The organism is Planctomycetia bacterium (assembly GCA_016795155.1).
In the GTDB taxonomy this organism is placed as follows: Bacteria; Planctomycetota; Planctomycetia; order Gemmatales; family HRBIN36; genus JAEUIE01.
The window spans coordinates 57,672-115,342 of sequence record JAEUIE010000044.1; the positions used below are offsets into that span (position 1 = coordinate 57,672).

Below are 57,671 nucleotides of genomic sequence, written 5' to 3' on the forward strand. Positions count from 1 at the left end.
CTGCAAGCCAGCCCAGCCTGGTTAACACCCTGTTATCTCCCACTTCGCGTGCATAGGCGGTAATTAATCTTGATTTCCATTTAACTGTCGCAAGAAGATAAGGCATCGATTCGACGATGAGCCTGGGTACCGCATCGCCTCGTATAGCCAGGCAGATGAGCTGTTCGACTGGCCTGAATGCACCCGGTATTCGAATATCCTGCATGGGCAGATCACGAATACCCCAGTAACGCAACTCCACAGTCAATTCTGCAAGTGCCCCAACTGCCCCTTCCAAAGTACCACTAATGAACCATTGCAAAGGCACATCGAGAGAACGGGCCAATTCTGTTAGTTGTGCCAAGGTTGGATGCCTGCGACCGCTTTCGAAGGCCGATATTTCGCCCTGCCTTAACTGACATTTATCAGCAAGACCCTTCTGAGTCAGTCCCATCTGGCGGCGGGCACGGCTTAAATGTTTGCCAACTTCCTTCCATTCAGGCAGTTTTCCCAGCTCAATCGATGCACTTGGCATATTCCGAATCTTTCTGCTTGGCAAAGGGGGGTCGAATGCAGTAAGATAACCACATGCAATCATGGATCGCATGAAGCGATGCTTATAGCATTATGCAATGGATAATCGCAAGATGCAATAGTGATTGCTGACGGATTTTCCCGTCTGGTACCCAGCCCCGTGAAAGAGCCGGCGGTGGGATGGATTCTTCAACTATCGGTGGAACCGAGCAGGCAACTTGAGTGGGAGAGGGGATTCAGGCAGGACAAACCGGAGCACCCATTAATTACGGAACTGTGCATGCCCGTGTGGCGTGCCTTGCAACAAGTGCCACGGATATGAGCACGACTCAACTGGTTCACCGCCCCGCGCCGGTTTCGCTCGATGAGTTAGCAACTCTGCTGGCCCATCGTCTGGGGGGAACCCGTTACGATGTCTGGTTCGGCAAAAGCAGAATGACCCTGAACAACGGTCTGCTCACGGTTCACGTTCCATCCCAGTTCCACAAAGACCGCATTGCCAAAAATTTCATGGAACCCCTGCGCGAGGCAGCTCTGGAATCACTCGGCACCACGCCGGAAATTCAGATTGCGCTCGATACGCATCAGGCCATACTCCCTGCTTCCCTGCCCCTGTCGCCCAGCACTGGAGAATTGTTACCGGCTCGAACCACAGGAGTGGTTCGTTTACCTTTCACGGAGGATACCACCATGCCAGCACGTTCTGAAAATGCCCGTGCCGATCTTGCTCACAGGCGGGATACCGACCAGACTTTGAATCGTCCGGCCCGACAGCCCCGCAAATGGAAACTTCTCGACGACTTTGTTGTCGGTCCGTGTAACCGCCTGGCCTACCAGGGCATTATCAACCTGCTGCAGGATGTTGAACATTCGCCCAGACTCATCACCCTGTTCGGACCTTCCGGTGTTGGCAAAACTCATTTGCTCGAAGGCCTCTATACATCGCTCAAAAAGCAAGTGCCTGGCGCCACGGTGATCTATCTCTCCGCAGAAGATTTCACCAATCGCTTCCTTGGTTCACTGAACACCAACCAGATGAACAGCTTCAAAAAGCAGTTCCGTGATGCCGCAGCGTTCCTGATTGACGACATCAGCTTCCTGGCCGGTAAAAAATCATCCCAGGAAGAATTCATTCACACTGTCGATACGCTGATGCGGCACGGCCATCCTGTTGTACTCTCGTGCGATAAGCATCCCAAACTGCTCTCAGACACCATGCCTCTACTGGCAGATCGCCTGATTGGTGGTGGCTGCTGGCCAATTGAACTTCCCGACAAAACCACACGCATCAACATTCTTCAGGCTAAGAGCGAAAAGCTCCATATGCATTTGCCCAAAGATGTTCTGCAATTCCTTGCTGACCGTATGCGGGGTAATGTTCGTGAGATTGAAGGCGTACTGCATACCATCCGACATTATTCCCAGGTACACCAGGCTACGATCACGCTGGCGATGGTTCGGGAAGCAGTCTCCGATCAGTTTCCAGAGCAACGCAAGGTAACCACGCTGCCTCAATTGGAATTGCTTGTCTGCAAACAACTCGGAATCGAACCCAAGCGGCTTCATGATGGCAGTCGGGCACGGGCTGTCAGCTATCCCCGCATGCTGGTGATGTACCTGGCACGCCGGCTGGCTGGAGCAAGTTACAGCGAAATCGGCCAGTTCTATGGTGCCAAGAGTCACACCACGGCCATTGCTGCTGAACGCAAAGTGGCCCGCATGCTGGAAGAAGATGCACCACTGTTTGCCAACATAGACCGTTGTCCGGTACGTGAAATTATTGAATCGGTCGAACGCGAGGTGTATCGGGTGAAATAGCCGGATACATCCAGGGGGGGCGTCAGCAAGACATGCTCACAGCGCAAGCTGTGAGCATGTTGCATTTCCAGGTACATACATCCACTGTGACAACGATTCCTGGCGTTCACTCAACAAGCTACTTTACTTTCGTGATAGACAACATCATCATGACTATGAATACCTTTGACGGAATAGAGCCATGCTGGCGTTACTTCTAGCCTCGTTGCTGACCGCACCTCCGGACGATATCTTCCAGATGAATAATCTGGTAGCCTGGTGCGTGGTTCCTTTTGATTCTAAAAATCGTCTGCCTCCCGAACGGGTGGCCATGCTGAAGACGCTGGGGTTCACCCGGCTGGCTTACGATTGGAGAGACAAGCATCTGCCAACCTTGGAACTTGAGCTCAAACACTGCATTGATCAAGGCATCCGCATGCAGGCTGTCTGGTTTCCTGACCGCATTAACTTTGAAGCCAAGTGGATACTCGAAGTTCTTGAACGAAATAAAACCATCTGTGAACTCTGGGTCAATCTTCCCGAGCCGGTAGGAGAAAAAGACGAGGAGAAAGTGCAAGCTGCGATCCAGCATCTTAAGCCACTGGTGGATGCCGCCAGCAAGATTGGTTGTACGATCTGTCTTTACAATCACGGCGGCTGGATTGGCGAGCCAAAGAATCAACTCGCCATTCTGAAAGCTTTTGATGCGAATAAGATTGGTGTCATTTACAACCTGCACCATGGCCATCATCATCTCGACAAGTTTGCAGAAGTGCTCAAGCAACTGAAGCCTTATCTTAAATGCATTACCCTGAACGGTATGATTCCCGATGGCGACAAGAAGGGAAAGAAAATCATACCGGTTGGAGCGGGCAGTGAAGATTTGAAACTGCTCAAGATGATTCGCGATTCAGGCTATACAGGCCCGATCGCCATTCTCGGCCACGATCATACGGTGGATGTAGAAGAACGATTGCGCGACAATCTGGATGGATTGAACTGGCTCAAAGCCCAACTGAATGGTTCGCATGCAGGACCTATGCCCAAGTGGCGAAGTTATAAATAATGTGTGTACTACTTGGTTGCAGCCGTTTGCGCCTGCCAGGCTAAGGGCCAGGCATTTCCCTTCTTCGGTGCAGTTGGAATGCGATGAGGCAGCACCGAGGCACCGCGCATGACTAGAACGACCTGTTGATCTGTGGGATACTGAACAAAAGCCAGATCGCCCCAGGTTTCTGCTTTGCCTTCATGCTGTACAGCCTGGCTGGCAGTGATCACCAGGTATTGCTCCTGACTGAGGGTCGTTTCCACGACCAGCTTTTCATACCGCTGATTGAATTTGTTTACTGTGTTGTTCAACTTGAGTGATTCGAGAAATACATTGGAAGATGCTTTAGGCACCAGGGCTGATTTTACAGCAGGTACCAGTCGGACTCGCGTCAGACCGTCTGTCGTTTTCTGCAACTGCATATCGAAGTAGAGTTCGATTTGAGACAGCTCACGAGCGGTATATTCTTTCTCTGCATCGGGAACAAGGAGATTCGCCTGTATGCCACGCGGCCCAACTGGCCAGGTGAGTTCCTGATCCTGCCGATTCATGACTCGCCGGGCTTCGACCATGCAAATGGGAGATGCTTTCGGCGGTTCAACATATTTATCTTCAATGATAAACTGGTGCCTGATGATTTCTTTGTTCTGTTCAATAGCCTGGCGTGCATACTCCGGGTTGGCCAGTGCTGCCTGCAATCTTGAACCACCGGCGGTACGCATCAAACCCATGCGTAAACCATGCCGAGCCAGTTGCTGACGGGTTTCCAGTGGAATAAACTGCTCGTCGAGTTCAGCCCACATGCCATCGTTCTTGAGGATAGGCTGATCCCGACGCCAGGTCATGGTGGCAACATCGAGTTGAGCCACCGATTCATCTTCGGGATTGAGTGTAGAAAAAGGCTGCTTGAGCTGCTGTTTCCAGGCAACATTGTCCATGATTTCAGGCCAGACACAGCCTGAAACGAAACAGAAACCGGCCAGCAGAAAACTCCGTCGCTGCACGTAGAAACTACCCCCTGTTTAACACAGCGGGGAGATAGCTCAGTTCATGGTTTCTGTCAATGGGGGTATCAACATTGCTCAGTGAGCACTTCCTTCACTTCCCCTCTTTCAGTAGCGTATCCATAAGCTTCATACCCAGGTTATCTACATCTCGATTCGTGCCGCCCCGGTTGCAGAGGATGACCACTGCGACACCGGGCGATTTGCTGAAGGCACAATAGGTAGAAAAACCACCCGTACCGCCGTTGTGCCACCATACGCGCGACTTCTGCATATCAAGCATCAGCCAGGTCAGGCCGATCTGCATACGGGGATTCATTTCATATTGTGGAGCAAGTGCCAGGTTGAAAGCAGGCTGTAGCGCGTTAGTCTTGCCCATCGCTGCTTCCAGATAACGCAGCATGTCAGCAGCCGTTGAACGCACGCCACCGGCCCCTACCGCTGGATCGGTGAAATCCCAGTGTGGCACCACAGTCCCCGTGGGAGAGTGTCCATCAATAAATCGTTTCTGCTCTGATGCTGGTACCGTGATAAAGCTGCTCTTCATTTCCAGTGGCTTAAACAACCGGTCGTCAATGAGTGTTGAGTAGTCTTTCCCATACTTGTGAGCGAGAGCAAATCCCAGTAAACCTGTGCCGAAATTGCTGTAATCCACCCTGGGCTTCTTCTCCACTTTCACCTTCGTTGTTTCCAGAGCTTTTTTGAGTTGATCGCTATCGAATCGGGAATCAGGGTCAGCCAGCAGCTTGCCATCTTTTCTAATGGCGTCCATCTGTATTTGAGGCATTCGGGGAAACCCTGATGTATGAGTCGCCAACTGTTCAAGAGTAACAGGTTTTCCATCCCGGGTTGGCACCGTCATCCCAGCAGGCAGATACTGCTGTATCGGATCATCCAGTTTCATTTCCATCCGCTGGATGGCATCCGCGAGAAGGATGGAAGTCATAGTCTTGGTAATCGAGCCGATTTCAAAGATGGTATTCTCATCCAGCTTTTCGAGTTTTTCGGGCTTCTCGCCGATTGCCAGGTAATGCTTGTTGCCTTTCTGATCAATCACTCCAATCATCACTTGATCGATTTTCTTCTTTTCCAGCATGGGGTTCAGCGTAGCCCGGGCTACTTCCTGCCAGGTGAGTTTTTCCTGTTTCGTTTTGGTTTCCTGTCCGATGGAAACACTGGCGAGGAATATCGACAACTGCAGGACAAACAAATGCTTCATTGGTTTCGTCCGAAAGGTTGCTAAGATAATAGCACATTCTAGTCGCACCCTGCTCCACTTCCCAAGGAGATTTCCATGAAGTTCGAACTTCCCAAACTCAGCTATCCTACTGCAGCCCTGGCTCCCGTGATCAGTCAGGAAACCATGGAACTCCATCATGGCAAGCACCATGCTGCTTATGTGACCAACCTGAATGCTGCTGTCGAAAAGCATGCCAGCCTGGCTGACAAATCGGTAGAAGCACTGCTCAAGGATTACAAGAGCCTGCCTGACGATGTTCGCCAGGCCATCATCAATAACGGCGGCGGACATTACAATCACAGCATGTTCTGGGAAATCATGGCTCCGGGCGGCAGCAAGGAACCCGTTGGCACGCTGAAGGATGCCATCGCTGGCATGGGTGGATTCGACAAACTGAAAGAACTGGTCAATGATGCCGGCATGAAGCGATTTGGCTCAGGCTGGTCCTGGCTCGTGGTTGATGGTGGCCACCTGAAAGTTGTCAGCACCGCCAATCAGGATTGCCCGCTGCAAAGCAACCAGTACGCCGTGTTGGGTGTGGATGTCTGGGAACACGCTTACTATGTCGATTATCGCAACCGTCGGGCTGACTACCTGAAGGAATGGTGGAAGGTTGTAAATTGGGATATTGTTGGACAACGCTACGATGCAGGCCTGAAGGCGAAGTAGTTCTATACCCAATGAAAAACACTTAATCTTCGATTTGCGATCTCCCCACGGAACTTTTTCCGTGGGATTTCTCCCATATCCATAGGTCGAATTCAGGTCACTGGCAAAGAGTCAATCGTGCAGCCTGTTTTCCAGTTTCTGCAGGAACATCTGGCATTTGGATTGATGATCCTCCTGATCATCACGATTGCAATCTTCATCCTCGTTCCCGGCTTTGTTTACTGGTCAAGGCTTCGCGAACTCCGGGCATTCAGTCTGTTCTCTATTTCGTATACGATCGTGCTGCTCGCCTTTGTGTTGATGGAGTTGTTTACCTACCTGAAGATCAGCAATCAACATTTTCCCGAAACCATAACCATACTGGTGGTAGCAAGCGCTTGCGTGATGCTGACCGGACTCATCTGGGTATTTTGTTGCCCAGACCGCATCAAGAAATACACCACCGTCTTCGATCTGCTTGATAAGGAACTCGAACACCATGTCCGCGCTGAGCCGCATCATCGTGAAAATCAGGTACTGGCGCGCCTGACCCGCGATACGGATAGAAATGCCAGAGAAATGCTGGAATCTTTGAAAAAATCGTCTATCGACACTTGTGAACATACACCGTGTAAACCAGATTGCCTGTATGGCAAGGAAATCGAAAAACTCCATGAAGGTTGCGTACAGCGATATCTCACCGACGCATGGCATCAGGATGATGCAAGTAAACCATACTTTCGAATCCTGGCTTTTCTGTTTTATTTCTTCGGAATGACCCTGATACTGTTTATGCTGTGCTATCGGCTCTATCTGATCTATCTTTTCGTGAGAAATCAACATGTACAGTGAAGCACGTTTCGGATTTGCTGGTGAACTGATCATTACCTGCCATGCAGTGCATTTTGAAGAATTTGGCGCGATGGAGAACATCATTCAGCAGACAGGCATCGCACCACGAGCTGTCTCATTGCCTATCGATGTGTTTGGAAGAGAAGTGCGTGAATACAGTATTCCACCTTTGAAGATTTCCCAGCTAGAAGATTTGTTACATGGCAACTTCCAGCCAAATGGTAATTTTGTTCCGTTTGCAACTTCTCAAGGCAACGCGTATGCCTGCAGAGAAGTCCTGCCTCCGGGAACCTCACGCACTGCAAGTTGTGAGACCATCATCGCGGATAACGATCAAGGAGCTCAGTCAGCTTGTTCACTGGTTGCAGGTGGCAAACGCTGGTTTTCTGGAGATGCCCGACCGGGAACTTGTCCATAATCCTCTACGCCACTTCCCCACCCGGAAACAGATACTCGAACATCTTCTTGAGTTTACCCAAAGCCATGCCGCCTGAGACGCCACCACATTTCTCAAGCACTACTTCCTCATCCTTTACTTCGCCCGCAATATCGAGCATGAAGCCCATACCCACCGATGCAGTAAAGTAGTTTTCACTCCAGCTCACCTGGTCGCCGTAACCAGTCTTCTCCAGTTGATTCTGGATCATCACTTTGGCTTCCACAGCAGGTTTGCCTGTCTTCCAGCGAAGTTCAGCCATGGTTATTCACCTTACATAAGGTTGTTACACTATTGTCATATGTCCTGAATCATACCTGACCTAGTCTCAATCTGAAAGCACTTTGCTTATTCGAAACCGTACTTATCTTAATCTGAGAAGTAATCAATCGAAAGCTTTCACCATGAACTATACACATATTCTGGATCTCGCCCAAGAAGCACAGCCACCCGACAAGGGCATTTTGAGCAAGACCATCCATATGGATGAACAGATCAAGGCAGTGCTGTTTGGATTTGGGAATGGTGAAGAACTCTCGGAACACACCGCATCCAAACCTGCCATGCTCTTTTTCGTAAAGGGTGAAGCCACAGTTGGCCTGGGTGAAGAGAAGAGGGAAGCGCAGCCTGGTACTTTTGTCCACATGACTGCAGGACTGAAACATTCTATCAAAGCCAATACTCCTCTCGTCATGCTTCTGATACTTCTCAAACAGGGATGATTCTCGATGTCGCTTGCTCCCGTAGTGCTTCCACCTAACGAAGGCCAGACGATGGCTATTGTCGGAGACAAATACCGTTTCCTCGCTACCGGCAAGGAGACGGGTGGCCTCTACACCCAGATTGAAGCAGTGGTGTACCCAGGCGGCGGGCCGCCTCCACATATTCATCGCAGAGAGGTCGAAGCGTTTTACATTCTCGAAGGGGAAATCACGTTCCTTATTGATGGCGAGCAACTGGTGGCCACCCCAGGCATGTTTGCCAATGTTCCCATCGGTGTGGTTCATACCTTCAGAAACAATACCGACCGTCCTGCTCGTATGATCATCACTATTGCTCCGTCAGGTCTGGAAGAAATGTTTCTGGCTTGTGGCAAGCCGGTTTCGCCAGATGCTGAAAGTGTTTCACCACCCACTACTGAAGAAATCGAAACGCTGATGAAACTGGCGCCCGAGTATGGCGTTGAATTAATCCTGTAAACACGCTCCATTTATCCCCCGGCTATTCCATGTCTTCCACCATTGATCGTTCCCGGTTGGCGATTGCACTATTGGCTGTGATCGCCATCGTTGTACATCTGATCCTGCGCTACGCGGTGCCTCATCCCGAAGTTTTCCCGTGGTGGGTGAACCTGCCTTTATGGATTGCCTTGGTGCTGGGTGGCATACCTCTGGTCTTCGAACTAGTTCGCAAAGCGCTAAATCGTGAGTTCGGCTCCGACCTGCTGGCTGGCATTTCCATTGTCACTTCGGTCATCCTCGGTGAATACCTGGCTGGAGTGTTTGTTGTGCTCATGCTTTCCGGCGGGGAAGCACTGGAAAGCTACGCCGTGCAGAGCGCTTCGTCAGTTTTGCGGGCACTAGCCAAGCGCATGCCTGCCGTTGCACATCGCAAAGAAGGCAACTCCACTAGCGATGTGAAACTCGATGCCGTAGCCATTGGCGATATTCTCGTCGTTCATCCCCATGAAATCTGTCCGGTCGATGGGACAGTCCTCGAAGGGCACGGCAGCATGGATGAATCGTACCTTACTGGTGAACCGTATCTGCTGCCCAAATCGCCCGGTACATCGGTTCTCTCCGGCTCCATCAACGGAGAATCGGTGCTGGTCATCAAGGCGGATAAACTCGCTGTCGATTCCCGCTACGCCAAGATCATGCAGGTAATGCGGGATAGCGAACAGCATCGACCTCAGTTGCGTCGACTCGGTGATCAACTCGGAGCCTGGTACACTCCGATTGCTGTCGGCATAGCCCTGCTCGCATGGGCTCTGAGCGGAGAAGCCATCCGCTTTCTGGCAGTGCTAGTGGTGGCAACGCCCTGCCCACTTCTCATCGCCATCCCTGTTGCCATCATCGGAGGTATCTCGCTGGCAGCACGACGGGGCATCATCATCAAAAACCCCGCTGCACTCGAGACGATTGAAACCTGTCAGACTGCTATCTTCGACAAGACCGGCACGCTGACCTACGGCAAGCCGGAATTGACCGAGATTATCACTGCACCAGGCTATCATGCCGATGACATCCTACGCTGGACTGCCAGCTTAGAGCAGTATTCCAAGCATCCGCTTGCCAGTGCGATCCTGCACGCTGCCGAGCGCAAGGGCCTGCCCCTGGTGCATACCGATCATGTCAGCGAAAAACCAGGCCAGGGATTATCAGGCAAATTGCTTGGCAAAGAAATACTCGTCTCCCATCGCCGCAAGTTTCTGAAATTGCATCCTGACAAAGCGAATCTGCTGCCACCTATTGCTGAGGGCATGGAGTGCCTGATTCTGGTCAATGGCGAATATGCCGCCGTCATCCGTTTTCGAGATCGACCTCGCAGTGATGGCAAATTGTTCATCGACCACTTGCGACCCCGGCATGGCATCAAGCGAACTTTGCTAGTATCGGGCGATCGGGAAAGTGAAGTCGAATACCTGGCCAAGATGGTTGGCATCACTGAAACCTATTCTTCGCAAACGCCGGAACAGAAACTCGAACTGGTTCGCAAGGAAACCGCAGCAGCACCTACGGTGTTTGTGGGAGATGGCATCAACGATGCCCCGGCCCTGACTGCAGCCTCCGTGGGCATTGCCTTCGGCCAGAACAGTGACATTACCTCTGAAGCTGCTGATGTAGTGATTCTGGAAAGCTCGCTCGCCAAGGTAGATGAGTTGCTGCACATTGGCCAGCGTATGCGGAACATCGCGCTGCAGAGTGCAGTAGGCGGCATGGCATTAAGCGTTATCGGTATGCTCATCGCCGCCGCTGGCTATCTACCACCCGTCGCCGGTGCGATCTGTCAGGAAATCATCGACGTATTCGCCGTGCTGAATGCTCTGCGAGTTGCCTGGCGGCCTAAACAATTGACCGATTTTTAGTTAAACCCACAAAGTTACTATGTGGTGAATTGACATGGTTCTCCCACTTGACCAGCAGACAGTTCTCTCGGATACTGAGACTGACCAAGTCGTGAATATCCAGAGTTACAGCATGAAACGCAAGGAAAGCAAGAAACCAAAGACCCGAAAACTGACGCTCTCTACCAGGGTGGATCGCCGACAAGTGGTCGTTGAGAGGTTGAATGCAACAACCCCCGACATCCACTACTGGTTGACACGCACTCCCACCGAACGCCAACAGGCAATTCAACTCCTGCGCGAGATCAACTATGGCCCAGCCGCTTCCGGCAGACTTCGCCGCGTTCTTGAAGTTGTTACACGCTAACAGGGTGAAGTATCTGCTGATTGGTGGTTATGCAGTTGGTCACTACGGCTATGTGCGTACCACGGCGGATATGGATATTTGGATTGAAACATCAAGTGTTAATGCACATCGTGTTGCCAGGGCATTGCAAGAGTTTGGTTTTGGTGCCCAACAAGTTGATCCATTGCTGTTTCTGAAACCCGAGAATATTGTTCGTATGGGTGTACCGCCACTTCGGCTTGAAATAGCAATGCAGATTGACGGGGTGACTTTCGAGGAATGTTATTCACGCCGCCAACGAGTTCGCTTTGGAAGGCTTCTTGTGAATGTCATTGATCTCCATGACCTCCTGAAGAATAAAAAAGTATCTGCCAGAGACAAAGACTTGCTTGATATCAAGGAATTGAGAATCGTCATGCGGAAGAAAAGGAAACGACATTAACGCGTTAAATAAACGGTAATTACCGGGTGCTTACTATTCAGGAATCGCATGCTTCTTAATGATTGGCTAGGCAATTATACCCTTCAGTAATTCGCCATGCACATCGGTCAGTCGCATGTCTCTGCCGCCGAAACGGTAGGTGAGTTTCTTGTGATCGATTCCCATCAGGTGCAGCATGGTGGCATGCAGGTCGTAAATCTCGACTTTGTTCTCGATGGCGTGGTAGCCATACTCATCGGTCTGTCCGTAAATGGTGCCTGGCTTGATGCCGCCACCTGCGAGCCAGATGGTGTAGCCAAACGGGTTATGGTCTCTGCCGTTGGTACCCTGAGCCATGGGCGTGCGGCCAAACTCACCAGCCCACAGCACCAGCGTTCGCTTGAGTAATCCTCGCGCTTTCAAATCAGCCAGCAGTCCCGCAATGGGTTGATCAACCGCGCGGGCATTGTCTTCATGCCCATCTTTCAGATTGGCGTGCTGATCCCAGCGGTCGTGCTTGTTGCCTGGGCAAGTCACTTCAATAAACCGCACGCCTCGCTCCACCAGCCTGCGAGCCAGAATGCACGATCGGGCAAACGCCTGGGTCTGCGGGTAGGCTGCATCCAGACCGTAGAGTTTTTTCGTTGCTTCCGTTTCCCCTTTCAAATCGAGCGCATCAGGCACCGCAGTCTGCATGCGGAATGCCAGTTCATGGTTGGCGATGGCTGCTTCAAACGCATCGTTCGGACCAAGCCTGCCCAGCACGCCACGATCCAACTTGGTCACCAGATCGAGCTTGGCTTTCTGCTGAGCCAATGTCGGCTCGTTACGCTGCAAGTTGGCCAGTGGCACCGGGCCGGGGAAGAAAATCGAACCCTGATGCGTTGCGGAAAGAAACCCGTTGCCAAAGCAATCAATTCCACCCGGTGGAATCAACCCGCTGTTGAGCACCACGAAACTGGGTAGGTTCTTGCTGAGATTCCCCAGCCCATAACTGAACCAGGCGCCCATGCTGGGTCGGCCTTGCTGACCATGACCTGTGTGAAAGAAATAGTTGGCGTTGGTATGTTCGGAAAAGTTCGAAGTCATCGAGCGGACTATGCACAGATCGTCCACATGCTTTGCTACATGCGGGAACAGTTCACTGACGGGAATGCCCGACTGCCCATGCTGCTGAAATTTCCAAGGCGACTGCAGCACTTTGCCAATGTCGTTAAACTGCGTGGGGGCTACCTTGGTCTTGATAGGCTGGCCATGTTCCTTTGCCAGGCGGGGCTTAGGGTCAAACGTATCCATCTGCGAAGGCCCGCCATCCATGTAGAGAAAGATGACATGGTCAGCCTGGGCAGGGTGATGCAGCACCGGTTTGTCGCCATGTGCCTGCTGGTGCAAAAGATCAGCCAGGGCCAAGGCACCCATGCCGTTGGCGGTACGCATCAACCAGTCGCGACGGGTAAATAGAGGCATGCAACTATCGTAACCGAACCAGGTGGGAAGATACAAGCATGATAGCCCGGAGAAATCTCCGGGCTAGATACAGGTTCCCAGCTCCCCCGTGGGGAGAAGGGTTAGGGATGAGGGGTTTCATCTTGTATTCAACCCTGTTGTTCAAACTTATCGGGTTAAACACAATTCATAACCCCTCAACCCCGGCACCTCTCCCCACGAGTGGAGAGGGAGTTTTTTTTCTTACTGCAGGAACCGATGGAAATCAGCAGTGTAGACTCCAATGGGGTCAGCGGCATCGTCGATGAACTGCTGCAGAGTCACCGTGATAATCCCGTCATCGAGTCCATCATCACCATCCATCAGCGGGATACCATCATCACCAAGAATGATGTCGCCATTCTCATCGAACGAAGGCAGGTTGTCTCGACCATGCGGATTGTACAGTTCGATTGAAACGGGGTTGTTGAAATCATCCATTTCCACGCTCAGGATGGCATAGGCATGGCGAGGCAACAGCGTTGAGACACGGTTGAACCAGTAGCGGGTCATTAGCACGCCGACCCAGCCGTTGTCCTGAATGTTCGTCAAAGCCAGGCTGCCATCACTGATGTGGTAACGATGATCGTCGGTACCACCAAACATGTTCAACGGTTCGTTGGGTGAATCACTGTGAATATCCTGATAGCTGCCGCCTCTGAAAAGTGCGTAAGCCTTTTCGACCATGGCAACCCACATGACATCTTCTACTCTGTCTTCATCACCTAATTTTGCAAAAGCTGGAGTAGTACTATCATCGTTGCGTACCGGAAGTTGGCTATCCACTCGGTAAAACGAGGTACCAATCTGCACGGCATACGTGTTATCGCCCAGGTCTGCCACCATTTGTCTGGCAGTGTTTTGATCGAAATTGACAGCTGAAGCCATGGTGGCCAACAGCCAGCAATCACCCACTTGGCCCTGACTGACATCAATAACCTGTGGGCCATCGCTGCCGAAGAGGGATCGACCGGTAAAGTTCCTATAGCTGAAAGCCACACCCTCTACCGTTGAGAGTGGGTCCGCGATGTTATCGCCGTTGGCAGTGCGATCCGCACCGTTGGCAAAGGAACTGATGCGGTGATAGTTCGTATCCTGCTCTTCCACGGTCAGGTCATTGACCATGTCCTGCATCGCGCCGGTGCGATCAATCCAGAAACTGTCAAAACCACCCCGACCAAAAAGCTGATCGGTATTGGATGCATCCAGACTGATGAGCGTATCGTTCTGGTTGCCACCATCGAGAAGATCCATGCTGGAACCCCCGTTCAGGTAGTCTTCGCCCTCGTCGCCAAAGAGCGAATCGGTATGTGCTTCTCCGAACAGCCTGTCGTTGCCATCATCGCCATGCAGGGTATCGTTCTCGGTGCCTCCCAAGAGCAGATCGTTATCATCGCCACCTGAGAGCGTATCGCGTCCCACACCACCCCGTAGAATGTCGTCGCCATCATCGCCGTAAAGTTCATCGTTACCCGTGCCGCCATCGAGTTCATCTGCCCCCTGCCAGGGGGAACCCGTTCCATCACCATGCAGGATGTCGTTCTGTTCGCCTCCAAAGAGGAAATCCTTATCGTCTCCGCCGTACAATGTATCGCGGCCGCGATTACCTTTCAGGTTATCGACGTTAGCGCCCCCATCAAGATAGTCGTTGCCATCATTCCCTTCGAGGGTATCGTTGCCCTCTTCGCCATAGATGTCATCATCACCACTGTTGCCATAGAGGAAATCATCCTCGGTGCCGCCATAGATAGTGTCATCGGAATCATTTCCGCCGTAAATGTGATCGATGCCTTCATCGCCATAGAGCGAATCGTTGCCGATGTCGCCGTAGATGTAATCATCACCGCCTCGGCCATAGATGGTATCAATACCGCTATGCCCGTAGAGAAAATCCTTGGCTTCGCGACCATAGATGGTGTCGTTTCCACTCTGTCCGCGAATGGTGTTGGTGCCACTACTGCCAGTGATGATGTCGTGGCCTGAACCGCCATCGATGGTGGTGGGAACCATGACATTGCTATCGCAGCCGAGAATGTCATCGCCGCCCAGCAGGTTGGCATTGATTCGAACCACCGGCTTGGTGCTGACTGGGTAAGCATGCGTCAGGATAAATGGTGCTAATCCTTCCTCGACTATCAGTTCTGGCCCCTGCGGACCGTTGGACATGTAAATGACATACTGATCACGAGCATTGGTGCCGGTGATGTTCAGGGTATCGGTCATGGGTGAATAAGTAACCGCAGGCAGGTCGCGGGCTTCCAGGGCTTCCAGAGACAAACGGTAAGGAATGCGTCGGGACATGATTGATCTCGCTTGTAAGAGGATAAAGCTGGCGGACTGTATGCCAGCAGGTATCCCGCTCAGCGAGGAATCTTTCAGAGAAATGGCAGGTGAAGTGAAACTGCTCCATCCCGAAGGGATAAAAGACGTTAGCCGGTGGTCGAAAACCACCGGCTAAGTTGTTGATTGTTTAATCACATCTGAATCGTTAGAACTTCACCCATTCCAGAATTTTCGGGTTCATCCGTGGCTTGATTGTTACTGAAGGACGTTCCATTACCGTATCAGTGGTCGAATCATCTTCCAGCTTCGATTGTCTGGCCATCGCTTCCTTCTCTTGCCAGAAACAGGTCAGGGCGATCTGGGCACAACGTTCCTGGAACTGGGCAGGAGTCTCCTGCAATTCGGAGAACTTGTCCACAAAGGCAAGCATCTCGGACAGCTTCTCCGGATACTCACCCAGAATCCGGCGAGCCATTGCCTTCTTGTTGGCAGGTTCCATATAGGTCAGTTCGATAGCCTTATCAATACGGCCTGGGCGAGTCGAAATGAACTCCGTGGTACCATCAGGCAACTGGCGAGGCTGCCCCATAGCTGGATCAACCTTGGCAATGTCGTTCGTCGTTACAATGGTGAAAATACCATCGGAACGCTCCACACCATCGATGCAGTTGAGCAGACAGTCGAACGTCAATGGCGTCATGGGTCGCTGACGATCTCCACTTTCATGATCATGCTTGTTCTGGTTAGGAACCATGATCTGCATACCCTGGTTCTTACGGGATACGTTCTCCCGGCCATGGAAGACATTGTCGATGTCTTCAATCAGGGCGATGCAAGGCACGTTGACCAGCATGTCGTTCCACGATTTGATCAGATCATAATTGCTCATCTCTGCCAGGTTGAAGACGTAGATGGGCATGTTCAGGTCTTCAGCGAAGGCGCGAGCCAGAGCCGTTTTGCCGGTGCCAGGCGGGCCGTAGAGCAGCCAGCCCCGTTTCCAGGGAATACTGCGATGACGGTACCACTCCTTGCTGTTCCGCCACATCTCGATTTCCCGCATCAGGTCTTTGACTCGACTGGGGAAAATGAGATTTTCCAATGCCCGGCCATTGTGCAGACCGGCCTTGCCCAATTGTTCCTGGCCATGCGAAAGCAATCGGTAATTATTGGTCTGATACCAGGGCAAGCCATTGCTGTCGGAACCGTAGTCATCATCATCGCTGCCCCGCTTGGGAACAAAGTGGATGACGAAACGATTCTTGGCTTTCTCCTGCTCGGTGGTAGCATGCCAGGTGAGCTTGTTCATATCAGCACAGGCATTGCGGATGATAGATTCCACATCCACCGTTCCACGGATGAAGGTAATGGTGGAATGCACTTTGGTTGCATCGCTGCTGGAAGAACTGCCACTCTCTCCTTTGCTTTGTCGACTTTTCCGTTCAATTTCATTGTTGAACAGAAAAGGAACCCAGCCATTCCAGAAAACGACGGAGCGCGCGCCAAAGTATTCGTATGGCACCAGGCCAAAGTTGCCATCGCGGGTATGTTCGTACATGGCGCCGTACATACGGTCGTAGAACCGTGAGCGTTTGACGTTCTTGATGAGATAGGCAATGACAGCATTGTGTGCCGATTCACTGGGGATTTCGATCTGCTGCACCAGCACGCTGACCGCGCGCCAGAGCACAGCCTTGATCTTGCTCCAGAATCCGGCAATGAGACCGATGACGATACCGCCAATAGCTCCGCCTGCCATGATTTTGCTGAAATCGAGATTTTCCATGCATTAGTCCTGAGTGCTGAGTCCTAAGTGCTTAGCAATACACACACTTTCCCAACTGGAATAGCGTGAGTGATCAAGCATTCGGAAGAAGTATGGATACTTGTGAAATATTGTTGGTTCGCGCGACGCGACAAAAAATAGATGGGTGGGAACCAAACCGAATTGGCCATTGCCCTGAGTGAAAATAGGCAGAACGCCAGGAGTAGCTGGAGCCGTCGTTCCCCACGGCATACACTACGTGCACACATTATACGGTGCAGGTCAAGGGTCTTGTGCGGAATTTTGTCATGCGTTGATTAGAACACGTCGACCGATTAGACTAACAACAGATTTGCATCAGATTTGAGTAAGAAAACGCAAGGTATTTTGATCTGGCTGTATAGCTGCCAAGACTCTTGGAGTTCAATTACTTTAAACATGATAATGCCTTTGCCGTATATCATGGTGGGAATATGGACTATTGGCATTACCTGCAGTTATGTTCCTGACGATCAAGCTTTCATTACCAACACCCCCGGCTTGCACAATGTCATTCGCGTTACCGAAAAACTCCTCTCCGGCAGTGTGCCCGAAGGGGATGCTGGCTTTCAGTCGCTGCAAAAGCTGGGCGTAAAGACGATCATATCGGTCGATGGTGCCAGGCCCGACGTAGAGCGAGCCAGGAAGTTCGGCATGCGCTACGTCCATTTACCCATTGGCTACGATGGTGTGCCTGCAGCGCAAGGGCTCAAACTGGCCAAAGCTGTTCGCGATCTACCTGGTGTTATTTACATCCATTGTCATCATGGCAAACATCGCAGCCCTGCTGCATCTGCTTATATCAAGCTCTGCCTGGACGAAAAATGCACCGTGCAGTCAGCCATCGAAATAATGAAGCAGGCAGGAACCGACCCAAAATACCTTGGCCTCTACGCCTCAGCCAAAGAGATTCAAAGGCCTTCAAGGGTAGAACTGAATCAGGCTGATGCCAACTTTCCTGAGATTGCCAACACAGGCAATCTAGTGCAGCGCATGGTGGAGATTGATGAACGCTGGGAACATTTGAAGCTCATTCAGAAAGCGGGATGGGTAACACCCAAAAATCATCCCGATCTTGATCCGCCACATGAAGCGATGCTCTTGTGGGAACACTACGTGGAAATGGGCCGCTTGCCTGAGACGCAAAAGAAACCGCACGCCTTCCAGACCATGCTCAAGCAGGCAATGCGCGAGGCAAAAGAACTCGAGACTGCCCTTCGACAACCACCTTCTGCAGAACGATCACTGTCCATCAATAAAGCATTTTCAGCCAGTGCCGTATCATGCAACAAGTGCCATGCACAGTATCGCGATATTCCGCAGAAATAACATCAAAAATCAACCTGTGCGCGGATGGCAAAGATGCTGGCTTCCGTCTGCCCGGTAGGCTCTTTATCGAGCCAGGCATGGATGTAATTGAATGTTAATCGTGTATGGGTATTGAGCCACCAGTTTACTCCAGCAGTCGCATCGGTCAGCACGCCGCCATCAATGTTCTCATCGGTTGCATCAATGTACGATAGCCGGGCTGTCAGTTCCCAGGCACCGCCAAATGCCAACCCGTTTTTCATCGGGTTGTATTCGTTATTCACTTTGATCGGCCCGAAGGCACCCGTCTTGCGAACGTAATTACGATGCTCACCCGTCAGGAAATAGCTGGCGCCGACATACCCTGCATAGAAGTGTAAAGGCGATTGGCTGATCTGTGACAGATAGCTGTATGCCCCTTCTGCCTGGATGGAGAGTGGCCCCCACACCAGCGCCGTTTCCCCCTGCACCGAGTTGTACCAATTCGTGGGAATGAAATCGGTATCCACCATGGAAGGCTGAATGGTACTGTTGATGTTCAACGCAAACTCCGGGGCATTACCACCGAAGGCGCCAATGCGAAACAGGTTACTGCCCGGATCAGCAATATAGAATGCCGTGCCTATGTGCCAAACCTGTTCGCCTTCGCTGTCGTAGACAGGTGAACTCGTCAGCCTTCCAACTACGCCGATGCCTCCGAGGTCGCCCAGGTCACCGCCATATTGGTCGTTGCCCGGCTTGATGACCGATACAGCCCAGGTATTCTGCTCATTTTCAGAGTAATCGTAGAAACCCAGACCAATATGCCGGAACGGACTGAGCAGGAACACCGGCGAACGTTCGAGCCAGGGGTTGTGACGAAACGATGTAACAATTTCAAGACTGTAAGGATGTTTCCATTGACCAAACCGCACGTGCCCCAGCCCAGGCACATCATCAATATTTAGAAATACATCCGTGAATGTGGGCCTGCCCGGAAATGCAAAGTCCATCTGTAGAAAGTAACTGATGTTCTCGCGGACATTGCCCGAAACGCCGAGTCGGGCACGACGGAAAGATGCTCCATCCTGTAACTCGCCAACTTGAGCACGATTGCCATCGGTCTGGTTGTACCAACCCGCATCGGCATTCATCGATCCATTCAACTTCCACGTTGGAAACGCGGGGGGAGCCTTTATTTCAGCAAACAGATCAGGCAGAGCACTCGAAGGTGCTTGAGGCTGGCTCTCTTTCAGTTCCTTCAATTGCTTTTCAAGCTGTTCCACTCGTTTTTCAACGGACAGTTCAGCTTGCTGACCATTCGCAGTGGGTGTACCAGGGAACATGCATAGCAAAATCATGTATCTAACAGTGCACTTCCACTGCTTATGCTTCACACACCAAACTTTAATTGTTCTGGACATAAACTAGCAATTGCGACGAAAGACAATGTTAATATCGGCAAACTTCATCGTTCACTTCATGTGAGAACTTAATACCGAGTGAAAAGTTGTCACTTCACAGGCAATACCAGGCATGTATAGAATCTGCAATATCGAATATTTGCTTGCATACCGACACCCATTGCTCCTGAGCATCGTAGAAACAGGAGCCGAACTGGAGATGCAGCATGACTCATCGACTGAATTCACTTTCCCTCAGAATCGTTGCACTGGTTACCATAACTGTTTTGGTCATCACCAGTCTGGCAGGCAACGTTTCGATAACACAAGCAGCATCGCCAGAACCACAAGATAAGGCTGTCCGAAAAGCACCCGAACTGGAGGGTGGCACTGCCTGGCTGAACACTGCCGGACCACTCAAGTTGGCTGACCTGCGTGGCAAAGTCGTACTGCTCGATTTCTGGACTTATTGCTGCATCAACTGCATTCACATCCTGCCCGACCTCGAAAGGCTCGAAAAAAAATATCCCAATGAGCTTGTGGTCATTGGTGTGCATTCAGCCAAGTTCAACACTGAGAAAGATACCAATAACATCCGCGAAGCAATCCTGCGGTATCACATCGAACACCCCGTGGTCAATGATGCCAACCACAAAATCTGGAATGCCTATGGAGTGAATTCCTGGCCCACGTTCTGGCTGATTGATCCCGAAGGCAACGCAGTTGGCTGGGTAGCTGGCGAAGGTAACCTGGAGAAACTCGATTCAGTTATTGCCAAGCAGATTGACAAACACAAACAAAAGAAAACGCTGAACACCAAACCGATTCGCATCGCGCTGGAAAAAGACAAGGAACTAGCCAAGTCACCTGTTTCACCTTTACTCTATCCTGGAAAAATCCATGCCGACGTGGCTGGCAAACGCCTCTTCATCGCTGACAGTTCCAATCATCGCATTGTCATCACTGATCTCGAGGGAGCGAAACTCGACATCGCCGGCACGGGTGTCAGTGGCAATAAGGAAGGTTCTTTCGACCAGGCTCAGTTCAATGATCCGCAAGGCATGGCACTGCAAGGCGAAATTCTTTATGTTGCTGATCGCAAGAACCATCAGATCAAAGCACTTGATTTGAAACAACGAATCGTTCGCAATGTTGCAGGCGTGGGTATACAGGGCAGAAGCATGGGCGGGCCTGGGAAAACCACTCCCATGAACAGCCCATGGGACTTGTTGCTCATACGCAATCAACTGTTCATTGCCATGGCCGGGCATCATCAAATCTGGAAGCTGGAAGTCTCTTCCAATCAATTAACGCCCTATGCCGGCAATGGCCGTGAAGACATTATTGATGGCAGTCTGTCTCAAAGTTCCTTTGCTCAGCCCAGCGGACTGGCGAGCGATGGCAACTGGCTTTTCGTGGCTGATTCTGAAGTAAGTGCCATCCGTGCCGTGCCCCTGCTCACCGGTAACGAAGTGAAAAGCCTGGTAGGCAGCGGTTTGTTCAATTTTGGTGATAAGGATGGCGCTGGTGCGAGTGCCCTGTTACAGCATTGCCTGGGTGTTTCCATGTGGAACAGCAATGTGGTGATTGCAGATACCTACAATAACAAATTAAAGGTACTGGAACCCAAAAACAGACAGGTCATGACGCTCGTTGGCGATGGCAAGCCGGGCAATACCGACAGCCCGCCCCGTTTCAATGAACCAGCCGGACTGCATGTGGTGGGTGATACCGCCTATGTTGCAGACACCAACAATCACCTCATTCGCGTGGTTGATCTGAAGAAGCGTTCGGTCAAAACGCTCAAACTTACTGGATTGAACAGCCCAAGTACCTCTATGGCTAGCAAGCCTGCACTCCGCAATGTGGTCAATGTAGCATTGGACAACGTAGCATTACCTGTTAACGGCAACATCGATTTTGAATTCAAAATCAAGCTGACTAAAGGTATGAAGATCGAGCCAACTTCACCCATCGTCTATGTGGTGGAAGGTTACGATGGCGGCAAACAGCGAGTATTTGACCAGTTTGGCGAAGTGTTCATTACGAAAATCAGCGTACCTGCGCAGAAACTGCGAAACGTTAAGAAGCTCAAGGTAGGCATTGAGTATTATCCCTGCACCGAAGGCCAGGGTATCTGCCAGGTGAAAAGCCAGGTCTGGGAAATACCGGTTACGTTTACGGCACAGGGCAAGTCACCAGTGACATTGGAAACGCGTGAATAACCAGAAACCATATTCAGCCTGAATGCAGACTGCTATATTGTTCTTACGTTACAGATATTCTGGAGTTGTCATGGCACATCTCTTTCAGCAGGGATGGTTAGTTTGCCTGCTGCTGCTGAGCCTGGTTTCTCAGGCTCGCGCTCAAGAAGAACGGATGGAAGCTGATGCCAGCCTGTCTGTCAAGGAAAGCAAGCCAGGCGAGACCATCACACTCAAAGTAGATTTGAATGTTAAGCCTGGATTTCACACCTACCCATCTGTTCAAAAAGACAGCAATGCATCTGCCTTTGTTACCTCGATTCGCGTTAAAAATGAAAAGGATGCACCGGTTGAGCGGACCGGCAAAATCAAGGAACCTGAACCGAAGGACAAACTGGAAGCAGCCCTTAATGCCACTGTCAGTTACTTTGATGAACCTGTGACGCTGGAAGTACCGCTCAAAATCAAAGCCAATGCAACAGGCAAAACCAAGTTCAGCATCTCTCTGGTTACCCAGGTCTGCGACGACATGGGCTGTGTACCATTTACCAAAACCTTCGATTTTGAGCTTTCGATCAAAACAGCTGAATCAACTCCACCTGCCAAGAAAGTATCTGCTGAATCAGACGATGAAACTGCTGGCTCAAAAGATCGCATGGAAACCAGTGCCAGCCTGAGCGCCCTGGAAGGCAAGCCTGGTGACACCATCACTCTGAAGCTGAACCTGGATGTAAAACCCGGCTTTCATACCTATCCTTCCGTGCAGAAAGACAGCAACGCTGCCAGCTTTGTTACTTCCGTTCGAGTCAAGAACGAACAAGAAGCATCTGTCGAACGTTCAGGCAATATCAAGGAACCGGAACCCAAGGACAAGCTGGAAGCAGCACTAGGTGCTACAGTCAGTTATTTTGACAGCCCGGTGACACTGGAAGTTCCTCTCAAGATCAAGTCGAATGCATCGGCGGGCAAAGCAAAATTCACCATCTCGCTAGTAACTCAGGTCTGCGACAAGATGGGTTGCGTTCCTTATTCCAAGCCGTTCGATTTTGAAATCATTATCAACCCAGCAGTGCAGAACACTGCACCTTCCAAGAAACCAAGTCAGCCACCTGAAGACCCCGATACGATTGACCCCAATGCGAAATTGAAAATCGCCGACCCTGCCGGTATTCGTTCAAAAAAAACAGACACCGTGGAGCGTCCGCAGAAAGCAGTTGAAACCAAGACTGCTACGGCAGACAAATCGGAAGAAACGCTCTGGTCCTTCACGTTAAAAGGCGTCATTTTCGGTTTCATTACGCTGCTGACACCCTGCGTCTTCCCGATGATTCCCATCACAGTCAGCTTCTTTCTTAAACAAAACAAAACTGGTCAAGAAGCGATCATCAATGCCGCGGTTTACACTTTGAGCATCATCATCTCGATGTCGTTTATTGCCTACTTCTTTATCCAAACCTTCCAGGAACTCGCACAACTCGGCTCCACCAATCTGGTGATAGGTGCCTTGTTTATTTATTTCGCACTCAGTTTGTTCGGAGCGTATGAAATCACTTTGCCCAGCTTCCTGACTCGCTGGACTTCAGCAGGCGAATCGAAAGGTGGTTACATCGGTACCATCTTCATGGCCATGACCTTCACCATTATCAGCTTCTCCTGCGTGGCTCCATTCCTGGGTGGTTTTGCTGGTGCCACTGCAGCTGAACGACCGGTACTCTGGAATATTGCCGGTGCCTTGGGTTTTGCTGTGGCTTTTGCTTCACCCTTCTTCTTGCTTGCCCTGTTCCCCTCCTGTCTCAAAGCGTTGCCAAAGAGTGGTGGCTGGCTTAACACCATGAAAGTTGTCATGGGTTTCCTGGAAGTAGCAGCAGCCATCAAGTTCTTCCGTTCCGCAGAAATGCGCTGGAAAGCTGGTTTGCCCGAGTTTCTGACTTTCGATGTCTGTATCAGCCTTTACATCGCCATATGTTTCCTGTGTGGCATCTATCTACTTGGCACTTACAAACTTCCTCACGATGATCATGGCGATGAGAAGAAAACGATTGGTGTCGGCAGGTTGATCTGGAGTATTGTTTTCATTTCATTGGGCATCTATCTGTTCCCTGCCATGTTCCGCAGCCCCGATGGTGAAAAGCTCAGACCCGCAGGCGTCATCTACAGTTGGATTGAATCATTCCTCTTGCCCGGTGGCGATACGAAACCTATCAAGCTCGCCTTCGCCAGTGAAAAAGGCGCTGCCGCTCCTGCCCACAAATGGTTTGGCTTTCTACCTGAAGCGATGGTCGATGCCAAGACACGCAAGCAACGTATTTTCATCGATTTCACAGGTGTTACCTGAACCAACTGCGCTTTGAACGAGAAGAGTTTCTTCTCATTGCCTGAAATCAAGACCGAGTTCGCCAAGTATACGCTTTTGAAGCAGTACACGGACACGGTACCGCTTGAGTATTACCCTGTTGAGAAATTGCAGGCTACAACGATTGATGTCCAGGAGGCGGATGCTGAAAAGATCAAGAAATTCCAGAAAGAACGATTCAAAGACATCCAGTTGCCTCTGTATGTGATCATTGAACCAGATGGTGATGATTTCAGGGAGGTGGCCCGATATCCTCTGTCAGTCATTCGCGATGCCAGTGACTTTGCGAATTTCCTGCGAAAGAACGCAACAAATCAATAATATCCCGTCGTGAAGTTGACGCCGGGCCATACTCTGAAGTAAGTTAGACATGGTATGAATTTTCAACTGTTGTCAATAAACCGGTGACGTCGATGTCCGCAGAAGCGGAATTGTACTACATCTGTCAGCCTACTTCGGAACGGCCGGTATCACATCCGGTAACCTTCTTGAGCGTGCAGGCTTTCCTGACAGATGAACCCGCTTGCCGGGCTTTGTGGGATTTCATCGCATCGCAATTCCGCACCAGGCAGAAATTCCTGACCATCTGGCAGGCAGTTCGCCATGTCGCCATGATCCAGGACCCAGCCAATGCGATGATCAAAGGCATGCTACTGGTCTCGGCTCCGGTGAACTGGCAGATCGATTATGTAGTGGTACATCCCGAAGCCCGCAGGCAGGGCATTGCAGCGGCACTCGTGAAGCGCACTTTAAACGAAGCCTATCGAAGAGGTGTGCCATATGTGATGCTCACCAGTCGCGAAAGTTTGCGACCTCTTTACGAAGGGGAATGTGGCTTCACGGTGGTTGGCAAAAAGGACATCGTCAAAGTCACAACGCAAACAACAACAACTGGCCTTCTGAGGCAGGCTACCGGCGAACTGCATCCAGGTGGGGTTCCCCTGCAGCCCCGTTAAACGATAACATGGTTCGTCCAGAATAATAGCAAGATTCAGCAAGAGGATGTTTATGTGTGGCATTGTAGGATACACCGGTTTTCGCGAAGCTGAAACCATTCTGATTGAAGGCCTGCGCCGGCTGGAATATCGTGGGTACGATTCCGCCGGTATTGTTACCCAGACTGGCCCTACCCTGCACATTCGCAAGAAGGCGGGGCGCATTGCCAACCTCGCTAACATTCTCGGCGATAGCCCCGCACCAGGAACCATCGGCCTGAGTCATACTCGCTGGGCCACACACGGCGGCGTGACCGATGCCAATGCACATCCGCACCTGGGTGGACATGATGGCATGCTGGCTGTCATTCACAACGGCGTGATTGATAACTACATGTCTCTCAAGGCGCACCTCAAAGAACTGGGTTACTCCTTTAAAAGCGAAACCGATACGGAAGTTATCGCTCATCTCATTGCCCATCATTACGAAGGCGATCTGGTTGCTGCCATCCGCAAGGTGTTGCCTCTGCTCAAAGGAACCTACGGCCTGGCGGTGCTGAGCAAGCGTGATCCGGGACTGATCGTCGGAGCCAGGCTAGGCAGCCCGATGGTTCTCGGCATTGGCGAAGGAGAAGTGTTCCTCGCTTCCGATCCCAGCGCTCTGCTTGGCTACACCAGTCGCGTGGTTTACCTGACCGATGGCCAGATGTGCGTGTTGACCCCTGAAAGTTATCGCATCTTTGATCGAGATGAAACACCCGTGGAAGCCACGGTCGAGGAAATCGACTGGAAACCAGAGGATGCTGACAAGGGTTCCTTCCCCCATTACATGCTCAAGGAGATCTATGAGCAGCCTGAAACCCTGCAGGCCGCCATGCGAGGCCGCCTGGATACCGAGGCGATGACTGCCCACTTCGGCGGTTTGAATCTCGAGCCGCAAAAGCTCCGCCAGGTGGAACGGGTCATTCTGACTGCTTGCGGTACCAGCTACCATGCCGGTCTGGTCGGGGAATATCTGTTTGAAGAGTTTGCCCGGCTGCCGGTGGAAGTGGAATACGCCAGCGAGTTCAGGTATCGTAATCCGCCGATTGATCGCAATACCATTATGTTGACGATCACCCAGTCGGGTGAAACTGCAGACACCCTCGCAGCTTTGCGTGAAAGCAAACGCATGGGGCATCCCACGCTCTCCATCTGCAACGTGGTAGGAAGCACCATAGCCCGTGAAGCTGATGGCGGCGTGTACCTCCATGCCGGCCCCGAAATCGGCGTGGCCAGCACCAAGGCATTTACCTCGCAAGTGGCGGTGCTCACCATGCTCGCCATTCTGTTCGGCCGCATGAGGCACATGTCCTACACCGCCGGGGAACGCATCATTCAGGAACTCAGGCAGATTCCTGACCAGGTTCGCCGCACTTTGCAGTGTCATGATCATGTCAAGAAGGTGGCAGCCAAGTATGCTCATGTGCGGAATGTTTTGTATCTGGGCAGGCAATATCTGTATCCGGTCGCCCTGGAAGGCGCTCTCAAGCTGAAGGAAATCAGTTACATCCATGCCGAAGGCTACCCTGCAGCAGAAATGAAACACGGCCCTATTGCCCTGGTAGATAAGGAAACGCCTTCGGTGTTCCTCATGCCTCGCGGCAGCGTGTTCGACAAGGTCATGAGCAATCTGGAAGAGATCAAGGCACGAGGCGGGCCAATCATAGCCATCGCCAGCGAAAACGATGACGATGTGGCACACCGGGCTGATGATGTCATTTATGTGCCTGATGTAGCAGAATGCCTGCAGCCACTGGTAGTCGCCATTCCGTTGCAACTCCTGGCTTATGAAATTGCTCTGCTGCGAGGCTGCGATGTTGATAAACCCCGCAACCTTGCCAAGAGCGTGACTGTAGAATGAAACCGCTGAATGCTGAGTTTTCTCTCCTCAGCACTCAGCACTGAGCACTCAGCACTAAAAATGGCCCGCTGCGATCAAGGCTATCTCTGCGATGTCTGCGGTAAAGATGTTGAAAACATCACTGATTCCGATTTGTACCTTCGCTACATCCTCGGTGAAATCAGTCCCGAAGTACTGACCATTTCCCAGGAACGACACCTGTGTTGTAATCCTGCTATTTCACAATTCATCATTGATGCGAATTTTGAGCCAGTATATTGTCCGGGTTTGTTTGATAAACGTGAACTGGATGCAGATTTTGTTCGCGAAGAAGAGAAACGAATTACCCAGGGTTGGCAGCGTCTGCAGGCAATTCCCACACTTGGTCTGCCTGTAACGGAGTATCCGCTGCCTGAAGTGCGAGCTCGCTGGGGTGCCTGAGTTTTTCCTGTGATAATTCCCATACATTAGCAGATGTACATCACGCGGAGTGCATCAATGGCCAATGAGATATCGTTGCTGGTTAATGGCGTCTGTGGACGCATGGGGTTGCGGATCATTCACCTGGCTTCAGCAGATAAACGTTTTCAGGTTGCTGCAGGACTGGAACATGCGGATCATCCCAAAGGGGGCATGGATTTAGGCCTGGTGGCAGCATTGCCTGAGTTGGAAGGTATTGCCATCACTCATGCCTGGCCCAAGGATCGAGTGATTGATCTGGTGATCGATGTTTCATCACCTGAAGGCACTGCCTCCCTGCTTCCGCTCTGCAAGGTAGATCGTATTCCCATGGTGGTTGCCACCACCGGGCATAGCGTACAGCAAATGAATGCTTTGAAGGAAGCTGCGCACGATATGCCACTACTGGTTGCTGCCAACCTTAGCCTGGGCATGAACCTGATGATGAAACTGGTAGGCCAGGCTGCGGCCGCCCTCAAAACCCAGGATTTCGATATCGAGATCATCGAGCGCCATCACCGGTTCAAGAAAGATTCACCCAGTGGGACGGCTTTGCGTCTGTCGCAGATCATTCAGGAACAGGTAGGGGAAGTGCCCGTCAAACATGGACGCGAGGGCATCGTTGGCGAACGCTCCAAACAGGAAATCGGTATTCATGCTGTGCGTGCCGGTGATAACGTTGGAGACCATACCGTTCTTTTCAGCACACTGGGGGAAACGCTGGAACTGCAACACAAGGCCAGCAGCCGAGATGCCTTTGCCAAGGGAGCTCTGGAAGCAGCAGCGTTCCTGATCAGCAAAGGCCCAGGCTGGTACACGATGGCAGATGTACTGGGACTGTAATCGAATCGGCAAGGTCAAGACAGCAAGGAATTTTACATGGGTTTGCTGGAAGGTGCATTATCGGAAGGGGTTGTCACCACAACGCTCGAATTTGCTGTCAACTGGGCACGCAAGAACAGCCTCTGGCCCATGACATTTGGCCTGGCCTGCTGTGCCATCGAGATGATGGCTACTGGTGCATCGAAGTACGACATCGATCGCTTTGGTTCCGGCGCTTTCCGGGCTACGCCTCGTCAGTCTGACTTGATGATTGTGGCAGGCACAGTGAACATGAAGATGGCCAGCCGGGTTCGCCGCTTGTACGAGCAGATGCCTGATCCTAAGTATGTCATTGCTATGGGAGCCTGCACCTGTTCAGGCGGACCATATTTCAAATATGCCTACAACGTGGTGAAAGGTGTTGACCTGGTGGTGCCGGTGGATGTCTATGTACCAGGCTGCCCGCCCCGGCCTGAAGCACTCTTGGAAGGCCTGATGCGGGTGCAGGACAAGATTGCTGCGGAAAAGGGTTTCACCAGAGGCGAACGACAGATTGTTGTGGAACCTCGTCATCTGGGCAAGGTTCGCGTGCCACTGGAAATGGCCACGATTGAACTGGCGAATGAGTTTGCCCTCAAGACTAAGCAGGCTGCAGTGCCGGTGAAGGGGAAGTGAGTATTTGCATTTTCAGTAGTTGACATGATACAATTAAACCATGTCCACAAGTGTACTGTCCTCCTCATCATCTGGCCCCTCAGTTCAACATCCGCACATCGTTGCCACTGCAGATACCTGTCATGGCCAACCTCGCGTAGATGGTACACGTATCCGTGTCTGGGACATCTATTGGTGTTATGAACGGGAAGGCATGCAGGTAGATCAGATCATTGCTCTTTATCCACAGCTCACTCCATCCAACATTCACGCTGCACTGTCCTATTACTGGGATCATCGTGAACAACTCCATCAGCATCACCAGAATGCTGTGCAACAGTTGGAGCAATATCGCGGGCAGCACGAATCGATGTTGAAAACCCGACTCAAACAGAAAAATGGCTCGTAATCTGAAGTTTCACCTTGATGAAAATATGGGACATGTCATTGCCCAATCTCTTCTTCGGCGAGGCATCGATACCACAAGCAGTAAATCAGTAGACTTGCTGCAGGCTGACGATCACAGTCAGATTCAATATTGCCTGGAGCAAAATCGAGTACTGGTAACCTGTGATCACGATTTTGTATTTCTGCATCAGCAGGGAACTCAGCATCAGGGTATTGTGATCTTCAAAGACGAAGATCGACAGAAGATTGGGCCAGTGGTTCGGTTTATCGAATTGATGTGGGAAGTCATGGATCCCGATGAAGTCTTTCAGCAACTCATATACGCCTAACGCCGATGCACTGCTTCATCATGATTGAATAATGCCAGTGCAACGACCGTATTGGCAGCCAGTTCAGCAGCAGGATACCTGTCATTGACGTTCGTCTCACCCACAGCCAGTAGTTTCTGTACGGCTGCCTGATCTTTCTCATACAAGCTAAACTGTTCTTTCCAGAGCTTGCCCAGGATGTCGAGTTCACGGGGCGTTGATGCACGACCTGTTACGTTTCTGAATGCCCAGGCCAGTTGCTCTTCCCGCGAACCGCCAGACTGATGCATCCGCTGGCCCATTATCTTCGCTGCTTCCACCATCTGCACATCGTTCAGCAGCGCAAGTGCCTGCAAAGGAGTACTGGTAGATTGCCTGCGGACGATACAGACATTACGCTCTGCTGCATCGAACGTGATCATAGCTGGGTGAGGTACCGTACGCTTCCAGAACGTGTACAGACTGCGACGATAGAGATCTGGCCCTTTGCTCCGATCATATTTCGGATTGCCCATCGCCACTTCCCATAAACCATCAGGCTGATACGGCTTGACCGCAGGCCCACCCTGTTTTTCCACGAGCAAGCCACTGGCAAACAATGCCTGATCACGAAGCATTTCTGCTGACAACCGGCGAACTGGATAATGGCCCAGCAGTTTGTTATCTCCATCCTTACTGCGATGCTCCGCTGATGCCTGGCTGCTTTGGCGATACGCTGCTGAGAGAGCCATCATCTTGAGAAGCCTTTTCATGTCCCACGGCTTAGCCTCGGGATCGCTCGGCTGAGCAAACTCACGAGCCAGCCAATCCAGCAGTTCGGAATGCGTAGGGCGTGAACCCTGCGTGCCAAAGTTATCACTGGTTTCTACCAGGCCATTGCCGAACATCTGTTGCCAGAGGCGATTGACTACCACCCGTGCAGTGAGTGGATGATCCGGCTCAAGCAACCAGCGGGCCAGCCCAAGCCGATTACGGGGCATATCAGGCTTCATGGATGGGAACACCGCAGGCACATCCCCCGTCACCTTGTCACCGGGTGCATCATATGCGCCACGTTTCAAAATGAATGCAGGCTTGGGTTGAGGTAACTCCAGCATCACCATCGCTTCGGGAATGGGATTCGTGATCTTATTGATCTCGTCACGGCAACTGGAAATGACACCATTCAGTACCTGGATGATGAAGCAATGGTATTTCAGAAAGTGAACGCGAAACATCTGCTTTTCAGCTTCGGTCAGTTGCTCCATTGGTTTCAGCTTCAGTTGTTCCGCCTGTGCTGGATCAAATGTAGCCAGCACTTCCCATGGTGTGAGACAACCAGTGTAAAAACAGAGGTCATCCACCATACCGCCCTTAAAGCCATTGTCCCGGAAACGATAACCCAAGGTCAGATCAGGCTCTCCACCTTCGTAGGTAATGTCCTTGTAGAGATGATCTCGCACTACTTCGACTTCAACAGATTGGCCGTTACGGTAGATGCGAATGCCTGCAGACTGGCTTGACCCATCGTAAGTGACTGCAATCTGTGTCCACTGGTCAGCAGGCAAAGGCTTGATTGTTTTGATTTTCAGCGAGTTGCCAGGCCACATGTGGTGCATGCCGAACGCCACATGATTCTGTTCGAGTAGCAGTTCGTAGCCTCGGCTGCCTGCATCGATGGGTGCTCTGCTGTGATGGAGCACCACCGAACGAGGCGTAGGGGCCGGTGGCTTGATCCACAAGCTGAAACTGAATGGCGTAGTGCGAGAAAAGTGTCCCAGCTTGGGGAAAGTAAAGCCATTCTCGCCATCGAGTAGAACTGCCTGCCCTTCATGTCCTGCAACCAGTTGAGGGTTCTCGTGAGCTTGAGCTGGGTTCTGCTTTGTCAGCCGATTGAAAGTTTTGTTTTCTTTCAGTTCATTGAACGTGAAATGAGCGTAGGGCCGTGTGCGGAACGTGTTTACCCGGTCGTTCTTCAGCCAGTTCGTAAATTTCGACTGAATGTAAGGTTGAGTGAGAGTTTCCTGGAGATTCTTTTCTGCTTTTGCCTGGCGGGTCCTCACCTCAGCCAATTTTCTGTCGGTATTCTCATCACTCAAAAGCAGCGTCGGTACCGGCATGGATGAAGTGAAGTAACTCGTCTGCCCTGATTCATCAATATTCTGAAACAGACTGAATAGGGAATAGTAATCCTTAATCGTAAACGGATCATACTTATGATCATGACAGCGGGTGCAATCGAAAGTCATGCCCAGAAAAGCGGTGCCGAAGGTGTTCACCCGATCAACGACATAGGAAACGCGATATTCCTCTTCAATCACGCCACCTTCTTCGTTCTGCATGTGCAGCCGATTGAATGCCGTCGCCAGGCGTTGATCCTTCGTAGCATTGGGCAGCAGATCGCCAGCCAGCTGCCAGGTGATGAACTGATCGTAAGGCAAATTCTGATTGAACGCCTTCACCACCCAATCGCGCCAAGGCCACATAGAACGGTAGCGATCCATCTGATATCCATGCGTGTCGGCATAGCGAGCCAAATCGAGCCAATCGGTTGCCATCCGTTCGCCATAGCGCGGAGAAGCAAGAAGGCGATCCACCTGTTTTTCAAACGTCTTCTCCGACGTATCGGCCAGAAATACATCAAGCTCAGCCAATGTTGGCGGCAACCCGGTCAGGTCGAACGACACGCGTTTGAGCCAGGCTTCCTTCGAGGCATCAGCCTGCGGTTTCAAGCCGACAGATTCCAGCTTTGCCAGAATGAACCGGTCGATTGGTTGCTTCACCCAGCTTGCTTGTTTCACTGCTGGTAGCGCCGGCTTTTGCGGAGCGACAAACGCCCAATGCTGTTCCCACCTGGCTCCACTATCGATCCATTGCTTCAGGAGTTGCTTCTGTTTCTCTGTTAACGACCGATTCGATTCCCTGGGCGGCATTAACTCCGTCTCATCTTGTGAAGTGATTCGTTGAAAGAGTTCACTCTCCTCGCTTTTACCGGGGATGATTACTGCTTTGCCTTGCTTGAGCCGAAAAGCTCCTTCTTTTGTATCGAGACGAAGTTTACCTTTTCGAGTCTGTGCATCCGGGCCGTGACAATGAAAGCACTTGTCGGAAAGGATGGGCAGAATATCACGCCCAAAGTCGGGTGGCTGGGCGAAGAAGGAGACTGGAGCAATCAAAAGAATCAGCAGTGAAAAGGTGATACTCTTCATTATCCCACCACATCCTGCACTACCCGGCATGGCTCTACACCGGTCAACCGCATATCCAGCCCCTGATACTTAAAGCTAAAGCGCTGGTAGTCGATGCCACATAGATGCAGCATGGTGGCATGCAGATCATGCACGCTCACTACGTTCTCCACGGATCGGTAGCCTAGTTCATCGGTGTTACCATACGTGATGCCACCTTTGATGCCGCCGCCTGCCATCCAGATGGCAAAGGAAAGAATATGGTGATCGCGGCCTGTACCTTGACCCATGGGTGTACGACCAAACTCGCCACCCCAGATCACCAGCGTATCATCGAGCAAGCCTCGCTGTTTCAGATCAGCCAGCAACGCTGCACTTGCCTGGTCCACATCATTCGCAGCAATCTTCATGCTCTTTTCGATTTCGCCATGATGATCCCATGCACGATGATAAAGCTGAATGAATCGCACACCACGTTCCGCCAGGCGACGGGCCATCAGGCAGTTGGATGCAAAGCTGCCATCACCCGCCTCCTTGATCCCATACTGTTCCAGCGTAGCTTTGGTTTCCTTGCTGAAATCGGTCAGTTCAGGCACCGAAGTCTGCATGCGAAATGCCATTTCATATTGAGCAATGCGCGTAGCAATTTCAGGGTCATTTTTCTCAGCCGCCAACATGCCATTCAGCCGCTGAATCTCATCGATCACCTGACGCTGAGTGCTCTGGCAAACTCCGGGCGGACTGCCTACGTAGTGGACTGCTTCACCTTTCGATTGGAACAGAATGCCCTGGAACTTGCTGGGCAAAAACCCAGCAGACCACTGCCGGGCAGAAATAGGCTGAGCGCCGCCAGCTTTGCTCGTCGATGTCAAAACGATAAACCCAGGCAGATTTGCAGTTTCTGCCCCCAGGCCGTAGAGCATCCACGATCCCATGCTGGGTCGACCTTTGATAATCGAGCCAGAGTTCATGAAAGCATGAGCCGGGTCGTGATTAATCTGTTCCGTCTGCATCGATCGAATGATTGCAATATCATCTGCATGCTTGGCGATGTGCGGAAAGAGTTCGGATATTTCCTGTCCGCTTTTGCCATGCTTCTCGAACTTGGCGAATGATCCACGAGCAATCAGTTTCGTGTTCTGCAATTGTGCCAGTTGCTGGCCCTTGGTAAACGAATCGGGGAAAGGTTTGCCGTTCAGTTCCTTGAGTTTGGGCTTCCAGTCGAAAGATTCATGCTGCGATGGGCCGCCAGCCATGCAGAGATGAATGACCCGCTTGGCTTTGGCTGGATGATGCAGTTTGGTCAGAATACCTTGCGGCTTATCATCTACAGCGCTGGCAGCAGACCAGCCAAGAAGTTCTCCCAGTGCCAATGCACCCAGGCCATAAGCAGACTGCTGCAGAAAAGCACGGCGGGGAAGATTCTGAACTGGAAACAACATCTGCAACCTCTCACAAGCAACAGTCCTATCTTAACAGCCAATGCCTGGATATGAAATGGAATCCATGTGTAAATCAACCGATCCGTCTGCACGCTTCGCTTACCGTGTTGAACTGTATGTCAACAATGTCATCGACACTCTGGGCATACCCACCTGCCATCGTAATCGCCACCGGAAGATTCTGCTCCTGACAGATATCAAACACGAATCTATCGCGGGCTAATAAACCTGCTTTGGTCAGTTTCAATCTACCCAATCGGTCACCTTCAAAAGGATCAGCCCCAGCAAGGTAAATCGCAAGGTCAGGATCAAACACTTTCAGAGCCTGATGCAAGCCTCGCTGCAAAGTTCCAAGGTACTCTTCATCCCCCATGCCATCTGGCAAACCGATATCGAGCTTGCCCGCAACCTTGCGTAATGGAAAGTTCTTTTCGCCATGAATGGAAAAAGTAAACACCGAATCATCGTTCTGGAAAATATCAGCAGTGCCGTTACCCTGATGCACATCGCAATCAATCACCATAACCTTCTTGACCAGTTCTTCCGCCTGTAAAGCTCTGATGGCAACTGCGGAATCATTGAAAATGCAGAAACCTTCTGCAAAGTCGTAGCCGGCATGATGCGTACCACCAGCAAGGTTAGCTGCAAAACCAGCGGACAGTGCAGCCCGGCAGGCAGCCAGTGTGCCGCCCGATGATCTGCGGCTTCGTTCAATAAGTGCTTGTGACCAGGGAAAACCCAGTCGTTGCAACTCTGCTTCAGTCATCTGCCCCAATAATACCCGTTGTACATAACGACGATCATGAGCGCGATACAAATCCTGATCGGTAACCGACGCAGGTTCATGAAACGAAATAGATAACTGTTCGGCAACCAGCCTCTCACGCAGAAGCCGATACTTCTGCATGGGGAAGCGATGCCCTTCGGGCAAAGGCAACACAAACTGATCACAATACCAGGCATCCATCATTTTACCCGGCACTCATCGCGGATTTGCCGGGCAATGCGTTCAGCATGCGTAGCAACATCATGAAGTGACACGCCATGATATGCATTGCCACCCAGGTAAAGCCCAGGGTGTTTCTTTAGAAAGGTTTCCATCTGGCTCACACGCTGAGTATGGCCGAGCGTGTATTGAGGTATGGCACGGGGCCAGCGCTGCAACTGGCAGAAGTTGGGAGGCTTGATGATATGCAACAGGTTTCGGAGTTCCCGTCGCGCTGTGAGTATCAGGGCATCATCATCCCACGATAACATTTCCCGGCGGAACCAACCACCCATCGTCACCTGCATCAGCACTTTTCCCTCTGGAGCCCGGCCAGGGAACATGGATGAACTGAACTCGATCTTGAGGATGTCTCTCTTGAATCGCTGAGGCAGCAGAATGCTCTGGCAATCACTCAACTCTGGTACATGTTCCTTGGCGTACGCCAGTGAGATGGAAACAATTCCGGCCATCGGAATCGTCATCAGGCAGTCGGCGAGTTCTGAATCGAGATCAGCTACGATGGCGGTCTGCTTGTGCACCGGGCATGCAAGAACCACCATATCAGCAGGACGTGTGGAACCGTCGCTGCAATATACTTGCCACGGGCCAACAGTTTCATCAGTAGTACGGGCTATCGACTTCACTCCAACACCGAGTTCAGCCGGTTGCTTCAATTGACCGTCGAGCTTGTCCACCAGTGTCCGCATACCTTCTGTAAAGGAATAGTGTGTCGTAACATTGTCAGCGAGTTTGATGCCCGCCTGTCTAGCCGCATTGCGTTCAGCCAGCCGCAACTTGGTCAATCCACGATAAACGCTCCCATACTCCCGTTCGGCACGAGCCGCCTGTGCGAAGCCAGCCTTGATGCTGATGGCCCGGGCATCACCTGCGTATTGCTCCGTGGTTACTGCATCAGCAATGATCTGTCCCAATTCGCGGCCCACACGCCTTTCCGCGAACTGAAATACACTTTCATCGAGAGTATTACGGGAAGCAAATCGAAACCGTTCGCTGATTAGCCGATAAGCGCTCCCCATGCCATACATAGGGGATAATAGCGCACTACCCAGCGTTCCTGGTATGAGATGCAAAATGCCATCATGCAGCATGTACCGTTTCAAACGAGTCTGCGAAGTTGACAGCAGTTCCGGAGTCAGTTTCAATTGTTCGCAGAGTTTCATCAATCCGAGCCGATGGCCTGGGAAAGATGCCGGCCCATGTTCGAGCAGGTAGCCTCGTTTTGATTCAGTGCACAGCATGCCCCCCACCCTCGACTGCGATTCCAGCACCGTGATGGAAGCATCAGGCAGCCTGAATTGCAGTTGGAATGCAGTCGCCAAGCCAGACAGCCCGGCACCAACCACGATCACTCTGGGGGACTTCAACGGCATATAGTATCAATCAGGCGCGCAACACCGCACCAAGCAATTTTTCCACTCGGCCCACGATTTTTGCACGCACTTTGGAAACCTCTTTATCCGTCAGGCTTCGATCCATCGCCTGATATGTTAAAGCATATGCCAAACTTTTCTTTCCTGCTGGTAAATTCTGGCCTCGATAGACATCAAATAATCTAATGCCTCGCAGTAATTCGCCACCCCCCGCTTTAATTTCTGCTTCCAGCTTGTCTGCAGGCAGAGTTTCATCAACAACGAGGGCAATATCTTCCAAAACAGGTGGAAAAGTTGAAATCGACTGGAATGAATGCCATGCAGGCATCAGTGACAGGATGCTCTCGAGATCCAGGTCTGCAACCAGAATTTTGTGTCTTCCCAACTCGTAAGCACTAGCAACCTGTGGGTGAAGTTGACCTAGTTTACCCAGAATCTGTTCACTTGACTTAACCTGAGCACTTTGACCGGGATGGAGTTCAACTGTTGTCAATGGTTCAAAAGCCAGCGATGGCACGTGAAGTCGTGAGAGCAGAGATTCCACCAGCCCTTTCAGGTCAAAGAAATCGAGCGATGGCTGCTTATCAGTCGTATCCCAGTGATCTGTTGACCGCTGTCCAGTTATTGTAATGACCAGTCGCCTGGATTCTTCAGGCAGCCTGGCATCTGATTTTGGAATGTACACATTCCCTATCTCGAACAAGTTCACCGTAGAGCGGTGTTTCAAGTTCATCGCAGCCACCTGCAGCACGCTGGCGAGCACACTGCGGCGCATGATGCCTCGTTCGCTGTGAATGGGATTCGCCAGCTCAACTGCTGATCCGGAGATTCCCAGTGGTGCTTCGCGTTCAGGGGAAGTCAGTGCATAACTCATCACTTCCTGCAGTCCCAGACCAGCCAGAACATCCCGTACACGCTCTTCGCCCATCAGCGATGGATTATCGAGCTGTTGAGGCAAAGCATCTGCCAGCGATGTGACAGGCAACTTGTCATAGCCATAGATTCGGGCAATGTCTTCCACGACATCCGCTGCACCATGCTGAATATCAACACGATGCGCAGGTGGAACTACGGTGAGAACTGCACCACCGGGGGGAATATCCACACGGTATTCCAGTGAACGGAGAATGCGTTCCATGTCCTGAACAGGAATTACCATGCCGAGCAATCGTTCAACGTATGCCAGTTCGAGTTTAATGGGAGCAGGCGTCAGCGGAGCCGGATAGCAATCAACGGCACCCTGGCAGACCATACCACTTGCCAACTGACGCAGATACTCAGCTGTGCCCTCAGCAGTAGGTAAGGCCAGCTCTGGATGCAGCCCTTTGCTGAAACGCATGCTCGCTTCGCTAAAGAGATTGAGTTCGCGGGCAGTCTTGCGAATCGTTGCAGCATTGAAATGGGCTGATTCGAGTAAGACACGAGTGGTTTTGTCGCTGACTTCCGTTTCCAATCCACCCATCACGCCAGCCAGGGCGATTACACCTGCGGTATCAGCAATTACCAGATGATGCGGTTCGAGTTTACGTTCCACATTATCGAGCGTTACCAGTTTTTCCCCGGCTTGGGCGAGACGCACTGTCAACTCAGGCGACTTGCCACCTGCTCGCTTAACCAGAGTATCGTAATCAAAAGCATGCAGTGGCTGCCCCAACAACAGCATCATGTAATTGGTGATATCAACAATATTATTGATTGGTCGCATGCCCGCGAGAGTCAGTCTGCGCTGCATCCAGTGAGGCGATGGCTGCACCTTCACCTGCTCGATGAGCATGGCTGTATAACGCCGGGACAGTGTTGAATCAGCAATCTCTATCGAAACTTTGTCAGCAATAGCAGGTCCCTGCTGAGATACGGCAAGTGATGGTGATTTGAGACGTTGCCCTGTGATGGCTGCTACCTCGCGGGCCAATCCCAGGATCGAGTTGCATCGTGCCATGTTGGGTAGAACATCTATCTCCAGAACGATGTCGCCTAGCAGATCAACCAGTGGCGCACCAACGGGTGTCTCTCCCGGCAGCAACAGAATGCCTTCATGATCGTCGGAGATACCCAGTTCACGAACTGAGCAGACCATCGAATCGCTGGGGAAACCCCGGATTGGTTTTGGCTTGAGTTCTTTCAGTTCCTTCTTATCAGAGTAGCCATCAAAAAGGATGGCACCCGCGTAGGCCAACACAACCACCTGGCCACTTTCACCAGGATTGATGTTCCCGGCACCGGTAATAACCGTTTTCGGCTCGCCACCTTTGCCCAGGTCAAGTTTGACGAACTTGAGTTTGTCGGTTTCAGGCACTTTGGAAATTTCGAGTATGCGGGCAGTGACAATCTTGTCCTTGGCCCAGACCGGCCCCGGGTCTTCAATCTTGCATTTCAATCCTTCCGGCACACTCACCCCAATCAGCCTGGCACTAATGACTTCCAGCCCGGCCAGAGTCAGTTTGTCAACCAACTCAGGGATAGAAACCGTGATATCAACGTATTCTTTAAGCCAGGAAACAGGCAACTTCATGAACAATATCCTGATGAATTAGATTGAGAGATTCCCTAAGTGTAAACGCATAGAAGTCATACGGAGTGGGTGCCACGGTTTGCGTGTACTCACGTTAACCGTGCCAATTCACTGCATAGTTATCAATGCGGGCTAACATCGATGGCAGCCCGAAGCGCCAGCGAGGGGATATCTGCAATAACTTACTGTCCTTGCACAATACCCTTTGCTCGCGCTGCGGGCTGTCATCTCATTTCCATGCTGTTTAGTATATGGCTTGTTGCAGTCTCACAAGGTAGATGCAATTTGCTTGCATTTGGTTCACACATCGAAGATGCTACAACTCTTGCCTTGGTAATTCCTGCCTGGATGTCGTTATGTGCCATGTTTGTGCTTTGCTTAGCCTTCTAATCCCAAGTCTGCTGCTGGCTGCTGACCCACCAGGACAGGTTTTCTCTCCCCCTCGATTGCCTGCAGATGGCAGACTGAAGCCCTATCACCTGGATCGCCCTTTCCAGTTCGCTGCTGACTACTCTTCTAAAGAAGCCTGGGAGAAGCGTGCCGCAACACTCAAGACACAACTGCTCGTTTCGCTTGGCCTGTACCCCATGCCAGAGAAGACACCTCTCAATGCTGTAGTTCATGGCAAGATTGACAAGGGCGATTACACCATCGAAAAAGTCTACTTTGCCAGCCTGCCGGGACATTATGTCTGTGGCAACCTGTATCGGCCCAAGAAGGTGTCAGGCAAACTGCCGGTGGTACTAAACCCGCATGGCCATTTTGCTGAAGGCCGGTTCACCCGCGAATCAGATGCCACGGTCAAACGCGATCTGGCTTCCAAGGGTGAAGAACGGGAAAGCGGCGCTCGTTATCCCCTGCAAGCCGCTGCGGTCGGCATCTGCAGGCTAGGTTGCATTGTCTTCCATTACGATATGGTAGGCTACGCCGATACGACACAACCCATTCCGCATCGTGTGGGTTTTAATGCATTGCAGGCTGAGTTGCGACTGCAAAGCTTTCTAGGACTGCAAACCTGGAACAGCATTCGCGCCCTCGATTTCGTCTGCGAATTGCCTGATGTAGACAACAGCAGGATCGGCGTCACCGGGGCCAGTGGCGGAGGCACGCAAACCTTCCTGCTCTGTGCACTTGATCCCAGGCCCACTGTCTCGTTCCCTGCAGTCATGGTCTCAGCCAACATGCAGGGCGGTTGCATCTGCGAAAATGCCTCGCTGCTTCGGGTAGGCACCAACAATGTTGAAATCGCTGCCCTCTTCGCACCCAAGCCACAAGCCATGACCGGCGCCGATGATTGGACCAAAGACATTGAAACCCGCGGTTTGCCTGAACTCAAAAAGATTTACGGCCTGTATGATGCTGCTGACAAGGTGAATGCAAAATACTATTCCTTCCCTCACAACTACAACCAGGTGAGCCGGGAAATAATCTATGCCTGGTTCAATGAACATCTGAAACTGGGCCACACGGGTTCGCTCAAGGAAAAACCTTTTGAGCCTGTGAATCCCAAAGAACTCAGCGTATTTGATACGGAACATCCGAGGCCGAAAGACTGGTTACCCGCAGATCGTTTGCAGGAAACGATGACCGCGGCCAGCGAAGCACAGTTAAAAGCAGTTAAAACAAGAGACGCGAAAGAATACCGTCAATTGCAATACACTGCCCTCTCTGCTATTTGCCAGACGAGTTACCCTGCACCCGGAACGACGATTGCCAAGCAACTCGGATTCGACCAGCGTGAAGGCTATTCCATCTGGAAAGGCACCCAGTCGCGAAAAGGCACCGAGGATGAAATCCCAATGGTAGCGATCGTTCCTGACAAGGCAAAACAATCAGGCGTCGCCGTGGTCTGGGCATCCGCTAACGGCAAAGCCTCTCTGTTCAAAGAGGATGGCACTCACACCGACAAAGTGCAGGCTCTGCTCGATAGCGGCGCTGCGGTAATCGGTGCCGATGTCTTCATGACGGGCGAATGGCACCTGCCCGGCAAGCCAACGCCGCTGCCCATGGTGCCTCAGAAATACCACAAGGATATTCCCTTCCTCGGTTACTGGCTCGGTTATAACCGCAGCATTCCTGCACAACGGGCCCATGATCTTCTCAGCGTCATCGCCCATCTGAAGCAACGCAAAGATGTCAAGGAAGTCTGGCTCATTGATGCAGGTGGCGCCAGCCCGTGGGCTAACATCGCTGCCATCCTTGCTGGTGACAAATTAAGTAAAGCCACCTTGCAGACTGATGAGATTGATTTCAGCAAAGTGAATTCGCCTGAACACCCCATGTTGCTGCCGGGTGGATTGAAGTATTTCCGCGATCAGGGGTTCTGGCAAAGTGGAAGTGCAAAACAGTGAAAACCGCATGTGGCCTATTGCTATTGGCAACAACGTGCCTGCTCGCTGTATCCACCCCAGGCAGCGGCGACGACATCCTCACCGGCGGCATCAAGCTCATTCCCATTCAGACTCCCACAGGCACCTTCAAAGTCTGGACCAAACGTGTAGGCAACAACCCGCGCATCAAAGTGTTGCTGCTGCATGGCGGGCCGGGTTGCACCCATGAATACTTCGAAGCCTGCGACAGTTACTTCCCCGGCGAGAACATCGAGTATTACTACTACGATCAACTGGGTTCCTATTACAGCGATCAGCCTGACAAACCTGAGTTGTGGGATACCGCACGCTTTGTGGAAGAAGTGGAACAGGTACGCCAGGCGTTGAAACTCGATAAGAGCAACTTCTATCTTCTCGGCCACTCCTGGGGCGGCATCCTGGCGATGGAATATGCACTGAAGTACCAACAGAATCTAAAAGGCCTGATCATCTCGAACATGATGGCCAGCATACCTGCCTACAACGACTATGCACAAAGAGTGTTGATGCCCAATATGGATCAGAAGGCCCTGGCTGAAATCAAACAACTGGAAGAAAAAGGAGATTTTGAGAAGCCTCGCTACATGGAACTGCTGATACAGCATCATTACGTTCATCATGTGTTGCGACTGCCCGCGGAACAATGGCCCGATCCGGTCAACCGCACCTTCAAACATCTGAACCAGAAGATTTATGTGCTGATGCAAGGCCCCAGTGAACTCGGCGCTAGTGGTAAACTCGTGAAGTGGGATCGCACCGCTGACCTTTCTAAAATTACTGTACCTACGCTTACGATCGGAGCACAACACGACACGATGGACCCGGAGCACATGAAGTGGATGTCCACCCAGGTAAAGAACGGCCGATATCTCCACTGTCCTAAAGGTAGCCACATGGCGATGTACGATGATCAGAAAACGTGGTTTGCAGGCGTGATTAAGTTCGTCAAGGATGTGGATACTAATGGCAAACCGTAGCTCAACTTGAAAATGCACCAGCTTGGGTTGGGTTTCTTGCTCGAACAAACGAAGATTTCTTGACACCGATTTGCGATGCCGCGAGCATGGACAGCAGACAAACATACTGTGGTTGCAATACTATGTCGACGTCAAAAGCATCTGACTTTCGGGGACATGCAATATTCCTGGTCATTGGTTCGGCGATTGTCTTGTTCTTCCTTTCGACCGCTTTTCAAGTAGCCGTTTGGGAACTTCGCCACGTATACCAATCCGGAAAATACGGGAGACTCTCAGGGCTATCGTCCATGTTCTTCGATATGTTCGGGCACCGCCCAGACTGCTATTTGATGATGGTCATTTTCTGGTTATGGTGGCCTATGGTTGGCGTACTCATATCTTGCCTCAGCCGCTCGGCCGACAATTTCGCACAGACATTTATCTATGGGTTTGCCTATTGTTGGCTGCTTGTCGCTATTGTCCTTACTTATATGGCGTTTCTTTGCGTGTTTCCGATGATGGTGATCCTATTGAGGGATATCGACGGAACTCCGCAATACATGTGGATCGTCTCGATGATATCTTGGATGATACCATTCTCAATCCTGATTTTTGCAGTTGTTAGCTCGCTTCGTTATCGAAGCAGAACTAGCTAAGAATCTTAACCACATGTGGGTATCACCGTTTCGGTAATCCGACCAGAACTCATACCACTTCTACTTGAATATTAGATGATCTGCACAACCAGCTTGTTCGAGAATAAACTCAGGTTCCCGGTCTACCGCAAGCCATGTTGCAACATCATTATTAATACGTTGGGGTGCCCACGCGACGATGAAATGTATTTGGCACAATTCACCCTGATTCAAGTTTGGAATGGGGACAGACAGTCCATCCGCGAGATATATCACCGTATCTAGTCCAAAGACAGTCTGTAGGTGTGCTGGCAGTCTTTCACCGCGCTTTGCACGCCCTGCTAGAGTTTCTCCATCCTGGGTACCGATTGTTACGCGAGTAGAAGATGTCTCCCATGTCTGCGCATCTAAACATTCACCAGATTCTGGGCCATTGGTGGCATCTACAGGCAACTGCGTCCATCTGCAAGCGATAGATAGATTGTCGATAGATTCTAAAGCTCGCACTCTTATGACAAATGCTTCGTACCCATCTACCACACCAAAGCGAGGCTCCGGCAAAGGCAACACTACCTGGAGAATTTCAACCTCAACATGTTTATTCTTAGACGAGTAGACAAAAGCACCGCTCGGTAGTACTCGAACAGCTACGCCTTTGTCATCGAGTACGTTGCCATTGGAAGTATGAACCGTCATACTTAAACTACCCAGGGGAGTGCGAATACAAGGTGTGCTGGCATTGATTTTAGCGTCAATACCGGCTGGAAATAGCAACACAATATTTACCCCCAATCAGCTTGCTCTTAACTTATAATCAGCAGTTATTCTCAAAAGGTCATATCAGCTAGTCAACCAAATTGCACTTACCTATGCTCCTCATACCGCTCCGGCACAAACAGTTTCGCCAATAAGCCCGAGGTCAAAGCCATATCGATTTCCTGCAGACTCTGCCTACAGCACATAACCACCATCTACCAGCAAATCCGTCCCCGTGATAAACGTCGATTCATCTGAGCAGAGGAACAGGATGGCTGCTACTACATCTGCCACCTCTGCAAACTTGCCGCCCATGTCTGCTGCTAATTTTGAATATGCTGCCTCTTCCGAGCCCATCTGCTGGACAATATCGTTGAAAAATGGCATCGATGTCCACATTGGTGTTTTGACTCCTGCGGGACAAACGGCGTTAACACGTATCGCCCAGCTTTGATCGCGACACTCCTTGGCTGCTACTCTGGTCAGCATGCACAAGGCAGCCTTGCTGGCAGAGTAGGCTGCTGCACCACCTGCAGCCTTAATCCCCGATGCGGAAGAGACATGAACAATGCTGCCACCCGACGCTTTCATCATCTGGATTGCCAGCTTGGTTCCCAGAAAGGCGCCATCGAGATTGATTGACATCACGCGCCGCCAATCTGCCAGTGACATTGCATCAATCGGTGCTCCTGCTGATACCCCTGCACTGTTCACCAGGATATCCAGCCTGCCAAAATCCCGCATGACATAATCTAAGAGGGCAGACCAACTCGTTTCATCTGTAACATCCAGGCGATGTGCAAAAGCCGAAGGTCCCGCAGCAACTGCCGTCGCCTGGGCATTCGCTTCATGAATGTCTGCACAGATAACCTTGGCACCTTCGAGTGCCAAATGTCTTGCAACACCTTGTCCAATACCCGAACCAGCACCTGTTATAATTGCCATGCGATCTGCGAAACGATTTCTGTTATTGGATGACATGAACAGTACTTCCTCCATGATTCCAAGTGATGCGTAACCACGATGTTGTAAGTATCATGTCAAGCCATATTCCACTAGTCAAATCACCCAGCCTCTTGATACCGCTCTGGCGCGAACCGCTTCGCCAACAATCCCGTGGCCAAGGCAATATCGATGTCCTCCACCAGAACACCCTCTTCGCCGTAAGGCAAATAAGCCTGACACTCGCCACTGGGTGCAATCAGGCTGGTGGCAGCTTCCTGGTATCGCAAGGAATAGTTCACGCTAGCAAAGTAAATAGTGTTCTCCCTGCTCCGCATCATCATGGCTTTTTCGTAATAGGGGTTATCGACCGCACCCCACTGGGTTAGCAATCTGCCCACTTGTTCGGTGCCAGTGTGCTGCGGATGAAAAACGATATGTGCCCCGCGGACTGCGGCCCAGCGTACCGTCTCTGGATATCGCCAGCCTTCATGGCAGATGGCGATGCCGAACTTTAGACCATTGATTTCAAACAGTCGCCTGGTGTTGCCGGGGATGTAGTTTTGATCTTCGCTGGGATCGAGCTGGTTCTTGGTCTGCCAGCCTAACAGTTTGCCTTGTTGATCATGCACATAAGCAGCAATCTGCGAACCTTGAGGCGTCGGTCGTTCCATGCAAACGATGCTGGCCAGATGAAATCGTCGGGATAAATCGGCGACATCGTTCAACGCTCTGTCATGATCCTGCTGGCTGAAGTCGGGAACATCGAAATCCAAACCACGCAGCCCAGGCAGGTAAGCTTCCGGAAAACAGATGATCTCCGCCTGCTGCTTTGCTGCCTGCTGCATCAGGCGGCTGATCTTCTCCAGCCCATCGCCTATAGATGTCGCAATGCGAGGGGAACCGAGGGCGATTTTCATGGAATTCACGACGTAACTGCCTGGAAATAGTCAGGATATTGCCCGGAGAGTCAATACTGCACAACTTCCGCAAAAAACCTAAGATGTTGACATATCTCTCTCAACAATGACTAATCAGCCAGCCCGATACTGGCGACCTGTTTCTGGAGCTATCCATGTCTTACACATCCATTACCCGTCTATTTGGCCTGGGGCTGACGCCGGGCAAACTTCGTGGCTTGCAACGCATCAGCCATCCGAATGGCACACTGACCATGGTGGCACTCGATCAGAATTCCTCCATGATCAACATGATGAAGGATGCCCTCAAGAAGAAGGGACAGGATCGCGAGCCTACTTTTGAAGAAGTGGTGGAAGCCAAGATTGATTTGTGCCGCAGCTTCGGCGCCCAGGGTTCAGCGGTTTTGATTGATGCCTACTATGGCGTAGCCAATTTCATCGCCACCGGTGCTATCGGTCGCAATTCCGGCTTGCTGGTGCGTGTGGAAAAATCGGGTGGCCCCAAGAACAGTGTCGATGCCCCCATCACCGAACTGGAACCGGGCCTTTCGGTTGCCAAGATTAAGCGATTGGGTGCTGATGCGGTCAAACTGCTCGCTCCGTTTGAACCGGATGAATTCGACAGTGCCGAAAAGCAGTTTGCCTTCGTTGAGAAGATTTACAACGAATGCAAAGCGAATGACATCCTGCTTCTGCTGGAACCAGTCAGCTTCCCGTTCAAGCAGAACGGACAAAAGGAAGACAAAAAGAGCAAGACTTATCTTGATCGCAAGGCACGAGCAGTCATCGAAGGTGCCCGCATCCTTAGTGGCATGTGCGATGTCTTCAAATCCGAGTTCCCAGGAACCCTGGGCCATGAGTCTGACAGCAAGCTGCAGGAAAACCTGCACGCTCTCAACGAAGCCAGCAAGACCCCTTGGGTTCTTCTCTCCGCTGGTGTAGATTTCCCAGATTACAAGAAGCAGGTAGAGATGGCTGTCAAAGCCGGTGCCAGCGGTGTGCTCGGCGGCCGCGCTTTCTGGAAGGAATTCTTCACCTTCCCGAACCGGGAAGAAAGCCTGAAGTTCGCCAGGAGCGAAGGCGCGAACCGTGTGAAACAGATTCAGGAAATTGTGATGGGCCAAGGCAAGCCTTGGTATAGCCGGTATGGCCTGACCGCTCAGTGCTTCGAGAACATCCGCGCTGGCGAAGGCTGGCACTTCCGCTATGGTGGACTGGAAGATGCTGTTGCCAAGTCAGCGGTGAAGGCCGGGGAAGTGTACTAAGCTCGATTTCAATTCCCTCGTCCGTTTTGGACGAGGGAAAATCCTGGCATAGTAAATCGTATTGGTTTGATTCGAGCAACTACATGTCAACCAATGAACCAGCAGTTAGCAAATCAACTGCTTGGGAAAGGATTCGGTTCCTTCAACGTTTGAGCATGTTCCTTTATTTTGGTGCTATCCCCGGAATACTTCTTCTCTCAATCGTGCTGGGATTCATCTCCAAGCAAGTGCTTGGATTAGATATAAGTATCTTTATAATCGGCATTCCTTGGGCTATCGCCATCATCAGCACAAACACCCTGTTGTATGTTTGTAAATGTCCTGATTGCTCAAAACCATTCTTCGTTAAGAATACTACTTTGTGGCATGGCTTTTTCTGGGGCCGACGTACTTGCATCCATTGCAGCGCTAGTAAACCGGCCTAATCCTGCACAAACCCAATCCGCCCTTTCTTGACCGGTTTGGGCGGTGGTTCCATGAGTTGCCGAGTGTTTTATCAATTCGACTACCCTCGCCCCTGGGCCAAGGGTAGTATGGTGTAGCGAGGAATAACATGAATACTTCTGCTACAGAACTCACGCGATTTCATGATTTTGTGTCCACCCTGCTGGCACAAGGCAGAGCAGGTTTGTTGCCTGAAGATGTATTGGATGCCTGGCGAGAGGAACATCCTCGTGATGATGAACACGAATTAAATGATGGGCTTGATGATGAGCAAGCAGTTCTGGAAGCGATAGCCGAGCGCGATGCTGGCCACCGAGGCACACCGGTCGATGAAGTGATGGAACGGATCAGTCGAGAATTTGGACTTCACAATCCAAGAAAACCATCATGAAGTTGCCCATTGCTATTCATCAGAAAGCACAGAGCGATATCGTTAAAATTCTAAAGTGGCTGAGAAAGCGATCCATTTCAGGCAGTCAACGCTGGTTTGTGGCATTGAATCTTGCAATTGAATGGGTTAGCGATAATCCACATTCTCCGCCATTTGCCAGTGAACCATTGTTGGCGCAACTTAAAGTACGAGAGAAACTGTTTAAGACTCGAATGGGGCGAACTTATGGCATGCTTTATACCATCGAGCATGAAGGAGTACTCATCCTTCGAATTCGCGGACCGCGACAACGACCTATCAATCGTCCAATACTCTAATCCTGCACAAACCCGATCCGCCCCTTCTTGACCGGTTGGGGCGGTGGTTCCATCAGTTGCCTGATGGCATCAAACACTACTTTGAATTTTGCATCGTATTTCTTTTCCATCTGTTCCAGCTTGCGGGCCAGGTCTTTGTTGGAGAGCAATAGTTCCCGCAACCTGACAAAGGCCCGCATGATCGCAATGTTGACCTCAATAGCACGCGGACTATTCAGCACACTCGACAGCATGGCTACGCCTTGTTCGGTGAAGGCGTAGGGCAAACTACGACGACCACCATGCCGCGAACTTGAGGTCACAAATTGTGACCTCAAGTTTTCATTTTCTTCAGCTGTTAACTGAAACATAAAGTCGTCTGGGAAACGCTCAATATTACGTTTAACTGACTGATTGAAAACTTTGGTCGGCACGCCAAATAGCAGCGCTAAATCCTCATCCAGCATCACTTTATGGCCACGAATCAGCAGGATGGAGTGCTCAATTGTTTCGGTTGGAATACTGACTAAGGAAGCCATTTTAACTCCACGATGATTTCTGTCACAGCATAGCTGATAAAACTTGAAGTCGCAATTTGCGACATCAAATCCGATCTATAAGGTCGCCTTTTGCGACCTTATAGTTTTCGTATTTTCCTCAAACTAATTTCGCTACCCTCAGCTTGGCACTTCTTGAGCGGGGGTTAGCTGCCTCTTCTTCCGCGCTTGCCTCGACAGGCTTCTTTGTCAAAATCTCCCAAGTTGTAGATTCGCGAAAAGCCCATTTCACGATACGGTCTTCCAGCGAATGAAAGCTGATGATCGCTGCTTTGCCGCCGTGTCTCAAACATCCAGGGAGCGCTGCCAGTAGCCGTTTCAATGCACCCAGTTCGTCGTTCACGCCAATTCGCAATGCCTGGAACACGCGGGTGGCTGGATCAATTCCACCCTTGAAACGAGGCACACAGGAACGCACCAGATCAGCCAACTGCGTTGTCGTAGTAATCGGTGTCTCGTCGCGAACCGCCACAATCTTCCTCGCTACTCGTCGGCTATGGCGTTCTTCGCCGAGATGATAGAACAGGTCTGCCAGATCACGTTCCGTCCAACTGGCGATGATGTCCGCAGCAGTCTGATCTTCCGAGGAATCGAGCCGCATGTCGAGTGGCCCTACACGCTGAAAGCTCAATCCACGTTCCGCACTGTCCATCTGGTCAGAGGAAAAACCCAGGTCAGCGAGCACTGCATCCACTCGATCAATCTGCAGTTCATCCAACGTCTGCCTTAATCGATCAAAGTTGGCATGCACCAGATCGAGCCTCGGCTTGTTTGCGATCAGTTCCAACTTTTTCAAGGCCCGAGGAATGGCACTGGCATCACGATCCAGGCCAATGAGTCGTCCAGTTGAACCAATTTTCTCAGCAAGCAGACAGGCATGCCCGGCCCCGCCGAGTGTAGCATCCACCACAATCTGGCCAGGCTGTGGGTCCAGCAACTCCAGTACCTGCCGGGATAACACAGGTATGTGAACAGTTTCTTCCATCGTCCTGTCAATCTACGGGGTGAAGTGGTTGGCTAGCGATGACTTTTCAAATTTTCCCATCGTCACATGGTTGTCTTCGCTTATAATCATGTTCTTCTGAATGGAGAGGAGTGTTTCTACCCACGATGGAAAGTGCGATACGCAAAGCGAGTGTTCTGATTGAAGCGATGAACTACATCCGCAGTTTTCGTGACAAAATCACGGTGATCAAGCTGGGTGGTTCCGCTATGGAAGACCCCGAAGCAGTTACTGCCACGCTTCAAGATGTCGTGTTCATGGAAACGGTGGGCATGCGACCCGTACTGGTGCATGGCGGTGGGAAGGCCATTGACCGTGCGATGAAGAACGCCGGCCTGGTACCCACCAAAGTTGCAGGTCGACGTTATACCGATGATGCCACACTGAAAATTGTTGTTGATACTCTGCTGAATGAAATCAATGCCGGCCTGGTGAACCAGATTCGCGAACTGGGCGGTCATGCCGTTTCACTACATACCGGTGGCTTACAGGTTCTTAATGGCCGCAAACTCGCCATGGCAGATGAATCCGGCGCCCCTATTGACCTGGGACGAGTCGGCACTGTCACCGGAGTCAACTGTGATCTCATCACCAATATCTGTAAAGCAGATCGTGTGCCGGTCATCCCATCACTGGCATATGATGAGGCAGGCCAGTGGCTGAACATCAATGCTGACACTGCAGCGTCGGCGGTAGCGTTGCATCTGCAAGCAGAAAAATTTGTGCTTATGACTGATACCCCAGGCATCCTGCGTAATCGCCATGATGCTGAAACACTTATCACGCATCTTGATCGAGCGGGTATTGAGGAACTGGTAAATACTAAAATCATAGACGCAGGCATGCTGCCCAAGGTGGAAGCATGCCTTGATGCATTGCGTGCCGGCGTCAAGAAAACCCACATTATCGATGGAAGGCTCAGGCATTCGCTGCTGCTGGAAATCTATACCGATGTGGGCGTCGGAACTGAAATTGTTCTCTAGTCGCAGATTGCTGCAAGCCGGGAGAAGAAAAGATGAAGAAACATCTCAGTACAGCTGAGACTATCGCCTTGTTTCAGAAGTATGTGGTAGCCAACTACAACCGCTATCCCGTTTCGCTGGTGCGTGGGGAAGGTTCGCTGATCTGGGATGCTGAAGGCAAGCGTTACATCGACTTTTTCCCAGGCTGGGGCTGCAACTTACTGGGGCATTCTCCGTCAAGGATCGTGAAGGCTGTTCAGGAACAGGTTGCAGAACTCATCCATGTTCCGAACACCTGGTACATGGAAGCTCAAGGACTGTTAGCCAAAGAATTATCCGAACGCAGTGGATTTGGCGGACAATGCTTCTTCTGCAATAGCGGTGCAGAAGCCAACGAAACCGCCATCAAACTGGCTCGCCTGCATGGCCAAGGTAAGCGATACAAAATCATCACCATGGAAGGCGGTTTTCACGGCAGAACCATGGGAGCCGTCTCGGCCACGGCACAGCCCAAGTATCATCAAAGCTTTCAACCCATGCTGCCTGGGTTCACTTTTGTGCCCTTCGGCAATCTCGATGCAGTGAAGAATGCCATTGATGCTGAAACCTCTGCTATCCTCGTTGAACCCATACAAGGCGAAGGTGGAATCCGAATTCCGCCTCAAGACTATTTGTCAGGTTTGCGTAAAGTGGCCGATCAGCACAACCTGCTGTTGATGTTTGATGAAGTACAGGCTGGCATGGGACGTACTGGACAATGGTTTGGCTATCAGAACTTTGGTGTCACACCTGATGTCATGACACTTGCCAAGAGCCTGGCTGGTGGCATGGCGATGGGTGCCGTGGTAGCACGTGCGGAAGTTGGGGCCACACTCAAGCCCGGTATGCATGCATGCACCTTTGGAGGCAACCCGGTAGCAGCCCGTGCGGCACTAGCCTACATCGAAACTATCGAGCAAGAGCAACTTCTTCAGCGAGCAATCACCATTGGCTCACACTTCAAGGAGCGATTCTCTCGCCTGCAGAAAAAGTGTTCTCTTATCCGCGATGTACGTATTCTGGGATGCATGATCGGCATTGAACTCGACCGTGAGGGAACAACGGTGGTGCAGCAATGCCTGGATCGCCACCTTCTGGTCAACTGCACCCAAGGCAACGTCATTCGGCTGCTGCCGGCACTCAACCTGCACGACAAGCAGTTGGAAGAAGGCTGCCAGATTCTGGAAGACGTTCTGCAATCACTCAGCAAGCAGGGTTAATCCGTCATGCGACATTTTCTCGATCTGCTGGACGTTTCAAAGGAAGAAGTAAAACGACTGCTGACCGCTACAGCAGCATTGAAATCCCAGACACGGGCAGAGTTTCTGCCATTGGCAGGCCATTGCCTGGGGCTGGTGTTTGAAAAACCATCGTTGCGAACGCGAGTCAGCTTCCAGGCTGCCATGGGACAACTCGGAGGCACCAGCATCTTTCTGAGTGGAGCTGATGCTGGACTGGGTACGAGGGAACCTCTTTCCGACTATGCCCGCGTGATGACTTCCTATGTGGATGCACTGGTGGTGCGAACTTTTCATCATGCCACGGTGGAGGGGTTTGCCCGTTACGCTGAGTGCCCCGTCATCAATGGACTGTCAGACTACTATCACCCATGCCAGGCCCTGGCTGATGTCTTTACCATTTCGGAACACTTCCGATCAATGGATCAGCGCACTGTCGTCTTCGTTGGTGATGGAAACAATGTCGCACGATCTCTCGCAGTGGCATGTGCTTATTTGAACTGGAAGTTCCGTCTGGTGTGTCCAGCAAGTTATGTTTTTGATGAACCGTTTGTCAAAACCTATCAGCAAAAGTTCCCGAAGTTACCATGTGAAATTCTTCACGATCCCATCCAGGCCATGCAGGGTGCAGATGTGGTCTATACCGATGTCTGGACCAGCATGGGGCAGGAGCAGGAAGCCCTGGAACGAAAACAGCAGTTCCAGGGATTTCAGGTAAATGCTGGCTTGCTCAAGAACGCCCCGAAGCATGCTGTGGTAATGCACTGCCTGCCTGCCCACCGAGGTGAAGAAATAGCAGCTGATGCTGTCGATTCTGATCAAAGTATTGTCTTCACCCAGGCTGCCAATCGTCTTCACCTGCAGAAAGCATTGTTGTTATGGCTGCTGATACCGGATCTATTGCCAGTCAAATAAAACTGCCCCAGAAAAAAACCTGGGGCATCGGTTCTTCAATTAATCTCAACTCAGCTTAGAGTGTCCAACCCTTGCGGTATTCAGGCTGAATGAACAGTTGAGCTTCCGAGCAATTGGTAACCCGCATGTTTGGGCCATCCCATTCGATTCGTTTGCCTACACGCATGGCAACATTGCCCAGCAGCATAGTTTCCGTGAACAGTGCAGCATAATCGAAATTGGAGAAGGGGCGGGCACCGCCTCGAATGCCTTCCACCCATTCCTTCTTCATACCGTAATCGCCTGAGCCATTGCGAGCCATGGTGATAGCTGGGCCTGATTTCCCGGATTGTAATTTCTCCTGCTCTTCGACAGGGAAATCCTTTTCCGGGTAGAGCCTATACTGGGCACCGTAATCATTGGGTGAAAAGAGTATTCCTTTTTCGCCGACGATAATGCTGCCACTGTCAGAGAGTTTTTCAATCATGCGAGTGTCTTTGTTGTACTTCAAACACTTGCTGAGCAAATCGGTAGGAGGCTGTACCAGAGATGCCTTGCGACCATCAGGCAACAGAACACGCCCTTCATACCAGTAGAGCTTGCATGGCTCCATATCGCCTCGAGCAGGGAACTCATACATGGCGGAAGCCCAAGCGGGATATGTTTCGGAATTCAAAGGCCCGCTGACTGCTGATACTGCTGTTGGATAGCCGAGTTTACATGCCATGAATGCCATGTTGGCCGTGTGACATGCCATATCGCCCAATGCACCAGTTCCAAAATCCCAAAACCCGCGCCAGGCAAAGGGATGCAGGCTGGAATGATAATCGCGGAACGGAGCCGGTCCGAGGAATTCATCCCAATGTACATGGGGTGGAACAGGCTTGGTCGCGGGACGCGAAACGATTTCGGGTGCCTGGGGCCAGACCGGGCGATTCGTCCAGACATGGATTTCCTTGATCTGTCCCAGCACGCCGCCCTGAATGAGTTCCACAGCACGTCGCAAACCGTTTTCCGCAGTGCCCTGGTTGCCCATCTGGGTAGTTACCTTCATTTCACTGGCCAGTTCACGCATTTTGCGGGCTTCGTGAACTGTGTGCGTCAGAGGCTTTTGACAATACACATGTTTACCCATTTTCATGGCCATCACTGCAGCGACGGAATGGGTATGATCCGGGGTGCTCACTACCACGGCATCAATGTTCTTGCCCTGCTCTTCGAGCATCTTGCGGAAGTCGAAGTACTTTTTGGGGTTGTGCTTATCACCCTTGTTCAAGTCCTGATAAGCCTTGTTGCAACGTTCATCATCGATATCGCAGATCGCTACCACATCACCAAACTGTCCAGCATGGAGTATGTCACTGTGACCTTTGCCACCGACACCAATACCTGCAAAACGCAGCTTCTCATTCGGTGAACGAGGATGAAGATTCGCTTGAGCTGTGCCTGCGACCCAGAATCCAGCACTTGCTGCTGCACTGGTAAATAGAAAATCGCGTCGGGTTGAAGAGGACATGCAGACAGTCTCCTGATGAATTACAGTTCACGGTCCTGTCTGCAGCCTGTTTCAGCAAATGCCGGCAAGACTAGATCAGGACATCCAAGGTGGGATTCGAACCACCTAACACTAAACAGTAACATGGCATTTTGCCAGAAGAAAATTCGAAGATTCAATTGTCTGACATCTACTATTCTCTCCTGCCATTTTTTCACGTTGATACAATAATTCCAAAACAACTTGTTTCAAGGAACCGCTGGTGAAGATCGTTCGTTTTCCGCATCCTGCTCTACGCTACCAGGCCAAACCCGTTACTACGATTGACGCAGAAGTCCGCAAGGTGATCGATGCCCTGCGTGATTTAACCTACCAGCACGAGGGTCTGGGGCTTGCTGCTCCACAAATCGCTGTACCACTGCAGATATTCTTCATGAACCCTTCGGGTGAGAAGGAGCAGAAAGAAGAAGAACGAGTGATCATCAACCCGGTAATTAGTATGCGGGAAGGCAGCGAAGAACGGGAAGAAGGCTGCCTCAGTTTTCCGGAACTGTACCAGAATGTCCGCAGGGCCAAGAAAATCCGTTTAGAAGCCTATGATCCCGAGGGGGGGAAAATCGACATGATTTTCGAAGACTTGCCAGCTCGCATTGTGCAACATGAAGCTGATCACCTGCATGGCAAATTGTTCATTGATTATTTCAATACGATCAGCAAGCTAGCTAGCCGGGGCATGATCTCTCAGTTTGAAAAGGATTTTCTGAAACAGCAGGAACGGGGCGAACTGCCTTCTAAAAAAGAAATGTTACGCCGACTCAGACAACTGGAGGAGCAGTTTGCAGAAGGAGCGAAACCAGCAAACTCTGAGCACAAACCTGTACTCTAATTATCCTTTTCCGGATCAACAGGTCTGCCTTCCAGTTGTCGTACTTTGATATTACGGAAGTGTATCTCGCCAGCTTCGGATTGCAGGGCAATTCTGCCTCTTGTGAATTCTGAATCTCGCCCAACCATGACCAGTTCATTATTCATTTTGACGGAAACAAATTTTCCATGGCAGGTGATGGTCGTCGTATTCCAATCGCCCATCGGCTGATCAACTCCGTCCATTCGACGAAGAAATACATCTTTCTGTTTATCATCTTTATAATCGGGATGAATGCTCAGCTTGAATCCATTCAGCAGTGCAACATCCCCTGCCCGTCCTTCGTTCAATCTCAGCTGAATCGATTTAGGCCAGATGGAATCTGCTTCGGTATTGATGTGCAGCAAGACTCCACTATGGTAGACCGGTTCCTTCTCGGATTTTGCCGGGGTCGTATTCCGGTCTACTGCCCATCTCCATTCCAGGCTGAGTTCATAACTGGAAAACATTTTTTCCGTCACCAGATAACCGGGTGAAGTACCTTTGATGATGAGATACTTTTCCACAGGATCCATAGTGAACAGATCATGAACATTAACCTGCTTGTCAGGCGAATATTTGTTCCACCCGAGGAAATTCTGGGTAGGCCATAATACGGTAGTTTTTGTGTCACGGTTTTCAGCCTGCCCCCAGAGGGGAACACACCACACCAGGGTCAGTAAACCAACGATGATCTGTCTAACTGGGCGAAGAGAATACATGTCTTCTCCTTGAATCTGCTGATTGCAGCCTACCCTGTAGAATGCTATTCTGCAACCATGGATTACTTCTTCCTGGTGAATAGAGTTGGCTTCATGTATTCCTTCATACTGTTCCTGGTTATTTTCTGCTCTGTTCTTTCGATAACTGAGGTGCCAGTTCATGGCATGTGGGATGAGTCTTCAGAATATGTTCAGGCATTGTGGAAAAACACTGTTCGTAAACAAACTGGCAAGTTGTCGACCCATGAAACGGAGCACGTTTTTACCGCAGGCACAGCGGAGCCAAAACTACTGGAAACCATCGGCAAAGCTGCCGAGCGTGCCGTAGTCTATGCTCAAAAATCGGTGGGGTACGATAAGAAGCCAGTAGAGCGTGACAATCAACCCATGTCTGATCGGCCCGTGCAATGGGAAGGCAAACTGATGGTGCTTGCCTGCCGGGAACGTCAGGAATTCAACGAACTGTTTTCCAAATTAAAGCAAAGCAGGCCGCAGCAGGATGAAAAAGGAGTAGCCATCCATGAAAAAGGAAAAACGTTGATTCTCCTTGATGCATCCACTACCCAGACTCAGCAGCGAGCTACCATACGGGCGGTTGAACTCGCAGGCGCCGCCACCATGACCAGGCGCCATGAAACCATCCCCAACTGGTTTGCTACCGCATTCGGTCGCACGCTGGCGTACCGGTTCGATGCTAAAGCATTTGCAACAGAACGTGGCAAAGTGCCCTATTGGGCTGCCAAGGTGCATGTCCGCGACCTGCTGCAGGAAGATAACAGTGCGATACCTGCAGAAACTTTGCTGCCTATGCAGGCCAGTATGGTGGAATGTCTGGCCCAATCCCCCCAGTTTCAGGAAAAATGGTTCCTGCTACTCGATGAATTATCATTCCGCGGAGGCAATCTCTATTCAGCACTTGAAGAACAGGGTATCAAGCTGGAAGCCTTACAGATTAACTGGAAGAACAGCTTGTGGAAACAACCGGAACCCCGCTCCAAGTAGACCTTGCCCCCCGCGCACAGTTTCACATCACCAGCACTGGATTCTACTCTTTTTCTCATGGACAGCTTGAGTCGCCACAGCGCCAATTGCTAACGTAAGATCATCGCCGGGTAATTCCCGGCAGCCTTGTAGCACAACAATAATAAAGATTTGAGCAGCCCATGCAAATCGTGGCACGCGTCGATTGTCCACACGAGGACATTTCGTTTGATGATTTTTACCGCTTGTCGCCCTATACCACTGCCCAGCGTCACGGCATCTGGCGTGCGCTACAAACACGCCGCTGGCAGGCCCTGACCAATCTGCTGCAGGCTTTTCGGAAACGCGATCCCGAAACCTGGCGGCACTGCGAACGAGTTCAGCAATATGCGATTGATCTGGGAATCAAACTATGCTTGTCCATCCATGAACTGCAGATGCTTAAACTCTCTGCTCTGCTGCACGATGTAGGCAAGATGGCAATCAGCGAAGATATCCTGAATAAGGAAGTTCAACTCACCGAAGAAGAGTTCTGTATCGTTCGCATGCATTCTGAAGTGGGTGAACGGCTGGTTCACCCACTAATGCCGCATCCACAAGTGCTGGCGGGCATTCGTCATCATCATGAAAGAATGGATGGCACTGGCTATCCTGATCAATTACAAGGCAGACAGATACCACTGATCGCACGAATCATCAGTGTGGCTGATGTCTACGATGCATTGACTCACGTTCGGCCTTATCGC

Annotated in this window: 53 protein-coding genes (2 of these 53 cut by a window edge); 33 read left to right on the forward strand and 20 right to left on the reverse strand. The window is 51.2% G+C overall.

All coding sequences use genetic code 11. From position 1 onward, the window contains the following. Positions 1 to 514 carry the 5' portion of a helix-turn-helix transcriptional regulator gene (locus JNJ77_15025; protein ID MBL8823897.1) on the reverse strand. 248 nt of this gene lie to the left of the window's left edge, so the window shows 514 of its 762 coding nt (coding positions 1–514); it begins with the start codon at positions 512 to 514; its stop codon lies beyond the left edge, outside the window. Between the two features lie 317 nt (positions 515 to 831). On the opposite strand from JNJ77_15025, the gene JNJ77_15030 reads away from it, so the two are divergent. Both JNJ77_15030 and JNJ77_15035 read left to right on the forward strand, forming a co-directional pair. Next, positions 832 to 2,331 (forward strand): AAA family ATPase, encoded by a 1,500-nt coding sequence (locus tag JNJ77_15030; GenBank protein MBL8823898.1) that lies wholly within the window; start codon positions 832 to 834, stop codon positions 2,329 to 2,331. Between the two features lie 181 nt (positions 2,332 to 2,512). Further along, complete coding sequence (locus tag JNJ77_15035; GenBank protein MBL8823899.1) at positions 2,513 to 3,376, forward strand: sugar phosphate isomerase/epimerase; 864 nt, start codon at positions 2,513 to 2,515, stop codon at positions 3,374 to 3,376. Between the two features lie 8 nt (positions 3,377 to 3,384). Here JNJ77_15035 and JNJ77_15040 read toward each other — a convergent pair whose 3' ends face one another. Together JNJ77_15040 and JNJ77_15045 are read right to left on the reverse strand one after the other, a co-directional pair. Beyond that, positions 3,385 to 4,362: a hypothetical protein gene (locus tag JNJ77_15040; GenBank protein MBL8823900.1), complete on the reverse strand. Its 978-nt coding sequence runs from the start codon at positions 4,360 to 4,362 to the stop codon at positions 3,385 to 3,387. Between the two features lie 94 nt (positions 4,363 to 4,456). Then, complete coding sequence (locus tag JNJ77_15045; protein MBL8823901.1) at positions 4,457 to 5,581, reverse strand: serine hydrolase; 1,125 nt, start codon at positions 5,579 to 5,581, stop codon at positions 4,457 to 4,459. Positions 5,582 to 5,656: 75 nt separating this feature from the next. Between JNJ77_15045 and JNJ77_15050 the strand changes: the two genes are divergently transcribed. The 3 genes from JNJ77_15050 (at position 5,657) to JNJ77_15060 (ending at position 7,520) form a co-directional block, all read left to right on the forward strand. Then, on the forward strand, positions 5,657 to 6,271 hold the full coding sequence (locus JNJ77_15050; protein MBL8823902.1) for a superoxide dismutase: 615 nt from the start codon (positions 5,657 to 5,659) through the stop codon (positions 6,269 to 6,271). A 117-nt stretch (positions 6,272 to 6,388) separates the two neighbouring features. Further along, positions 6,389 to 7,102, forward strand: coding sequence for a hypothetical protein (locus JNJ77_15055; GenBank protein MBL8823903.1), 714 nt, complete (start codon positions 6,389 to 6,391; stop codon positions 7,100 to 7,102). Then, on the forward strand, positions 7,092 to 7,520 hold the full coding sequence (locus JNJ77_15060; GenBank protein MBL8823904.1) for a hypothetical protein: 429 nt from the start codon (positions 7,092 to 7,094) through the stop codon (positions 7,518 to 7,520). Before JNJ77_15055 ends, JNJ77_15060 begins: the two co-directional genes overlap by 11 nt. Before the next feature lie 4 nt (positions 7,521 to 7,524). On the opposite strand, the gene JNJ77_15065 is transcribed toward JNJ77_15060, so the two are convergent. Continuing rightward, positions 7,525 to 7,800, reverse strand: coding sequence for a hypothetical protein (locus JNJ77_15065; protein MBL8823905.1), 276 nt, complete (start codon positions 7,798 to 7,800; stop codon positions 7,525 to 7,527). A gap of 142 nt (positions 7,801 to 7,942) precedes the next feature. On the opposite strand from JNJ77_15065, the gene JNJ77_15070 reads away from it, so the two are divergent. From JNJ77_15070 to JNJ77_15090, 5 genes are read left to right on the forward strand one after another with little or no spacing between them, the layout of a single operon-like run. After that, positions 7,943 to 8,260 carry a cupin domain-containing protein gene (locus JNJ77_15070; protein ID MBL8823906.1) on the forward strand — a complete coding sequence of 106 codons (318 nt, stop codon included), beginning with the start codon at positions 7,943 to 7,945 and terminating at the stop codon, positions 8,258 to 8,260. A 6-nt stretch (positions 8,261 to 8,266) separates the two neighbouring features. Then, positions 8,267 to 8,737 carry a quercetin 2,3-dioxygenase gene (locus tag JNJ77_15075; GenBank protein ID MBL8823907.1) on the forward strand — a complete coding sequence of 157 codons (471 nt, stop codon included), beginning with the start codon at positions 8,267 to 8,269 and terminating at the stop codon, positions 8,735 to 8,737. A 29-nt stretch (positions 8,738 to 8,766) separates the two neighbouring features. Further along, positions 8,767 to 10,626: a heavy metal translocating P-type ATPase gene (locus JNJ77_15080; GenBank protein MBL8823908.1), complete on the forward strand. Its 1,860-nt coding sequence runs from the start codon at positions 8,767 to 8,769 to the stop codon at positions 10,624 to 10,626. A gap of 34 nt (positions 10,627 to 10,660) precedes the next feature. Further along, the gene (locus JNJ77_15085) at positions 10,661 to 10,972 is read left to right on the forward strand and encodes a hypothetical protein (GenBank protein ID MBL8823909.1); all 312 of its coding nucleotides are present in this window, start codon (positions 10,661 to 10,663) and stop codon (positions 10,970 to 10,972) included. Then, positions 10,917 to 11,393 (forward strand): hypothetical protein, encoded by a 477-nt coding sequence (locus JNJ77_15090; GenBank protein ID MBL8823910.1) that lies wholly within the window; start codon positions 10,917 to 10,919, stop codon positions 11,391 to 11,393. The genes JNJ77_15085 and JNJ77_15090 overlap by 56 nt, the downstream gene beginning before the upstream one ends. Before the next feature lie 66 nt (positions 11,394 to 11,459). On the opposite strand, the gene JNJ77_15095 is transcribed toward JNJ77_15090, so the two are convergent. Both JNJ77_15095 and JNJ77_15100 read right to left on the reverse strand, forming a co-directional pair. Continuing rightward, positions 11,460 to 12,839, reverse strand: coding sequence for a DUF1501 domain-containing protein (locus JNJ77_15095; GenBank protein MBL8823911.1), 1,380 nt, complete (start codon positions 12,837 to 12,839; stop codon positions 11,460 to 11,462). Positions 12,840 to 13,061: 222 nt separating this feature from the next. Continuing rightward, a complete protein-coding gene (locus JNJ77_15100; GenBank protein MBL8823912.1) occupies positions 13,062 to 15,158 on the reverse strand; it encodes a hypothetical protein in 2,097 nt (698 codons plus the stop codon). Between JNJ77_15100 and JNJ77_15105 the strand changes: the two genes are divergently transcribed. Beyond that, entirely contained in the window at positions 15,157 to 15,315 is a 159-nt protein-coding gene (locus tag JNJ77_15105; GenBank protein MBL8823913.1) for a hypothetical protein, read from the forward strand. The genes JNJ77_15100 and JNJ77_15105 overlap by 2 nt on opposite strands. A gap of 30 nt (positions 15,316 to 15,345) precedes the next feature. On the opposite strand, the gene JNJ77_15110 is transcribed toward JNJ77_15105, so the two are convergent. Further along, positions 15,346 to 16,923 carry an AAA family ATPase gene (locus JNJ77_15110; GenBank protein ID MBL8823914.1) on the reverse strand — a complete coding sequence of 526 codons (1,578 nt, stop codon included), beginning with the start codon at positions 16,921 to 16,923 and terminating at the stop codon, positions 15,346 to 15,348. A gap of 429 nt (positions 16,924 to 17,352) precedes the next feature. On the opposite strand from JNJ77_15110, the gene JNJ77_15115 reads away from it, so the two are divergent. Next, positions 17,353 to 18,270, forward strand: coding sequence for a cytochrome c (locus JNJ77_15115; protein ID MBL8823915.1), 918 nt, complete (start codon positions 17,353 to 17,355; stop codon positions 18,268 to 18,270). Positions 18,271 to 18,272: 2 nt separating this feature from the next. Here the strand turns inward: JNJ77_15115 and JNJ77_15120 are convergent, their stop codons facing one another. Beyond that, positions 18,273 to 19,574, reverse strand: a complete 1,302-nt coding sequence (locus JNJ77_15120; GenBank protein ID MBL8823916.1) for a hypothetical protein — start codon at positions 19,572 to 19,574, stop codon at positions 18,273 to 18,275. 284 nt (positions 19,575 to 19,858) lie between these two features. Between JNJ77_15120 and JNJ77_15125 the strand changes: the two genes are divergently transcribed. The 10 genes from JNJ77_15125 (at position 19,859) to JNJ77_15170 (ending at position 29,677) form a co-directional block, all read left to right on the forward strand. Next, positions 19,859 to 21,856, forward strand: coding sequence for a redoxin domain-containing protein (locus JNJ77_15125; GenBank protein ID MBL8823917.1), 1,998 nt, complete (start codon positions 19,859 to 19,861; stop codon positions 21,854 to 21,856). Between the two features lie 70 nt (positions 21,857 to 21,926). Continuing rightward, positions 21,927 to 24,170 (forward strand): hypothetical protein, encoded by a 2,244-nt coding sequence (locus tag JNJ77_15130; GenBank protein ID MBL8823918.1) that lies wholly within the window; start codon positions 21,927 to 21,929, stop codon positions 24,168 to 24,170. A gap of 12 nt (positions 24,171 to 24,182) precedes the next feature. Continuing rightward, positions 24,183 to 24,509 carry a hypothetical protein gene (locus JNJ77_15135; protein ID MBL8823919.1) on the forward strand — a complete coding sequence of 109 codons (327 nt, stop codon included), beginning with the start codon at positions 24,183 to 24,185 and terminating at the stop codon, positions 24,507 to 24,509. A gap of 92 nt (positions 24,510 to 24,601) precedes the next feature. Further along, the gene (locus tag JNJ77_15140) at positions 24,602 to 25,144 is read left to right on the forward strand and encodes a GNAT family N-acetyltransferase (protein MBL8823920.1); all 543 of its coding nucleotides are present in this window, start codon (positions 24,602 to 24,604) and stop codon (positions 25,142 to 25,144) included. Between the two features lie 52 nt (positions 25,145 to 25,196). Beyond that, positions 25,197 to 27,026, forward strand: a complete 1,830-nt coding sequence (gene glmS / locus JNJ77_15145; protein ID MBL8823921.1) for a glutamine--fructose-6-phosphate transaminase (isomerizing) — start codon at positions 25,197 to 25,199, stop codon at positions 27,024 to 27,026. Between the two features lie 60 nt (positions 27,027 to 27,086). Next, positions 27,087 to 27,446 carry a hypothetical protein gene (locus JNJ77_15150; protein ID MBL8823922.1) on the forward strand — a complete coding sequence of 120 codons (360 nt, stop codon included), beginning with the start codon at positions 27,087 to 27,089 and terminating at the stop codon, positions 27,444 to 27,446. 57 nt (positions 27,447 to 27,503) lie between these two features. Then, a complete protein-coding gene (locus JNJ77_15155; protein ID MBL8823923.1) occupies positions 27,504 to 28,307 on the forward strand; it encodes a 4-hydroxy-tetrahydrodipicolinate reductase in 804 nt (267 codons plus the stop codon). 36 nt (positions 28,308 to 28,343) lie between these two features. Next, complete coding sequence (locus tag JNJ77_15160; GenBank protein ID MBL8823924.1) at positions 28,344 to 28,961, forward strand: NADH-quinone oxidoreductase subunit B; 618 nt, start codon at positions 28,344 to 28,346, stop codon at positions 28,959 to 28,961. Positions 28,962 to 29,001: 40 nt separating this feature from the next. Continuing rightward, positions 29,002 to 29,349, forward strand: coding sequence for a DUF433 domain-containing protein (locus tag JNJ77_15165; protein MBL8823925.1), 348 nt, complete (start codon positions 29,002 to 29,004; stop codon positions 29,347 to 29,349). Continuing rightward, positions 29,339 to 29,677 carry a DUF5615 family PIN-like protein gene (locus tag JNJ77_15170; protein ID MBL8823926.1) on the forward strand — a complete coding sequence of 113 codons (339 nt, stop codon included), beginning with the start codon at positions 29,339 to 29,341 and terminating at the stop codon, positions 29,675 to 29,677. Before JNJ77_15165 ends, JNJ77_15170 begins: the two co-directional genes overlap by 11 nt. Here JNJ77_15170 and JNJ77_15175 read toward each other — a convergent pair. The 5 genes from JNJ77_15175 to JNJ77_15195 form a co-directional block, all read right to left on the reverse strand. Next, positions 29,674 to 32,874: a DUF1553 domain-containing protein gene (locus JNJ77_15175; GenBank protein ID MBL8823927.1), complete on the reverse strand. Its 3,201-nt coding sequence runs from the start codon at positions 32,872 to 32,874 to the stop codon at positions 29,674 to 29,676. The two genes, JNJ77_15170 and JNJ77_15175, sit on opposite strands and share 4 nt — an antisense overlap. Beyond that, positions 32,844 to 34,265, reverse strand: a complete 1,422-nt coding sequence (locus tag JNJ77_15180) for a DUF1501 domain-containing protein (GenBank protein ID MBL8823928.1) — start codon at positions 34,263 to 34,265, stop codon at positions 32,844 to 32,846. Before JNJ77_15180 ends, JNJ77_15175 begins: the two co-directional genes overlap by 31 nt. Before the next feature lie 73 nt (positions 34,266 to 34,338). Next, a complete protein-coding gene (locus JNJ77_15185; GenBank protein MBL8823929.1) occupies positions 34,339 to 35,232 on the reverse strand; it encodes a histone deacetylase in 894 nt (297 codons plus the stop codon). Next, positions 35,232 to 36,644 (reverse strand): protoporphyrinogen oxidase, encoded by a 1,413-nt coding sequence (gene hemG, locus JNJ77_15190; protein ID MBL8823930.1) that lies wholly within the window; start codon positions 36,642 to 36,644, stop codon positions 35,232 to 35,234. Before hemG ends, JNJ77_15185 begins: the two co-directional genes overlap by 1 nt. 10 nt (positions 36,645 to 36,654) lie before the next feature. Next, entirely contained in the window at positions 36,655 to 39,156 is a 2,502-nt protein-coding gene (locus JNJ77_15195) for a phenylalanine--tRNA ligase subunit beta (protein MBL8823931.1), read from the reverse strand. A gap of 356 nt (positions 39,157 to 39,512) precedes the next feature. Here JNJ77_15195 and JNJ77_15200 point away from each other — a divergent pair, with 356 nt between their 5' ends. Together JNJ77_15200 and JNJ77_15205 are read left to right on the forward strand one after the other, a co-directional pair. Beyond that, on the forward strand, positions 39,513 to 41,507 hold the full coding sequence (locus JNJ77_15200) for an acetylxylan esterase (GenBank protein MBL8823932.1): 1,995 nt from the start codon (positions 39,513 to 39,515) through the stop codon (positions 41,505 to 41,507). After that, complete coding sequence (locus JNJ77_15205; protein MBL8823933.1) at positions 41,480 to 42,502, forward strand: proline iminopeptidase-family hydrolase; 1,023 nt, start codon at positions 41,480 to 41,482, stop codon at positions 42,500 to 42,502. The genes JNJ77_15200 and JNJ77_15205 overlap by 28 nt, the downstream gene beginning before the upstream one ends. Before the next feature lie 695 nt (positions 42,503 to 43,197). Here JNJ77_15205 and JNJ77_15210 read toward each other — a convergent pair. The 3 genes from JNJ77_15210 to JNJ77_15220 form a co-directional block, all read right to left on the reverse strand. Next, on the reverse strand, positions 43,198 to 43,893 hold the full coding sequence (locus tag JNJ77_15210) for a hypothetical protein (GenBank protein ID MBL8823934.1): 696 nt from the start codon (positions 43,891 to 43,893) through the stop codon (positions 43,198 to 43,200). Between the two features lie 174 nt (positions 43,894 to 44,067). Next, positions 44,068 to 44,817: an SDR family oxidoreductase gene (locus JNJ77_15215; GenBank protein ID MBL8823935.1), complete on the reverse strand. Its 750-nt coding sequence runs from the start codon at positions 44,815 to 44,817 to the stop codon at positions 44,068 to 44,070. Between the two features lie 119 nt (positions 44,818 to 44,936). After that, positions 44,937 to 45,734 (reverse strand): carbon-nitrogen hydrolase family protein, encoded by a 798-nt coding sequence (locus tag JNJ77_15220; protein ID MBL8823936.1) that lies wholly within the window; start codon positions 45,732 to 45,734, stop codon positions 44,937 to 44,939. Between the two features lie 155 nt (positions 45,735 to 45,889). On the opposite strand from JNJ77_15220, the gene JNJ77_15225 reads away from it, so the two are divergent. From JNJ77_15225 to JNJ77_15235, 3 genes are all read left to right on the forward strand, one after another. Next, entirely contained in the window at positions 45,890 to 46,999 is a 1,110-nt protein-coding gene (locus JNJ77_15225; GenBank protein ID MBL8823937.1) for a tagatose 1,6-diphosphate aldolase, read from the forward strand. Positions 47,000 to 47,552: 553 nt separating this feature from the next. Further along, complete coding sequence (locus JNJ77_15230; protein ID MBL8823938.1) at positions 47,553 to 47,834, forward strand: hypothetical protein; 282 nt, start codon at positions 47,553 to 47,555, stop codon at positions 47,832 to 47,834. Continuing rightward, positions 47,831 to 48,151 (forward strand): type II toxin-antitoxin system RelE/ParE family toxin, encoded by a 321-nt coding sequence (locus tag JNJ77_15235; GenBank protein MBL8823939.1) that lies wholly within the window; start codon positions 47,831 to 47,833, stop codon positions 48,149 to 48,151. Before JNJ77_15230 ends, JNJ77_15235 begins: the two co-directional genes overlap by 4 nt. On the opposite strand, the gene JNJ77_15240 is transcribed toward JNJ77_15235, so the two are convergent. Together JNJ77_15240 and rsmH are read right to left on the reverse strand one after the other, a co-directional pair. Beyond that, positions 48,148 to 48,669: an ORF6N domain-containing protein gene (locus tag JNJ77_15240; GenBank protein ID MBL8823940.1), complete on the reverse strand. Its 522-nt coding sequence runs from the start codon at positions 48,667 to 48,669 to the stop codon at positions 48,148 to 48,150. The two genes, JNJ77_15235 and JNJ77_15240, sit on opposite strands and share 4 nt — an antisense overlap. 118 nt (positions 48,670 to 48,787) lie before the next feature. After that, positions 48,788 to 49,672, reverse strand: a complete 885-nt coding sequence (gene rsmH, locus JNJ77_15245) for a 16S rRNA (cytosine(1402)-N(4))-methyltransferase RsmH (GenBank protein MBL8823941.1) — start codon at positions 49,670 to 49,672, stop codon at positions 48,788 to 48,790. 125 nt (positions 49,673 to 49,797) lie between these two features. Between rsmH and argB the strand changes: the two genes are divergently transcribed. The 3 genes from argB to argF are packed head-to-tail and all read left to right on the forward strand — an operon-like array spanning position 49,798 to position 52,844. Then, on the forward strand, positions 49,798 to 50,673 hold the full coding sequence (argB, locus tag JNJ77_15250) for an acetylglutamate kinase (protein ID MBL8823942.1): 876 nt from the start codon (positions 49,798 to 49,800) through the stop codon (positions 50,671 to 50,673). Between the two features lie 32 nt (positions 50,674 to 50,705). Continuing rightward, entirely contained in the window at positions 50,706 to 51,911 is a 1,206-nt protein-coding gene (locus JNJ77_15255; protein MBL8823943.1) for an aspartate aminotransferase family protein, read from the forward strand. Between the two features lie 6 nt (positions 51,912 to 51,917). Continuing rightward, positions 51,918 to 52,844: an ornithine carbamoyltransferase gene (gene argF, locus JNJ77_15260; protein MBL8823944.1), complete on the forward strand. Its 927-nt coding sequence runs from the start codon at positions 51,918 to 51,920 to the stop codon at positions 52,842 to 52,844. Between the two features lie 55 nt (positions 52,845 to 52,899). Here argF and JNJ77_15265 read toward each other — a convergent pair whose 3' ends face one another. Next, a complete protein-coding gene (locus JNJ77_15265; protein ID MBL8823945.1) occupies positions 52,900 to 54,339 on the reverse strand; it encodes a Gfo/Idh/MocA family oxidoreductase in 1,440 nt (479 codons plus the stop codon). A 241-nt stretch (positions 54,340 to 54,580) separates the two neighbouring features. Here JNJ77_15265 and def point away from each other — a divergent pair, with 241 nt between their 5' ends. Then, on the forward strand, positions 54,581 to 55,204 hold the full coding sequence (def, locus tag JNJ77_15270) for a peptide deformylase (GenBank protein ID MBL8823946.1): 624 nt from the start codon (positions 54,581 to 54,583) through the stop codon (positions 55,202 to 55,204). On the opposite strand, the gene JNJ77_15275 is transcribed toward def, so the two are convergent. Next, positions 55,201 to 55,944 carry a DUF1080 domain-containing protein gene (locus tag JNJ77_15275; protein MBL8823947.1) on the reverse strand — a complete coding sequence of 248 codons (744 nt, stop codon included), beginning with the start codon at positions 55,942 to 55,944 and terminating at the stop codon, positions 55,201 to 55,203. The genes def and JNJ77_15275 overlap by 4 nt on opposite strands. A gap of 93 nt (positions 55,945 to 56,037) precedes the next feature. On the opposite strand from JNJ77_15275, the gene JNJ77_15280 reads away from it, so the two are divergent. Together JNJ77_15280 and JNJ77_15285 are read left to right on the forward strand one after the other, a co-directional pair. Continuing rightward, positions 56,038 to 56,946, forward strand: a complete 909-nt coding sequence (locus JNJ77_15280) for a hypothetical protein (GenBank protein MBL8823948.1) — start codon at positions 56,038 to 56,040, stop codon at positions 56,944 to 56,946. Positions 56,947 to 57,107: 161 nt separating this feature from the next. Further along, positions 57,108 to 57,671, forward strand: the 5' portion of a protein-coding gene (locus JNJ77_15285) for an HD domain-containing protein (protein MBL8823949.1). 147 nt of this gene lie beyond the right edge of the window; the window shows 564 of its 711 coding nt (coding positions 1–564); the start codon lies at positions 57,108 to 57,110; the stop codon falls past the right edge of the window.

What these genes read in the sequence shown, in the direction of transcription:
- JNJ77_15030 (MBL8823898.1), top strand. Translation starts at nt 832, where the DNA reads ATGAGCACGACTCAACTGGTTCACCGCCCCGCGCCGGTTTCGCTCGAT.
- JNJ77_15035 (MBL8823899.1), top strand. Translation starts at nt 2,513, where the DNA reads ATGCTGGCGTTACTTCTAGCCTCGTTGCTGACCGCACCTCCGGACGAT.
- JNJ77_15045 (MBL8823901.1), bottom strand. Translation starts at nt 5,581, where the DNA reads ATGAAGCATTTGTTTGTCCTGCAGTTGTCGATATTCCTCGCCAGTGTT.
- JNJ77_15050 (MBL8823902.1), top strand. Translation starts at nt 5,657, where the DNA reads ATGAAGTTCGAACTTCCCAAACTCAGCTATCCTACTGCAGCCCTGGCT.
- JNJ77_15060 (MBL8823904.1), top strand. Translation starts at nt 7,092, where the DNA reads ATGTACAGTGAAGCACGTTTCGGATTTGCTGGTGAACTGATCATTACC.
- JNJ77_15065 (MBL8823905.1), bottom strand. Translation starts at nt 7,800, where the DNA reads ATGGCTGAACTTCGCTGGAAGACAGGCAAACCTGCTGTGGAAGCCAAA.
- JNJ77_15070 (MBL8823906.1), top strand. Translation starts at nt 7,943, where the DNA reads ATGAACTATACACATATTCTGGATCTCGCCCAAGAAGCACAGCCACCC.
- JNJ77_15075 (MBL8823907.1), top strand. Translation starts at nt 8,267, where the DNA reads ATGTCGCTTGCTCCCGTAGTGCTTCCACCTAACGAAGGCCAGACGATG.
- JNJ77_15080 (MBL8823908.1), top strand. Translation starts at nt 8,767, where the DNA reads ATGTCTTCCACCATTGATCGTTCCCGGTTGGCGATTGCACTATTGGCT.
- JNJ77_15085 (MBL8823909.1), top strand. Translation starts at nt 10,661, where the DNA reads ATGGTTCTCCCACTTGACCAGCAGACAGTTCTCTCGGATACTGAGACT.
- JNJ77_15090 (MBL8823910.1), top strand. Translation starts at nt 10,917, where the DNA reads ATGGCCCAGCCGCTTCCGGCAGACTTCGCCGCGTTCTTGAAGTTGTTA.
- JNJ77_15095 (MBL8823911.1), bottom strand. Translation starts at nt 12,839, where the DNA reads ATGCCTCTATTTACCCGTCGCGACTGGTTGATGCGTACCGCCAACGGC.
- JNJ77_15105 (MBL8823913.1), top strand. Translation starts at nt 15,157, where the DNA reads ATGATTGATCTCGCTTGTAAGAGGATAAAGCTGGCGGACTGTATGCCA.
- JNJ77_15100 (MBL8823912.1), bottom strand. Translation starts at nt 15,158, where the DNA reads ATGTCCCGACGCATTCCTTACCGTTTGTCTCTGGAAGCCCTGGAAGCC.
- JNJ77_15110 (MBL8823914.1), bottom strand. Translation starts at nt 16,923, where the DNA reads ATGGAAAATCTCGATTTCAGCAAAATCATGGCAGGCGGAGCTATTGGC.
- JNJ77_15120 (MBL8823916.1), bottom strand. Translation starts at nt 19,574, where the DNA reads ATGTTCCCTGGTACACCCACTGCGAATGGTCAGCAAGCTGAACTGTCC.
- JNJ77_15125 (MBL8823917.1), top strand. Translation starts at nt 19,859, where the DNA reads ATGACTCATCGACTGAATTCACTTTCCCTCAGAATCGTTGCACTGGTT.
- JNJ77_15130 (MBL8823918.1), top strand. Translation starts at nt 21,927, where the DNA reads ATGGCACATCTCTTTCAGCAGGGATGGTTAGTTTGCCTGCTGCTGCTG.
- JNJ77_15140 (MBL8823920.1), top strand. Translation starts at nt 24,602, where the DNA reads ATGTCCGCAGAAGCGGAATTGTACTACATCTGTCAGCCTACTTCGGAA.
- glmS (MBL8823921.1), top strand. Translation starts at nt 25,197, where the DNA reads ATGTGTGGCATTGTAGGATACACCGGTTTTCGCGAAGCTGAAACCATT.
- JNJ77_15150 (MBL8823922.1), top strand. Translation starts at nt 27,087, where the DNA reads ATGGCCCGCTGCGATCAAGGCTATCTCTGCGATGTCTGCGGTAAAGAT.
- JNJ77_15155 (MBL8823923.1), top strand. Translation starts at nt 27,504, where the DNA reads ATGGCCAATGAGATATCGTTGCTGGTTAATGGCGTCTGTGGACGCATG.
- JNJ77_15160 (MBL8823924.1), top strand. Translation starts at nt 28,344, where the DNA reads ATGGGTTTGCTGGAAGGTGCATTATCGGAAGGGGTTGTCACCACAACG.
- JNJ77_15165 (MBL8823925.1), top strand. Translation starts at nt 29,002, where the DNA reads ATGTCCACAAGTGTACTGTCCTCCTCATCATCTGGCCCCTCAGTTCAA.
- JNJ77_15170 (MBL8823926.1), top strand. Translation starts at nt 29,339, where the DNA reads ATGGCTCGTAATCTGAAGTTTCACCTTGATGAAAATATGGGACATGTC.
- JNJ77_15175 (MBL8823927.1), bottom strand. Translation starts at nt 32,874, where the DNA reads ATGCCGGGTAGTGCAGGATGTGGTGGGATAATGAAGAGTATCACCTTT.
- JNJ77_15180 (MBL8823928.1), bottom strand. Translation starts at nt 34,265, where the DNA reads ATGTTGTTTCCAGTTCAGAATCTTCCCCGCCGTGCTTTTCTGCAGCAG.
- JNJ77_15185 (MBL8823929.1), bottom strand. Translation starts at nt 35,232, where the DNA reads ATGGATGCCTGGTATTGTGATCAGTTTGTGTTGCCTTTGCCCGAAGGG.
- hemG (MBL8823930.1), bottom strand. Translation starts at nt 36,644, where the DNA reads ATGCCGTTGAAGTCCCCCAGAGTGATCGTGGTTGGTGCCGGGCTGTCT.
- JNJ77_15195 (MBL8823931.1), bottom strand. Translation starts at nt 39,156, where the DNA reads ATGAAGTTGCCTGTTTCCTGGCTTAAAGAATACGTTGATATCACGGTT.
- JNJ77_15200 (MBL8823932.1), top strand. Translation starts at nt 39,513, where the DNA reads ATGTGCCATGTTTGTGCTTTGCTTAGCCTTCTAATCCCAAGTCTGCTG.
- JNJ77_15215 (MBL8823935.1), bottom strand. Translation starts at nt 44,817, where the DNA reads ATGGCAATTATAACAGGTGCTGGTTCGGGTATTGGACAAGGTGTTGCA.
- JNJ77_15220 (MBL8823936.1), bottom strand. Translation starts at nt 45,734, where the DNA reads ATGAAAATCGCCCTCGGTTCCCCTCGCATTGCGACATCTATAGGCGAT.
- JNJ77_15225 (MBL8823937.1), top strand. Translation starts at nt 45,890, where the DNA reads ATGTCTTACACATCCATTACCCGTCTATTTGGCCTGGGGCTGACGCCG.
- JNJ77_15230 (MBL8823938.1), top strand. Translation starts at nt 47,553, where the DNA reads ATGAATACTTCTGCTACAGAACTCACGCGATTTCATGATTTTGTGTCC.
- JNJ77_15235 (MBL8823939.1), top strand. Translation starts at nt 47,831, where the DNA reads ATGAAGTTGCCCATTGCTATTCATCAGAAAGCACAGAGCGATATCGTT.
- JNJ77_15240 (MBL8823940.1), bottom strand. Translation starts at nt 48,669, where the DNA reads ATGGCTTCCTTAGTCAGTATTCCAACCGAAACAATTGAGCACTCCATC.
- rsmH (MBL8823941.1), bottom strand. Translation starts at nt 49,672, where the DNA reads ATGGAAGAAACTGTTCACATACCTGTGTTATCCCGGCAGGTACTGGAG.
- argB (MBL8823942.1), top strand. Translation starts at nt 49,798, where the DNA reads ATGGAAAGTGCGATACGCAAAGCGAGTGTTCTGATTGAAGCGATGAAC.
- JNJ77_15255 (MBL8823943.1), top strand. Translation starts at nt 50,706, where the DNA reads ATGAAGAAACATCTCAGTACAGCTGAGACTATCGCCTTGTTTCAGAAG.
- argF (MBL8823944.1), top strand. Translation starts at nt 51,918, where the DNA reads ATGCGACATTTTCTCGATCTGCTGGACGTTTCAAAGGAAGAAGTAAAA.
- JNJ77_15265 (MBL8823945.1), bottom strand. Translation starts at nt 54,339, where the DNA reads ATGTCCTCTTCAACCCGACGCGATTTTCTATTTACCAGTGCAGCAGCA.
- JNJ77_15275 (MBL8823947.1), bottom strand. Translation starts at nt 55,944, where the DNA reads ATGTATTCTCTTCGCCCAGTTAGACAGATCATCGTTGGTTTACTGACC.
- JNJ77_15280 (MBL8823948.1), top strand. Translation starts at nt 56,038, where the DNA reads ATGTATTCCTTCATACTGTTCCTGGTTATTTTCTGCTCTGTTCTTTCG.